We start from the raw sequence: 54,496 nt of genomic DNA on the forward strand, positions 1-54,496 counted from the left end.
CGGACACCTGCGCGCCGAGGCCATGCCCAAGGTCACGATCGCCCGTTACGTGAACTACGGCCAGGATGACTTCTCCGACTCCGCCGACAGCGAGGTCGAGATCCTGGCCCGCATCGAGAAGAACCTGCGCGACCACCCGCTCTCCGGCATCATCGCCGAGGGGTCAGCGCCCTACGGCGGCGTCTACGAGTCGATGCGCGCGGCACTCCTCCAGGCCGTCTTCCGAGGCATGCCCGTGGTGGCGGTGGGGCGGGGCGGCGGCGGCTACGCGTTCGGGCAGTCCACGATGGGCGGCCTGCTCATCCGCGGCAGCAACCTCTCGGCGCCGAAGGCGCGCATCCTGCTCATGGCGAGCCTGCTCAAGTTCGGGGCTCTGCCCGTGCCCGCCGATCCGGATGCGCCCACGCCCGACGAGCTCGACGCCATCCGCGCCAAGACGGCCGAATACCAGAGCGTCTTCGACACCCACTAGCCCCGAACCGCACCCCCGAACAAGGAGATCACCATGGTCAGCTACGGAGTCTTCCTCCCCGTGGGGAACAACGGCTGGATCCTCTCGAAGACGTCGCCGCAGTACGAGCCCACGTTCGCCCTGCAGCGCACCATCGTGGAGCGCGCCGAGCACCACGGCCTCGACTTCGCCCTCGCCATGCTCAAGTACCGCGGCTACGGCGGCGAGACCCAGCACTGGAACAGCACGATCGACCCGATGACGCTCATGGCGGCCCTCGCTCCCGTCACCGAACGCATCAAGCTCTACGCCACGGTCTCGCCGCTCAGCTACAACCCGATCGTGGTGGCCAAGATGGCCCAGCTCATCGACGAGATCTCGGGCGGCCGCTTCGGCATCAACCTCGTGGCGGGCTGGAACCGCAGTGAGTACGCCCAGATGGGCGCCTGGCGCGGCGACGACTACTACGGCTACCGCTACGACTACCTCACCGAGTTCACGCAGATCCTGCTCACCGCGTGGGAGACGGGCCGGGTCACGTTCCACGGCGAGTACTTCGACATCGAGGACTGCGAGGTGCTGCCCACCCCCGTGGGGCACATCGACCTCATCTCGGCGGGCTCCTCACCGCGCGGCCGCCGCTTCGTGGCCGAGTACGCCGACTACCACTTCGGTGCCGGCCAGGACGCGGCCGAGGTCGCCGCGTCGAACGCCCACCTGCGCAGCGAGAGCGAGAGCCTCGGCCGCACCCCCGGCTCGTTCGCCACCACCCTCCTCGTGATGGGCGACACGGATGCCGATGCGGCCCGCAAGGTCGAGCTCTACCAGCGGGGTGTCGACCGCGGCGCCGTGGAGGGCATGGTGCGCGAGTACTCCAACGACACCTCCACCGACGGCTCGAGCGCCGCCGTGGCCGCCAGCCACCGCGCCGACGTCTCGCCGTTCTACGGCGGCCGCGCCCTCGTGGGCTCGCCGCAGACCGTGGCCGACCACCTCAACGCCATCGCGGCCGTGCCGGGCACCGCCGGGGTCATGCTCACGTTCGACGACTTCGTGGAGGGAATCGAGCGCTTCGGCACCGAGGTCATGCCGCTGCTCGACCACCTGCCCGCTGCATCCCCCACGCCCGACGTCGCAGCGAAAGGCTGACCCGTGCCCTACCAGATGAGCCTCGCGCTCGACCTCTCGTTCTCGCACCACCAGGGCCGCTGGCGGCTCCCCGGCTCCTGGGCGGGCCGCGACTTCCCCGACCTGCGCATGTACCGCGAGCTGCTGCTGGCCGCCGAGCGCGGTTGCCTCGACATGGTGTTCTTCGGCGACGGCACGGGCATCCCCTCCACCTACGGCGCCTCGATCGACCCGGCCGTGGAGTGGGGCATCGGGTTCCCGCGGCAGGACATGAGCCCGTTCATCGCGGCGCTCGCTCAGGAGACGCAGCACATCGGGTTCGGGCTCACCTACTCGTCGACCTTCATGCACCCCTTCTACGTGTCGCGACTGCTCAACTCGCTCGACATCGTCACGAACGGGCGGATGGCGTTCAACGTCGTCACCTCCTCCCGCGGCGCCGACGCGGCCAACTACGGCTTCGAAGAGCTCATGGACCACGACGGGCGCTACCGGCGCATGGAGGAGTTCGTGGAGGTCTGCCAGGAGCTCTGGCGCAGCGTGGACCGCGACGCGTTCGTGTGGGATCGCGAGACCGGCATGGTCGCCGAGCCAGGCAGCATCAGGGCCATCGACCACCGCGGCGAGTTCTTCACCGTGGCCGGCCCGCTCAACACCGTGCCGAGCCCGCAGCAGGCGCCCGTGCTCATCCAAGCCGGCGGATCGCCCCGCGGCATCCGCGCCTCGGCCGGGTTCGCCGACGTGGTGTTCGGCGGCGCCTTCGCCGAGGCCGACAGGGTGCGGCACCGCACCCTGCTCGACGAGGAGCTGCTCGCCGCGGGTCGCGACCCCTCGCGAGTGGGCATCCTGTGGGACCTGCACCTCATCGTGGGCGACACCCCCGGGGATGCGCGGCGCCGCAAGGAGCAGCTCGCCGACCTGCTGCCCCCCGAGGCCTCGGCCGCGCAGTTCGCCCACAACACCGGTTACGACTTCGCCCAGCTGCCCGCCCGCTTCACGCTCGCCGAGCTGCAGGCCGAGGTGATCGCCAAGCAGGCGAGTCCGATGGGCTTCCGCGACCTCGTGAACGAGCACGGCGCCGACACCGAGCTCTCGCGCGAGGAGTTCTTCGACTCGCTGTGGAAGGTCGCGACGGGCTACGAGCACACCGTGGCGGGGAGCGCCGCCGAGGTGGCCGACTACCTCGAGGAGTCGTACGAGGCCACGGGCAGCCGGGGCGGATTCATGATCGCCCATCCGCAGGTCACCCCGCGCGACCTCATCGATGTGGTGGGGCTGCTCGTGCCCGAGCTGCAGCGGCGCGGGCGTTTCCGCACCCGCTACGACGGCACCACGCTGCGCGACACCCTCGGAGTACCCGCCTTCGCGTGAGAGAGTCGAGCTGCCATGACCATGCCCCCGCGCCGCCGCAGCTTCACCACCGACAAGATCCTCGACTTAGGTCAGCACCGTCGGCAGGATGAGGCGCGGCGCCTGCGCGACCTCGTCTCGGCGTTCGTGCTCGCCACCGCCGTGGGCGGCGAGCGCCTGCCGAGCGACGAGGAGATCGCGCGCGAGTTCTCGTGCACCCGCAACACGGCGAGGATCGCGCTGCAGATGCTCGTGCAGGAGAACACGATCGGCCGCACGGCCGGCCAGGGCACCCACGCGCTCGAGCGGCCCATGACGTGGCGCACCGATCGCCTGCTCGACCAGCTCAAGATCTCGCCCGCGCCCGTCGACCACGACTACGTGCTCATCGGCTGGCGCGAGACCACCACCATCCCCTCCACCATGGCGGCGCTCTTCGACGAGGCGGCCACGCGGATGGTGGTCTTCGAGCGCGTCATCTTCTACAAGGGCCGGCCGGGATCGCTGCGCACCTACTACCTGCCGCTCCGCGCCTCGGACGAGTTCACCCGCGACGACGCCGACCTCGACATCTTCGGCATCCTCGAGGACCGCTTCGGGCACCGGCCCTTGGCGGCCACCCGCCAGATCAGCGCGATCTCGGCGGAGCTGTCGGCGGCCGAGCTGCTGTCGGTGGAGGTGGGCACGCCGCTGCTGTTCATCGAGACGACCGTGCGGGCGGCGTCGGGGGCGGTGGTGATGGTCTATCACGGCCGGCAGCGCTCCGATCAGGTGCGCATCGCTCTGGAGGCTTCTCGCGCCGACCTCTGAGGGCGGGTGCGGCGCGGCGCCGCGCCGGCCGTCCTCAGGCGAAGAGGGCGTGCAGGCCCGTCGCTATCGCGTAGATCCCGACTCCGGCGAGCGCCCCCACCACGGTGCCGTTGATGCGGATGAACTGCAGGTCGCGGCCGACCTGCAGCTCGATCTTCTCGGTGGTCTCGCGGGCATCCCAGCGCTTCACCGTGTCGCTGATCACCGAGGCGAGATCGTGACGGTACTTCTGCACCGCGTAGCCCGCCGCGTCGGCGATCCACGCGTCGATCTTGGCCGCGAGAGTGCGGTCGGTCGAGAGGCGCACACCGACGTCGACCAGAGCGGCCGTCGCCGACGACCGCAGTTCGCTCGCGGGGTCGGCCAGCGACTCGGCGAGGCTCGACTTCACGGCCTCCCACACCTGTCCGGCGAACGAGCGCAGCCGAGGACTCTCGAGGAAGTCGGTCTTGATCTGCTCCACCCGTTCGGCCATAGCGGGGTCGTGCTCGAGCCGATCGGTGAGGTCGGCCAGGTAGCCGTCGATCGACATCCGCAGCGGATGCTCGGGATCCTCCCGCACCGCCTGCAGCAGGCCCACGAGCTCCCGGTGGGCGCGGTTGTCGGCGAGATCGCCGACGAATCCGGGAACCCAGCGCGGCATGCGGGTGGAGACGATCTCGCCGAGCGCATCCGGATGCTCGATGAGCCAGGCCTCCGCCGCGTCGACGAGGGCATCGACGACCGGGCGCTGCTGGTCGGCGGCCACGAGCTCCGACCCCACCCGCCCGATGGCGGTCGCCCACTCCTGGGCGAACAGGTACTCGCGGGCGAGCCGCTCGATGAGGCTCTCGACGTCGCCGTCGCTCAGGAAGCGCAGCAGCCCCTGCGCCATCACGGCGCCCTCGGCGCTCGCCCGCTCCGCGTTCACCGGATCGGAGAGCCACTCCCCCAGCCGGTCGGCCACGCTGAAGGTGGCGAGCTTGCTGCGCACGACCTCGTCGGAGAGGAAGTTCTCCTCCACGAACTCCCCGAGGCTCACCCCGATCTCGTCCTTGCGCGTGGGGATGATCGCCGTGTGCGGGATGCGCAGGCCGAGCGGATGCTTGAACAGTGCGGTCACCGCGAACCAGTCGGCGAGCGCGCCCACCATCGCGCCCTCGGCGGCAGCCCGCACGTAGCCCAGCCACGGGTACTGATCCTGGAGCGCGAAGGCGACCGCGAACACGACCGCCGCGACCACCAGAAGAGACGTCGCGATCGTCTTCATGCGCCGCAGGGCAGCCCGCCGCTCGAGGTCGGCCTCACCCAGCAGAGTGTCGCGCGTGGTGCTCGTGCTCATCGTGTTCCTCCCGGACGCCGCACTCCCCACCGTAGGTCACCTGCGGTGCCACGCGAGGCGGTCAGGCCTGAGCGATGGTGAGCGTGCCGAAGTTCTGGGTGATGAGGTTCTTGGCGAGGTAGAGCGGCTTGCCGTCGAGCAGCACGTTGTGGGTCAGCACGAGCACCGGCGCGGTCGCCTCGAGCCCGATGGTGCGACCTCGCTCGGCTCCGGCGCGACCCACGGACACGTCGTAGATCGCGGGCCCGACGGAGGAGCCCAGCACGTGCAGCACCGCGGCGAGGAGGCTGCGCCCTTCCTGGGCCAGCTCGGGCAGGCGCGCAGCGAGCTCAGGGCTCCGCTCGGCCAGCACCGATCCGGCGGGCAGCACCTCGAGCATCTGCGCCACGGGTTCGCCGTCACGCCGCAGAACGTTCTCCTGCACGAGGGCCTCGGCCCCCGGTTCGAGCTGCAGCCCGCGGCTGATGAAGTCGCTCGTGGGCTGCAGCTCGTGCAGGGTGCGCAGCACGTCGATCGCAGCGTCGCCCGTCGCGGCGATCGCCTCGAGGGGGCGCAGCTGCTCCAGACCGACCTGCGGCAGGGCCTCGGCGACGAAACGTCCGATGCCGCGCCTGGTGCGGATGAGCCCGTCCTCCTCGAGCAGCATGAGGGCCTCGCGCACGACGGTGCGACTCACCCGCAGCGCCACTCCGAGATCGGCCTCGTTCGGCAGCAGGGAGCCCAGCTCCACCCGGCCGCTCCGGATGGCGTCGGCCAGCGACGAGTACACAGCCACGCGCAGCGGCTGCCCGGTGGGCACCACGAGAGGGTCCAGACGCAGGGTGGTGACCGCAACTGCCATGGGGCTCTCCTTGTCGGATGACGACGGGTGCCGAGCATCCGGAGACCATTGACGTCCGACCGGATGTATAACATCATACTCACTCAGGACAGGGAGGCACCATGACAACCACGGCCGTCGACAAGAACTCCGTGGGACTCGGCGAACGCCAGTACCACATCGGCATCGCGCCGGGCGAGGTCTCGACCGTCGCCCTGCTGCCGGGAGATCCGTTCCGGGTACCGATGATCGCCGAGTTCCTCACCGACGTGAAGACGGTCGCGCACCAGCGTGAGCATCTGACGATGACCGGGCTCTACAAGGGCCGTCTCATCACCGCCACCTCCACCGGCATGGGCTGCCCGTCGACGGCGATCGCGGCCGAGGAGCTCATCCGGGTGGGTGTGACCTCGCTCATCCGCGTCGGGTCGTCGGCCGGGCTGCAGACCGGCATCCGACCGGGCGACCTCCTGGTGAGCGAAGGCACCCTGCGCAACGACGGCACCACAGCGGCCTACGCCCACCCGGGCTATCCGGCCGTGCCCGATCTCCGGATCGCCACGAGCCTGGCCGAGACGGCCCGTGAACTCACAGCAGGCACGGACACGACGGTGCACTCCGGTCTGAACGTGAGCGACGACGCCTTCTACGCCGAGACCCCTGAATGGATCGCCGAGCTGAACGGGCTGGGCATCCTGAACGTCGAGATGGAGAGCTCGGCCCTGTTCGTCGTGGCGAGGCTGCGCGGCGTGCGAGCCGGCATGATCTGCGCGGCCTCGAGCAACCTGCACGACGGCACGAGCCTGTACGACGGCGTGAAGGAGGCCCTCGCGGCGGGCTGGATGACCAGCATCGAGGCCGCCCTCGAGACCGCGGTGAGGCTGGAGCTGTGAGGGGCGGCAGCGGCTCGGGACACGAAATACGCCTGACACATTGGACGTATAACATCCAACTTCATACACGGCTGCCTACTTCTGGAGACGAGAACCGATGACCCCCGCCCCGCTCTACCTCGATTGCGACACGGGGATCGACGATGCCCTCGCCCTCGGCTGGCTGATGGCCTCTCCCGAGGTCTCGGTGGTGGGTGTCGGCACGGTCAGCGGCAACGTCTCGGCGGTGCAGGGTGCCCGCAACACGCTCGACGTGCTGGCCCTGGCCGGCCGGTCGTGGCCGGTGGCCGTGGGCGCCGCCGGCCCCCTCGACGGTGGCTTCACCCGCGAGGGCTTCGACGGAGGGGCCACCCACGTGCACGGCGACCACGGCCTCGGCACCTTCGTGGCCCCGGCGAGCGCCGGCACACCGATCGACCTCGACGCGCCCGACCTGCTGATCGAGCTCGCACGTCGGCACGCAGGCGCGCTCCGCATCCTCGCCATCGGTCCGTTGACGAACATCGCGGAGGCGCTGCGGCGTGAGCCGGGACTGCCAGGCCTCGTGGCCGAGGTCACGATCATGGGCGGGGCCGCACTCGTGCCCGGCAACATCTCCCCGGTCACCGAGGCCAACATCGGCAACGACCCCGAGGCGGCGCAGGCGGTGCTGTCGGCCGACTGGCCGATCACGCTCGTGCCCCTCGACGTGACGCTCGCCCACCCGCTCGAGGAGTCGGGTCGGGAGCGACTGCTCGAGTCGGGGCGCCCCCTGGCCACCGCGCTCGGCGAGATGCTCGACTTCTACTTCGACTTCAACGCCGGTTTCTACGGCGAGCGGCGCTCCGCCCTGCACGACCCGCTGGCGGCCGCGATCGCCACCGGCACCGTGAGGCCGACCGTGGCCCCGCTCGTGCACGTCGAGGTCGACACCACCGACGGCCCCGGCCGCGGACAGACCATCTGCGATCTGCGCGGCCGCTTCCTCGGGCATCCCGACCAACCGGGTGCGCATGTGCGGGTGGTGCTCGAACTCGGCGCCGACTTCGCGCCGCTTCTCCTCGACCGACTGCTCGAGGTGTGAGGCCGCCGTGCTGATCAACCTGCACTCCCATCTCGAAGGCCGGCTGCGACCTTCCACTGCCGCCGAGCTCGCTCCGGCAGCCGGCGTCGCCGAGCCGGCCGGCGGATGGGCGGACGCCCTGCAGCTCGAGGCCCCCGCCGACCTCACGGTGTACCTCTCCAAGGTGGCATCGAGCTATCCTTTCTTCGCCCGGCGCGAGACGCTCGCCCGCATCGCCCGCGAGGCCGTCGAAGACGCCGCGGCCGACGGTGGCGACTACCTCGAACTGCGCTTCGGTCCGGCCACCCACCGGTCGTCCGCGCTCCCGATGGACGAGGTGGTGGCCGCCGTCTGCGAGGGTGTGGCCGAGGGCAGCGCGTCGTCCGGGATGCCCGCCGGTGTCGTGGTGGCCACCCTGCGGCACCACTCCCCCGAGCTCAACCGCGAGGTCGCCCGGAGCGCTGCGCGCTTCGCCGGGCGGGGGGTGGTGGGTCTCGACCTGGCGGGTGACGAGCTCCTGTACCCCGATCTCGCGCCGCACACCGAGGCGTTCGACATCGCCAGGGCCGCGGGGCTCGGGCTCACCTGCCACGCCGCGGAATCGGCGCCCGGCCGTGCGGCGCGGTCGGCCGTGGAACTGCTCGGCGTGAGCCGCATCGGGCACGGCGCCCACCTCGCCACCGACCCGGATGCCCTGGCGTGGATCGTCGACGCGGGCATCACGATCGAGATCTGCCCCACCTCGAACTGGTACACCGGCGCGATCGCGGCCGTGACCGACCACCCCGCGCCGACCTTCGCACGGGCGGGCGCCGCACTCGCCCTGGGCGACGACAACCCCGTGCAGACCCGTTCGCCGCTCTCCGCTGAGCGGGCCCTGCTCGGCTCGACGCTCGGTTTCGACCGTGCCGAGCTGCAGCGCCTCGACCGGGCGAGTGTGGCGGCGGCGTTCGTCGACGACTCCGTGCGTCAGCGCCTGCAGACAGCCGTCGACCGCGAATACGCGGACTCCCCCTGACCCGCATCATCCCCCGGCATCACCCGAACCACTCGCGTCACCCGCACCACCCAGCACCACTCGCGTCACCTGCACCGTTCCGACACCGCATAAGCGAACACTGGAGATCATCATGACCATCACCCCGAGAACCCGCATCCGCACCCGAACCCTCGGGGCCGGTGCCATCACGGCCGCCGCCGCCCTCGTGCTGTCGGGCTGCGCCAGCGCGCCCGAGACGAGCCAGAGCAGCGCGGGGGCCGCCACGAGCGACTTCCTGCCGTGCGCCGTCTCCGACCTCACCGGCTTCAACGACGGCCAGTTCAACGAGCTCACCTACGACGGGGTCGTGCAGGCCGCAGACGAGCTGGGCGTCGACACCCGCTCGGCGGAGTCGACCACGGAGGACCAGTACGCGGGCAACATCTCGGCGATGGTCAGCGAGAACTGCAGCCTCATCGTGACGGTCGGATTCGCCCTCGCCGCCGCCACCCGCGATTCGGCGGCCGAGAACCCCGACATCGACTACGCCCTCATCGACTCGACGATCTCCGACGACGAAGGAACCCCTCTCGAGGTCGACAACGTCAAACCCGTGCTGTTCGACACCGCCCAGGCCGCCTATCTCGCGGGCTACCTGTCGGCCGCCGCCTCGAAGACCGGAGTGGTCGGAACCTTCGGCGGGATGCCCTTCCCTTCGGTCACGGTGTTCATGGACGGCTTCGTCGACGGCGTCGCGAAGTTCAACGAGGCGAAGGGCGCCTCGGTGAAGGTGATCGGCTGGGACAAGACGGCCCAGGACGGGCTGTTCGTGGGCAACTTCGACGACCAGGTGCAGGCGAAGACCCTCACCGAGGGCCTGCTCGATCAGAACGTCGACGTGATCATGCCCGTCGCCGGCTCGCTCTTCCTCGCCTCGATCGAGGCCATGAAGGACCGCTCGGTCGACGGCGCCGTGCTCGGCGTGAACAACGACGCCTACGAGGCTGAGCCCGAGGGAGCCCCCTACTACCTGACGTCCGTGCTCAAGAACCTCACCACGGCGGCCGCCGACGTCACCACGGCTGCCGGCGACGGCGAGTTCGACAGCACCGCGTACGTGGGCACCCTCGAGAACGACGGCGTCGGCATCGCACCCCTGCACGACTGGGAGAGCCGCATCGACCCGGCCGTGATCGCCGAGATCGACCAGCTGAAGGCCGACATCATCAGCGGCGAGATCGTGGTCGACTCCCCCTCGTCCCCGAAGGAGTAGCACCCGCAGCGCCCACACTGCGTGCCCGCTTGCCTGCCGAAGGGCCTGAGGTGCCTCGCCGGCCCCCAGAGCAGGATCGCGCTCGCGCTGCGGGGTGTGACCGACCGCGCGCTCCCCGCCCTTGCAGGGCACTGATCGACACAGCCCCCTCCCCCACGGTCCACTCCCACACCCGGCCGAGTAGCGTTGCGGGTATGGAAGTCGCCACGCTGAGAACCCTGTCGGGTGTCGACGTGGAGGTGGCGCTGGCCTCCGAGGGCGGCAGCGTCTTCATCGCGGCGGCGGCCCGCGCGAGCGCACTCACCACGGATCCCATCCAGGCCTCCGCGACGAACCTGTATCGCTGGATCGTGAGCCGTGGGGTGCCCGAGACCGAGCCGGGCACTCAGGAGCCGTCGAGCGCCGCGCCCTACCTCGCTGAAATATCTGTCGAGCCGCCCGACGGGCTCATTGCGACGGAGGGCGCCATCTTCCCGGGAGGGTCGACGGTAGCGCCGCAGCGCGTCTGGCACTGGCATGCGCAGCCGGGCGGTGCCTTCCAGATCACCACAGAGGTGGACCACTGCGAGCTTGAGCTGGAGCTCGGGCTCGACCCGACCCCCTGACGAGCCCATCCCCACGATGCTCGAGGGACTGCCTATGATCGCGTCATGGGTACTGGGGGATATACGAGCAATTCGGGCTACGACTCGTCCGCGGATGAGAAACCGAGTTCCGGTCCGAACTATGACTACCCGTTCGCTCTTGCCGGGTTGATCGCCGGTGTCATGTCGCTGTTCTTCAACCCTTTCTTCCTCCCCTCCGCGATCGGGGTGCTCGCCGGAAGCATCGGCCTCCGTCACGCGCTCGCCCGCCGCACACCAGAAGGCCGCAAGCCGGGTTTCGGGGTGGCCGTCGCCGCACTCGTGCTGTCATCACTGGGCCTCGCCGGCTCCCTCTTCCTGACCGCGTCCGGCATCCTGACCTGAGCGGCGCGATTGCGACATCACGCAACCGACGCGACGGCCCCTCGTCGCAGTGCGCAGGTGAGGCTGTGTATCAAGCCCGGTGCAGCAAGTACGCTTCGCGGATGATGTGGAAGACGCCCGCGGCCGAACTCGAATGAGGTGGTTGTAGGGTCCGACCTAGTATTCGATATTCGAAACGTCGCTGAGAGTGGTGAACATGTCAGTTCTAGACATCATTTTTGTGATCGCGGTCATCGTGGTCGTGGTCCTGATCATCCTCGGCATGATGGCACTCAACAACCTCATCTTCCCTCGCCAGCCGCGGAACGACGGGAACGGAATCTACGAAGGCTACGACCTGAAGTAAGGCCGACCGTCAGTCCGAGACCAGTCCGCGGTTCTCTTGAGAAGGCACTCAGCCGAGCGGCGGTGGGGTTCGGAACCAGAGGCAGGAACGATCGAGTGGCGTGGGGATGCGTCAGCGGATCATGGTCGTCGCCGAGTGGGTGAGGGGTTCGCACGGATCACTCGAGCACGGCGTACGCCTCCACCTCGACCAGGACGTCGTCCTCGAAGAGGATGTCGACGCCGATGAGCGACGCGGGCGGCATCGGCTGCATGATGCCGAGCTCCTGGGCCACGAGGTCGACTCCTGCCATGAAGTCGTCCATCTTCTCCGGCGTCCCGGAACTGCAACACGATGCACACGGAGCCGACCAGTCGAGCGGTCAGTCACCGCCGAGTTGGGGCCCGCTCGTGGGGTCGGGGCGCTTGAAGGGCTCGTGGTCCGTGCCGTCCCACACGGAGCGGTCGTGCGTCTCGGGCTCGTGCTGGGGACGCTGCACCGACGGTTTCGCCCGGGTCACGACCAGTGCGAGACCGGTGACGATGAAGCCCGCGAGGGTCCCTGCGGGAACGAGGACGTACGAGAGCTGATTCAGAATGTACCCCGGCGATGAGCGGTCGACATCGGGGCCCATCATGACCTCTTGGCCTACGGGTGACACCGACCAGAGACCCAGCGCTGCGGACCCCAGGACGAGGATGCCCGCGAGGATCCAGAGTCGCGCCGCGACCGCATGTCGAGTGGCGGAAGGGTTCTGATCGTGGGTGCTCATCGCGTCCGTTCCAGGTGCGGGCGCCACTTCGAGGGCGGCGAGAGTCTGAGATCCGGCGAGGAAGACGATGCCGGCTACAAGCAAGGGCATCGAGATGCGGAGTCCGAAGCTCAGCAGGGTGAACAGCACGGCGTTCTCGGTGCGACAGCCGTAGCCGTCGGAGCAGGTCATGCCGAGTCCATCACCACTCGCACTCACGGCCGCGGCCACGAGCGTCGCGAGCCCGAGCATCAGGAACACGATCCCTGATGCCGTCAGAGGACGGCGGGCGCCGTGGAAGTTCATCCCGTCAGAGTCTCGGCCTGCGCCAGTCGGTGGACCACATCTGTAGAAGTTAGCCCGCCGGCAGCTGGGACTTCCACTCCCAAGACGACGCCACGGGATGGGAATCGCCCGCGCTCTTCGCCAGAGTCTCGATCCCGAACGCGGTCAGCGGGGCTTGAGGCCGGCGAGGAGGAGCTCCACGGCTGCACGTGACTCCGATGGCCAGTGCGGGCGGTCGTGGGCGGATCCGATGCCGTGCAGCACGATCATCACCGCGCCGACGGCCACGTCGTTGCGGATGGCACCGTCGGCGGCCGCCCGAGACAGGAGGTCGGCGACGGTGCGTTCGAGCTGGATTCCACCTTCGGCCAGCATGGCCGGGTCGGCGACTGCGGCGAGCGTGCGGGCGAGACCCGTGTGGGCCAGCACGTAGTCGACGAAGCCCCGCAGGAAGACATCCAGGTTCTCGCCGGCGCTCCGCGTCGGGTCGTGGGCCTGATCGCAGAGCGAGGCGACCTCGCCCTCGTACACAGCCGCCGCCAGCGCCTCTCGTGTGGGGAAGTGGCGGTAGAGCGTGCCCACCCCCACGCCCGCACGTGCCGCGAAGTCATCGAAGCGCACCTGTTCGTCCCGGTCGAAGACGTCGCGGGCGGCGGCCACGATCGCGTCCCGGTTGCGGCGCGCATCCGCTCGCAGAGCTCGAACCTCGGCCACGATGAGACCCCTTCTCGACAAACGGAGACCGCCTCCATATAGTCGTATATGGAGGCAGTCTCCATGTTAGCGAAGGATCACGCCATGCGCATTCTGATGTTCGGCCGCGGCGTCATCGCCACGATCTACGGTCGCGTGCTCCACGCCGCCGGCCACGACGTCGAGTTCTACGTGCGTCCGGGTCGGGCGGCGGAGTACGGCGACGAGGTGCAGCTGGACTGGATCGACGGGCGACACAAGCCGCTCGGTCGACGGGTTCGCGAGTCATTCCGAACTCGCTTGCGGGAATCCATCGACCCGGCCGACGACTTCGATCTGATCGTGCTCAGCGTCGGTCACCACCGTCTCGCAGAGGCGGCCGCGTTCCTCGCTCCCCGACTGGGTGGGGCGACGGTGCTGGTGTTCGGCAACCTCTGGGAGGAGCCGCTCGCGGCGGTGGCGCCGCTTCCTGCTGATCAGGTCGTGTTCGGGTTCCCGCAGGCCGGCGGGGGTTTCGACGACGACGGCGTGCTGTGGGGCGCCCTGCTGCCCTCCGTCATCGTCGGCACGACCGGCGCCTCGCCGACGCGGCGCGAGCAGGAGGTGCTCGAGGCCTTCCAGCAGGCGGCCATCACCGTGCGGGAGGAGATGGACATGCGGGGGTGGCTGTGGCTGCATTTCATCGCTGACGCCGGCATGTTCGACCAGGCCGTGCGGAGCGGGTCGCTGGCGGACATGGTCGGAGACCGTCGAGCGTTCCGAGACGCGTTCTCGACGACCCGCGAGCTGCTGCCCCTTCTCGAGGCCAGAGGTGTGGACCTCCGCCCGCATCGCAGCGCCACGCTGCCGTTCCGGCTGCCTCGCGTGGTCGCTGCGGCATCCGGATGGGCGACGGTCCTGATCCCGATCGCTCGAAGAAGCCTCGCAGCCCACACGGATCCGCACGCCCCAGAAGCGCGCGCCGTCCTCCGCGACACTCTGCGCGAAGCCCGCCGCCTCGGAATCCCCACCCCCCGCCTCGATCGACCTCGTACCTAGGCGGCGGCGCGGGAGCGGTAGGACTTCGGGGATTCGCCGAGGTGGCGTTTGAAGGCCGAGCTGAAGGCGCTCTCGGAGGAGTAGCCGAGGGTGAGTGCCAGGGCGCCGATTCGGGTGTCGCGACTCCGCAGTTCGCGTTGGGCGAGCAGCATGCGCCAGGTGATGAGGTAGGCCAGCGGCGGCATGCCGGCCGCGTCGCGGAAGCGTTTCGCGAAGGTGCTGCGCGACATCGAGGCCGCGTGCGCGAGGTCTTCGAGGCTCCAGCTTCTGGCCGGCTGCTCGTGGATGAGGTCCAGGGCGGGGCGAAGGCGATCGTCGGTGAGCACCTTCAGCCATCCGGCGGGCATCTCGGTGTCCTGGATGAACCCGCGGATGAGGTCGAGCACCAGGAGCTGACCGTACTGGCGGATGGCGAAGTCGGCGCCGACCCGGCGCGTGACGATCTCGGTGAACAGTCGTTGCACGTGACCGCGCAGCTGCGGGGCGACGGCGCTCGATGCGCCCACGTGGGCGACGGCCGGAAGGGCGCGGAGGAGGAGCTCTCTGCCGGTCGAGTTCAACTCGACTCGGCCACCGATGAGGATGTCGACGTCGGATGCCTGGGCGTCTTCCTCCGCGATCGCCGAGCCCGACGAAGGCGGTTCGACCATCACGGGCTCCTCATCCCCCTCGCCACCCTCGAGCGTCAACCAGGATCTCCCGTTCAGGATGGCGACGTCGCCGGAGACGAGTTCGATCGGGCCGTCCAGGCCGTCCGTCGCGAGGGTGGCGCGACCCCGGACCACGGCGATGAACTTGAGGTCATCGTCGATGGCGCTGTGCGTGCGCCACCGACCACGGACAGCGGATCCGCCCGACACGACGCTGCGCACCTCGATGAGGTCGAGCACTTCGGAGAGCCGATCCACTGCCATAACTGGACTATAGAGCATGAAAAAACGACGCTGCGTTATTCTCCATACGACGCGCGACAGTCAGGCTGGGGTATCGGAGATTCGAAAGGACACCCCATGACCGACCCCATGATCACCCTCGTCACCGGCGGCAACAAAGGCATCGGCCGCGAGATCGCGGCGCAACTGGCCCAGCTCGGCCACACCGTCATCATCGGCGCACGCAGTCTCGACCGGGGAGAAGAGACAGCTGCCGCACTCCGCGCGGCCGGCGGGCAGGTCACCGCCGTCGCCCTCGACGTCACCGACCCCGCCTCCGTCGCCGCGGCCGCCGAGCAGGTCGAGGCCGAGCACGGGCGTCTCGACGCGCTCATCAACAACGCCGGCATCAGCCACCAGCCGGGCGCCGACTTCGCCGGGCAGGTGCCCCGCACCGCCGACGTCGACCACGTCCGCGCCGTGTTCGAGACCAACGTGTTCGGGGTGATCACCGTGACCAGCGCGTTCCTCCCGCTCCTCCGCAAGTCGAGTGCGCCCCGGATCGTGAACGTCTCGAGCAGCGCCGGATCCCTCGCCGCCATCTCGGACTTCGGGAACACCGATCCGATCGCCCTCGGCTACGTGCCGTCCAAGACCGCACTGACCGCCGTGACGATGATGTACGCCCGCGACCTCGTCTCCGAGAACATCCTCGTCAACGCCGTGTGCCCGGGCTTCGTCGCCACCGACCTCAACGGTCACCGCGGCCTCCTCACCCCGGCAGAGGGCGCCCGCTCCGCAGTGACCATGGCCACCATCCCCGCCGACGGCCCCACCGGCACCTTCACCGACGTGAACGGCCCCGTCCCCTGGTGACACCCCCAGCTTGATTGCCCCCTCGGGATTCGGAGACGTGGGTGCGGGATGGACGCCAGCAGGTGGCTCAGCGGCCCGCTTCGGCGCCGCAGCGGAGTATGGCGGTGGGAAGCCCTCCCGGCGTCGGGATGTCGCGGAACTGGATGCTGGGTGCTGCGCTGATGCCGGCGGTGGCACCGCCGACCGCCCGGAGCTCGCCGTCGAAGTCGTCCTGCGTCGGGTCGGCCGTGGTGGCCCAGGCCACGAAGAAGCCATCGCTGTACGCGCTGCCGCCGATCACACCGCCCAGGAGCCACACGGCATTCGCGGGATCGGGTGACGCCGTGAGCCCGGAGATGACCGGCGGTTCGCCTTCCGGGTCGTAGTCCGGAATGGTCATCGCCGCATTGACTGCGGCGACGGCCGCCGCTGAGGCCGATTGGCACTCGGGCGTCTCGGCCGACGCGCCCTCCGGGTAGTGCTCACCCTCAGCGCTGCCACTCGACGAAGGCCCCGATTCAGGAGCCGCGTCAGCGTCGGCCGGCTCGGGATGATCGGTCACTATGGGCGCTGCGGTCGGCTCGGCGACGCACGCGGTGATCCCCATGCCCACCACGCTCAGCAGGGCCATCCCGAGAAGAACTCGCACCCCCGCGTCGCTCATACCGACACGATAGCCGCCCGATCGACACTTGTCGACGAGTTCCGCGAGAGCGGGCGGAGGCGGGCGGCGCCGGTCAGGAGCGGACGTGGACCTGGCTGCCGACGACGCGGAGGAGGGTCGCCCGGTGCTCCGCACGGACCGCTTCGGCGATGCGGGTGAACGCGCGCTTCGCTCGGACCCCGACGACGAGCGCCGCGATCATGACCAGGATGATGATGGCGAACAAGGCCAGCACCACAACCAGGAACACCGACGACGTCGCGAGGGTCGAACTGAAGATCGCCGAGCCGATACCCACCACGATGGCACCGGCGACACCGCCGAACAGCAGCATCGACGCGACGCGCCCACGACCGGCCACCTTCACGACGTCGGGCATCGAAGCGTTCAGCGCTTCGGTGACATCACGGCTGAGGTTCGCGTCGGCATCGTTCATACCTCCACTATGCCGTCCCCAGGTGAAGCTGCAGCCTCCGAGCACCTCGACGCAGCGATGTCAGCCGTTGGCGATGATCCCCTGGACGACCTGGATCGCCACGGCGATGAGGAACGCGTTGTAGAAGAAGCTCGTGACGCTGTGCAGCAGGATGACCCTCCGCACCTTCCGCGACGAGATCGTCACTCCCGACGTGGCGAACGCCGTGCCCACCGTGAACGAGAGGTAGAGGAAGTCGCCCAGAGTCGGATCCCTGCTGATCCCGGGGAAGCTGATCATCGACGCCTCGGGAAGTCGTTCGTACACGCTCTCGTAGATCCCCGCGAACCCCGCCTGCAGCAGCCCCCAGGCCACCACGACCCCCGCCGAGCCGAGCAGCCCGACGAGCAGCCCGTGCGAGCTCCCCGTGCCGTTCACACCCTCGGTGGTGAGCAGCGCCACGGCCGACGCGATCCCCGTGCCGCTCGCCACGATCGGCAGCACCCAGGAGAGATACTCCAGAACCTTGCGCGGGAGGGGCCTGCTGCCCACGGGAGCATCCCGGGTCGCCCGGTTGCGGAACACCGTGAACTGGAGCACGAGATACACGATCGCCACCGAGAGCCACGCGATCATGACCGGGATGAACGGCACGAGGATGTACACGATCGCCAGCACGGAGACGATCGTGGCGAACACGATGTCCGCGAGCTCGTCGACCTTCCGCGGCGGCCGCGGCCTGGGTTCGGTGGAGGTCATGGTCCCACCTTCTCACCCCCGCTCCACTGGGTGGGGTCGGCTGGTCAGTGTTGAGCAGGCGTCCAAGACATCGGAAACTTACATGCAGGCATGTAATGTTTGAGGGGTGCGAGCCAACAACCGAACCACGATCCTCGATGCCGCCATCCGCGTCTCCGCGCGGGATGGGGCCGCCAAGCTCACCCTCGAGGCGACCGCCGAGGAGGCCGGTCTCACTCGCGGAGGCATGACCTACCACTTCCGGGATCGCGAATCGCTGGTGACGGCGATGTACGAGCACCTCGCCGCCGAATGGGAGCAGCAGCTCGCCGAGGTCGCCGGGAAGAGCGCCGCAGAAGCCACCCAGGCGGAGCGGACGGCGGCCTACATCACGCTCGCCACGACCTCCGCCACGAGCGTCGACCTCGAGCTGATCCACGCCACCTCGAACGACCCGGCACTGCACCGGCCGCTCGACGAGGTGCACGAGCGCTGGACGCCGTCTCCCGAAGACGCCGCTCGCGACTCCGCCATCCGGCAGCAGTTCATCGCGTGCCTCGCGGCCGACGGCCTGTGGTCGTACGACGCCATGAGCAGCCGGCCGATCACGCCCTCGTTCCGGGCGGAGCTGACCCGGCAGATCGTCGACCTCGCACGGTCGGTCTGACCGGGCATGATCGCCCACCTCACCGGCACCGTTCTGCACATCAGCCCTCGCGGAGCGATCATCGACACCGGAGGGGTCGGCCACTCCGTGGAGCTCACCGCCCCGCACGCCGCATCGCTGACGATCGGCGACGATGTGTCGATGCACACCGTGCTCGTCGTGCGCGAGGACGCCCTGACCCTGTTCGGCTTCGCCACCGACGACGACCGCACCGTCTTCGACCACCTCATCACGGTCACCGGAGTCGGACCACGAGCGGCCATGGCCACCCTCGGAGCCCTCGACGCAGAGGCCATCGCGACGGCGATCGAGCGCGACGACGACGCTCCCTTCCGCAAGGTTCCCGGCGTCGGGCCGAAGACGGCGCGGATGATCGTGATGAGCCTGAGGGGCAAGCTGACCTTCCTGGCCAGCGATGTTCCGGCGTCGGATTCGGCACCCGTCGACACCCCCGCCCGCGGTGAGGCGCTGAATGCCCTGCTGTCGCTCGGCTGGACGCAGAAGCGAGCTGCGGCCGCACTCGAGCGGGTCTTCGCTGCGAACCCGAAAGCCGCTGAGAAGATGACCACCGCCCTCCTCATCCGGGCCGCGCTCGCACAGCTCACCTGACCGCGAGTGGGAGTGCGGCACAATGGGCCCAGGGGGTGCCGGATGGCTGCACAGGAACGCGACGTCGAGCAGTGGCTGCGGGCGGTGGGCCTGCCCACGTTCGTGCGCGACGGGGCGCGAGGCGACCGGCTGGTGAGCCGGGTGGTGCCGTTCATGGTGTTCGCGCTGTGCCTCGGCGTGTTCGTGCAGGTCGTCGCCGACGTCGACATCGACGTGGAGCTCGATTCCGTGCTCATCATCGTGCTGCTCGTCGGCTCGGTGATGCTCGCCGCCGTGGGGTTCGTGGTGGTGCCCATCGTCCTCGGGATCATCACGGCACGCGTGCTTCGCGCCCGCCCGCGCGCGGCCCTCTCGACCGGGATCGTCGTGCTCGTCTGCTACCTCGTCGTCCTCCCCGGCGTGACGGCCCTGACCGCATCGCTCGGCGAAGCCGCCTGGCACGCGGGGGTGCACCTCCTCATCGTGGCGATCGCCGGTCTGCTCACCTGGCTCGGCGTCGGATCGCTGCTCGCCTGGGCGGCGCACGCGGCGCTGCAGCAGCTCACGGCGATCGGGGCGCTCGTCACGCGCGCCCTCCCCATCCTCATGCTCGTGGTCGTGTTCGCGTTCTTCTCCAAGCCGCTGTGGGACGTCACGAGCACCATGTCCCCCGCGCGCCTCGTAGCCGTCGCGCTCTTCTTCCTCGTGCTCGGCCTGCTCTTCGTCATACCGGTCAGCCGCCTCGAGATGAAGGAGCTCGACGAGGGCATCGAGCCGGCGGAACGCCTGCGTCTCGTGCGGTCGTCCGGCCTCCCGGAGCTCGACGGCTACGCCTCGGTGCCTGGGCCCCCGCTCGCGCGGCGTGAACGCATCAACCTGCAGGCCGTGCTCGTGCTCGCCCTCGTGCTCCAGACACTGGTCTTCGCGGGTATCGTGTGCGTGTTCCTCCTCGTGCTCGGCTCGTTCGCGTTCTCGCCGGAGGTGCTGCAGGAGTGGGTCGGCGCGCGTCTCACCATGGTCGAGCTGTTCGGCGCGGAGGTGCCGTTCACCTGGGCGCTCGTCAAGACGTCGATCTTCCTGAGCTGCGTCTCGTCACTCAACTTCCTCGTGTCGGTCACCACCAACGCGGCCTACCGCACGGCGTTCTTCCACCCCCTCATCCACGACGCCCGAACTGGGCTCGCCGTGCGCGCGGCCTACCTCCGCCGCCACGAGCGCGCCGCCTCAGACACCCCCACCGAGGCCACTCGAACGGCGGAGGTCGAGCCTTTCCCGGGGGGCGCCGCCTGACATCAGTCGCTGGCGCCGCGCCAGTGGCTTAGCCGTCTGCGGACTGGGCGCGCAGCCGGACGCGTGAGGGCGGGGCGAGGGGCTCGCCATCGGAGTGGTGGGAGCTCTGTAGCATCTACGCCCGAAGCGCTTCCACGCCTGGGGAGCGGATGAACGGGCGGTGCGCCAGTGGCCCGCCAGGTCCTGGTGGGATCTCGTATGCTGGCCCGTATGCGGACCGCGGTGTTGCTCGGGGCAGGCGCGTCGGCCGACGCTGGACTTCCCCTCACCAATCAACTGGCCCAGGAACTGGTTCGCCGGTTCGGACTGCAGCACCAGCGATCGCCGCTGACCCGGGTGCTCAACTTCGTCTACGGCGCAATGGTGAGCCATGAGACAGAGCAGGGGGGCGATCCGTTCGCCGCAGTCAACGTCGAGACCCTGTTCTCCGCCATCCGTCTGCTCCGAGACCGGAACACGCACGAAGTCGCCCCGTTCGCGAGCTGGCGGGCTGGAGTCGGCGCACTCGATGCCTCGAGTGACGCTAGGGCGCTGTCGCGCCGCGTCGAGCAGGGGGCTTTAAAGGCGACGGGTCCCCGCTTTGGCTCGGGTGATGACCTGCTCGATGCCATTCGAGCGGTTGTGCACCAGGAGACGGGCGTGGGCGGCGATGGCACCTCCTACGCAGAACTCGAACCGCTTCTGCGGGAGCTCGTTGCAGAGATCCTTTCGTCACCGGTCACGGTCGATTACCTCTCTCCCCTCGCGGACCTTGCGTTGTCGCAGCCGGGCGGTCTAGACGTGATCACCCTGAACTACGACTTGACCATCGAGATGATGGCCGAGCAGCGGAGCGTGCCCGTACGTCGAGGCATTGAGACCTGGCGCCCCGGAGAAGACCTCGATATCGAGTCAGCCGATGGAACGATCAACCTGACGAAGCTCCACGGCTCCATCGATTGGGCTACGGAGACGTGGAGCCGCGAACGTGGCACACTTCCTCAGAAGATCGCCCGAGTGGCTTCCGGGGGTTCACGCCACTCCGACCCCGCCATCGTGATCGGGAACCGCGAGAAGCTCGAAACAGAAGGCTCGACACTCGCTCTCCTTCGCCGCTTCGAGCAGTCGCTTCGTCGGGCAGAACGATTGGTCATTGTGGGTTACTCGGGCGGCGACGCACACGTGAACGCCGTCGTACGAGACTGGGCCAACGCTGATCGCAGGCGCACCATCACCGTTCTCGATCCCCAATGGCCCCGATTGAATCTAGGGTGGGGCAGAGAGGACTTCAGGGACGAGCTCAACCGGCATCTCGGTCGGCCAGGCGAATCCGGTGATGGTCGGCGACTGGCCGCTGTTCGAGCCTTCGCGTCGGATGGGCTTGCACGAGCGCTCGCCCTGACACCCGCGCCTTCCGACCCGGAGCACTGGTTCAGCGTCGACGCGCGCACCGATCGCCACGTCGTCACACTGGAGGTGAAGAACGATGGACGGGATCTGGAACTAACGAGGTTCTATCCGCGCCGGCTGAGCGGCAGCGGCAGCGCATACCCGAACGGGATCGAGGTCATGCATCCGGCGGCGGAACACGACGAGCACCTCGTCCATTCCGTGTCCATCCCTGAGTTCCCTGCTGGATCGAGCGTCACTGTTCGACTGACCTTCATCGATGCGCGCACCGCGGCTGAGTGGTTTCTGCAGGTTCGGGGCGACCACGAGTTGGACTCAGTCGAAGAGAAGTTCGGTCGGCTCGTGGGATAGCCGATCAGCTTGGAGCACCGCCGCGTAATGTCACCCCGCCCGTGTCAGCACCGGCACCCGCCGGAGGGTAGGCTGCCGGCCGGATCCAGCTGACGAGCACGTCCATTGCCTGCCGATAGGCCGTGCCGGGTTCGGTCGTGTACACGAACAGGGTCTGGTCGGGGTCGCCGGGCAGGGCGAGGGCCTCGTACTCGATTGTCAGCTCCCCGACTAGCGGATGGCGGAGGCGCTTGGGATCCCGGTCACTTTGGGGTCGAGTCCGCCCGCTTCGTGGCTGCGGCCGGGGCGAGGATGGCCAGGGCCGCCAGGAGCATGACGGCGATGGCGGCCACCGCGGGGACGTTGCCGAAGGAATCGGCGAGGGCGAACACGAGCAGGGGCCCGGCCGCGGCACCGATGTCGCCCGCCGTGCGGGTGAGGCCCACCACGGCCCCCGCGGTGGCAGGGGCGAACCGCTCGCTCGTGAGCACGTTGGGCACCACGCCCGCCACACTCGTGGCGAGGTAGTAGGCCACGAGCACCGCGGCGAACGCGAGCGGCGCGGTCACGAGCGGGAACAGCAGCACGGCGGCCGCCGCCCCCACTCCGGCGGGGATGAGGATGCGCAGGCGCGCCCCGCGATCGACGGCCCGGCCGACGAGGGGCAGGGCCGCGATGCTCACCGCGGTACCCGCCGCCATGGCGACGCCGAGGGCGAGCGGGGTGAGACCGCCCGTGCTGTAGGCGAGCACCGGGATGAGCCCCTGCTCGCCGGCGAACCGCGCGAAGAAGGTGGCGAACGAGATGGCGACGAGCCCGACCACGAGACCCCGCGACCCGCGGGATCCGCTCAGCCCCGGCGAGCCGCGCAGGGCAGCGCCCTTGGGCCGCCGGCCGTCAGCGCCAGCGCCAGCGCCGGCGGGACCGTCGCCGCCAGCCCCATCGGCCCGCGCCTCCGCGGCGTGCGCCACCACGAACGCCGACCAGTAGTGCCGAGCCGGCCGCACCAGGTCGACCACCAGAGTCGCCACCAACGGCACCACCGCCAGCGCGAACGCGGCCTGCACCCCCCACGCCGTCACGGCCGCGCCACCGATGAGCGCACCCACCGCCGATCCGCTCATCTGCACCACAGTCGCCGTCGCCATCGTGCGACCGCGCCGCGAGGGAGGCGCACCGGCCACGAGCACGGCGAAGCCGATGGTCACCGCGGCTCCCCCGAGCAGCCCCGCCACGAGCCGCGCCGCGAGCAGCAGCGGCTCGGTCGGCAGCAGCCCGGTCACCGCGGTCACCAGCACGAGCAGCACCGAGACGATCTGCAGGAACGGCCGCGGCGGCACCCGACGCAGCGCGAGCCCCGCGGGCACGTTCGCGATCACCCGCCCGATGGCGAACGAGGCGATGAGCAGCCCGATGCTCCCCACGCCGATGCCGAACTGCTCCACCAGCACGGGCAGCGCCGGCACGATCACGCCCCAGGTCATCTGCGCCGACGCGATGAACGCGCAGACGAGCACCGCCTGGGCCCCGAGCCCCGCCGCACCGGGCGGCGGGGTCACGGGGCCGGAAGGCGGCGACGCCACAGGGTCGGGTCCAGGCGAGCCGATCGTCAGTCCATGCCGATCGAGTCGTCGATGAACTCGTTCGTCACGAGGTCACCGGGGGCCAGACCCTCGGCCGGCGTGATTCCCTGCTTCTCGTAGACGGGGAGCACCTTGTCGAGCAGATCCTGCACGCGCTCCTCGTCGAAATCGCCGAGCGTGTCGTTGTCGCCGTTGCCCGAGATGCCCTCGGAGAGCATGGTCTCGACCGAGTAATCGGCAACACCCTGCGTGTAGACCCAGCCGGTGTCGTACTGCTCCACGAGGTCGAGGATGAGCGAGTTGGTGGCGTCGGGCGAGGCGAAGTAGTCCACCTCGGCCTGCTGCAGCACCGGCACGAGGGCCTCGAGGCACGAGGACTGCGCCGAGACGTCTTCGCTCCGCACCACCACGGGGTCCTGGTACGGCCGGAACCCGAGGTCGTCGATGAGCTGGTACTCGACCGGCTTCATCCAGCTCTCGACCTCGTTCTCGTAGACGTAGGGCTCGGCGGAGGCGTAGCCCTGCTGGGCGTCCTTGCCGGCCGAGGCCACGAACGACGCCGGGGTGCCGTCATACGATCCGTCGGCCTGGGCCTCGGGGATGATGCCCGCCGAGGTGAGGTACTCCATGTAGGCGGTGCCGTCGAAGTAGCGGATGTTCGCGCCCGCCTCCACGAGGTCCTCCACGCCGGTCGCATCCGGGTACGTCTCCGGGTCCCACATGATCATGAGCGGGCTGATGTCGTGCGAGGCGAAGACCGCGGTGGTGGGCATCTCGGCCGACTGGGCGATCGACTCGTCGGTCGACACGTAGCCGAGCATGATGTCGGGGTCGGTGTACATGAGGCTCGTCACGGTCTGGTACCCGGTGGCGGGGCCGCCGGCCCGGATCTCGACGTCGACACCCGTGTACTCGCCGCTCGCCATGAGCGGACCGGAGACGAGCTTGTTGTTCGCGTCGATCACGGGGTCGGCACCGAGCAGTTCGTAGAGGTGGCCGTGCTCGGCCTCGGGGTTCCAACCGGTCTGGATGACGACGTTCGCGGGGCACCCGGCCGCCGCGAGGTCGACGGCGCCCACGGTGAGGTCGCTCGCGGCGGGGGTCTCCTCGCTCGCCGAGCTTCCGCTCGAGCAGGCCGAGAGGGCGAGGGTGGCGACGGCGAGGGCGCCGATCGAGGCGGCGAGCCGCGGGGTCGTGCTGCGCATGTGTTCTCCAACTGTCGGTGGGGCAACGATGGTGCAGGGGGCGGTGCGGGAGCCCGGCCAGTCTCGCCGCCCGCCGTTGCGCCGCTGTTTCCCGAGGGAGAACGCTCCGTTACGCCACCGGGGAGGGGGCGGATCCGCGTGATCCTGCGCGACAGGCCGCCCTGCGCCACCCTCTGCGCCACCGCCGGAGGCCCTGGGCGTCAGTAGACGTACTCCAGGAAGTCGGTGCCGAGCGTGCGCATCGAGTCGATCACCGCGAGCCGCCCCGGCAGGTGCTCGTCGTTGAAGCGCATCGTGACCGCGTAGGAGATGCCACCGCGCGGCCCCGTGATGACGCCGGCTTCGCTCCGCACACCCGCATCCGACCCCGTCTTGTTGAAGAGGGTGAGCCCGTGGTCGATGCCGGCATGTGCGAGCGGATCGAGCCCGAACGACCCGGCCACGAGCGAGAGATCGACACCCAGCCGCAACCAGCCGGTCACCAGTCGGGAGGTCGTGTGATCGACGACCTCCCCGAGCTCGAGCCGGCGGAACAGCGTCGCCAGCTCGCGCGCGGAGCCGACCGAGAGCTGCGGGGCGTCGTCGGGCCCGCGCTCGTCGCGCACGATGTCGAGCAGCAGGGTGCGGCGGAGGCCGAGCGACTCCGTGCGGTCGCGCACCGCGTCGAGGCCGATGCGGCGCAGCAGCACGTTGGTGGCGAGGTTGTCGCTCGACGAGCCGATGAGCGCGGCGAGGTCGACAACCGGGAGGGCCGGCACCTGCAGGTGCTGCCACAGCCCCGAGTCGGCCACCGTGTCGTGGGCCGTGCGGTTGAGGATGCTGAGCGCCTCCGCCCCCGCGGCCGGCCGGCCGGCGCCCGACGTTCCCCCGTCGCGATCTCCCCCATCACGAGCACTGATCCGCGCGGCCACCTCGATGAGCAGCAGCACCTTGCCGATCGACGCGGTGGGCACCGAGAGGTGGTCGTCGACCGAGAACAGCACGCGCCCCGTGGCGAGGTCGAGCGCGCAGGCCGTGACCTGCACACCCGAGAGCGCGAGCCCCGTGAGGGAGGCGAAGCCCTTGCGGAAGAGCACGCCGCCGACATCCGCAGGATCGCTCCGCCGACCGCGCTGCTGATCGTCCGGCCGGTCGTCCCGGCCGCGGCGGCGGATCGGATCGGGCATGATCTGCGGTGCCTCCTCAGCGGTGCGGATGCGAGTGCGGATGCGGATGCGGCCGCAGGTGGATGCGGTCGCCTACCAGATGGTCACACGTTCGGCCGGATCGAGCCAGAGCCCATCGGTGGGCTCCACGTCGAAGGCCTCGTAGAACTCGTCGATGTTGCGCACGATCTGGTTGCACCGGAATTCGTTGGGCGAGTGCGGATCGATCGACAGCAGGCGGATCACCTCGGCGTCGCGCGCCTTCTGCTGCCAGGCCTGGGCCCAGCTCAGGTAGAAGCGCTGCGCCCCGGTGAGCCCGTCGATGACGGGAGGCTCGACCGGCTGCCCCGACTCGTCGCGGAGCGACAGCAGGTAGGCCTTCCACGCGATGCCGAGCCCGCCGAGGTCGCCGATGTTCTCACCGATCGTGAGCGATCCGTTCACGTGGTGGTCGGGCACCTGCGCGGGGGCGAGGGCGTCGTACTGCGCGATGAGCGAGGAGGTGAGCTTCTCGAAGGCCTCGCGGTCCTCGGCGGTCCACCAGTCGGTGAGCCGGCCGTCGCCGTCGAAGCGCGAGCCCTGGTCGTCGAAGCCGTGCCCGATCTCGTGGCCGATCACGGCGCCGATCGCGCCGTAGTTGGCCGCCGCATCCCGAGCCTCGTCGAAGAACGGATGCTGCAGGATGGCCGCCGGGAACACGATCTCGTTGAAGCCGGGGTTGTAGTACGCGTTGATGGTCTGCGGCGTCATGAACCACTCGTCGCGATCGAGCGGCTTGCCGATCTTGCCGAGCTCGCGCTGGAACTCGAACTCGCTCGTGGCCCGCACGTTGCCGATGAGGTCGGTGGGGTCGATCGCGAGGGTCGAGTAGTCGCGCCACGTCGCCGGGAAGCCGATCTTGGGCGTGAACTTGCCGAGCTTCTCGAGGGCGCGCTCGCGGGTGGCCGGGCTCATCCACTCGAGGGTCTGGATGCTGTCGCGGTAGGCCTCGATGAGGTTGGCCACGAGCACGTCCATGGCGGCCTTGGCGGTGGGCGGGAAGTACTTCTCCACGTAGATGCGGCCCACGGCCTCGCCCATGGCGCCCTCCACGAGCGAGACGCCGCGCTTCCAGCGCTCGCGCATGCTCGGGGTGCCGGTGAGGGTGCGGGCGTAGAAGTCGAAGTTCTCCTCCACGAAGGCACCGGGGAGGTAGGGCGCCCAGCCGTGCACGACCTGCCAGCTGAGCCAGTCCTTCCAGCTCTCGAGCGGCGCCTCGGCGAGCGCGTGCGAGAGGCCCGTCACGAAGCTCGGCTCGCGCACCACGAGCTCGTCGAACACACCGGCGGGGGCGTCGAGGGCGTCGCGCCAGAGGGCGAAGAAGGAGGTGCCGGCGGCCTGGGCCTCGGCTCCGCCCGGCTCGCCGGCCTGGTCGACGAACTCGCTCCAGCTCATGAGGTTGTAGGTCGACTGGGCGTCGCGGGTGCGCACGTTGTCCCAGTGCGACGAGGCCACGAGGGTCTCGAGGTCGAACACGCGCTGAGCGCGGGCGGGGGCGTCGTCGAGGCCGGCGAGCTCGAGCATGCGCTGGATGTGGCCCACGTAGGCCTCGCGGATCGACGCGAACTTCTCGTCGCGGTAGTAGCTCTCATCCGGCAGCGAGATGCCGCCCTGCTCCACGAACACGAGGTAGCGCTCGGGGTTGCCCGGGTCGTTGTCCACGAAGAGGCGCAGGAGGCCCGAGACGCCCTGGCGCTCGAGGCGGCCGAGGGTCGTGGCGAGGCTCGGCAGGTCGGTGATCGTGTCGATGAGCGCCAGCTGGGGCTCGAGGGGCGAGGCGCCGAGGGCGTCGATGCGCTCGGTGTCCATGAAGCTCGTGAAGAGGTCGCCGAACCTGCGCTGCTCGGTGCCCTCCTCGGCGGTCTGCGCCTCGAGGATGATGTCGCGCACGGCCTTCTCGGCCTCCTCGGCGAGCTGGAGGAACGAGCCGTAGCGCGCCTTGTCGTCGGGGATCTCGGTGCGCGCGATCCACTGTCCGTTGACATGTCGGTACAGGTCGTCCTGGGGTCGGATGGCGGGGTCGAGCTCGGCGGTGTCGATTCCGGATGCAGTCACGCGACAACTCTACGCACCTCGCCAGAACGTCCGCCGTGACGATCCGGAGTCCTAGGCTGGGCCGGTGCAGACGATCGACCGCGACATCCTGCGGCTCGCGGTGCCCGCCCTCGGCGCTCTCGTGGCCGAGCCGCTCTTCCTGCTCACCGACACGGCGCTCGTGGGGCACCTCGGCGAGACCCCGCTCGCCGCGCTCGGGGTGGCGGGGGCGGTGCTGCAGACGGTCGTGGGGCTGCTCATCTTCCTCGCCTACGCCACCACGCCGGCGGTCGCGCGTCGGCTGGGGGCCGGTGACACGGCGGGAGCCGTCAAGGCGGGCATCGACGGGATGTGGCTCGCGCTCGGCACGGGCATCGCGCTCGCCCTGGTGGGGTGGCCGCTCGCGGGGTCGGTGGTGCGGCTGTTCGGATCCACGGCGGCCGTCTCGGAGGCGGCCACCACCTACCTCACGATCTCGCTCATCGGGTTGCCGGGAATGCTGCTCGTGATCGCCGCCACCGGGCTGCTGCGCGGGCTGCAGGACACCCGCACCCCGCTCGTGGTGGCCGTGGGCGGCTTCGCGGTGAATGCGCTGCTGAACGCGCTCTTCATCTACGGATTCGGGTGGGGCATCGCGGGGTCGGCGATCGGCACGGTGCTCGCGCAGTGGGGCATGGCGGCGGTCTACGTGGTCATCGCCGTGCGGGCCGCCCGGCGGGTGGGCGTGACGCTGCGGCCGGGACTCGACGGGGTGGGCGGGGCGGCGAGCGCCGGCGGGTGGCTGCTGCTGCGCACGGCGAGTCTGCGTGCGGCGCTGCTGGCCTCGATCGCGGTGGCGGCCGGGTTCGGGGTGACCTCGCTGGCGGCGTTCCAGATCGCCATGACGATCTTCAGCACGCTCGCGTTCGTGCTGGATTCGCTCGCGATCGCGGGGCAGGCGATGATCGGGCACGGGCTCGGGGCCTCGGATGTGCCGCGCGTGCACGCGGTCACGCGGCGGCTCATCCGGTGGGGAGTGCTGGCGGGGGTGGTGCTCGGGGCGCTGCTGGCGGTCGTCGCGCCGTTCGCGGGGCCGGTGTTCTCGCCGTCGCCCTCGGTGCAGGGGGCCGTGACGGCGGTGCTGCTGGCGATGGCGGTGGGCATCCCGCTCGCCGGCTACGTCTTCGTGCTCGACGGCGTGCTGATCGGCGCGGGCGATGCCCGCTACCTCGCACTCACGGGCCTCGTGAACCTGGCCCTCTACGCCCCACTCCTCACGGCGGTAGCGGTGATCCACACCGCCGGCACCGCCGGTGGCGCCGGCACCGATGTCGCCGGCATCCCTGCCCTCGTCTGGCTCTGGCTGGCCTTCGGCCTCGGCTACATCGGAGCCCGAGCCCTCACCCTCGGCCTCCGAGCCCGAGGCTCCCGCTGGATCCTCACCGGCGCCCCCGCCTAATAGTTTCGGACTATAGACCTCCTAATCCGAAACTATTAGGCTTCCCACATGGGACGTCACCGCATCGCCCTCACTCCACCTGCTCGAGACGCAGCCGAGATCCTCGGTCAGCAGGTGCGGTTCGCCCGCCACGAGCGGCAGTGGACCGCAGCCGAGCTCGCTGCACGAGCCGACGTCTCCCTGGAGACCCTCGCGGCGATCGAGGCGGGCAAGCCCACGGTGGCCATCGGCAACGTCTTCAATGTGGCTGCGGCCGCCGGTGTGCCGCTCTTCGGCGCGGAGACCGATGCGGAGCTCAGCCGTCTCCGCCGCGCGGGCGCCGATCGACTCGCACTCCTTCCCACCCGTGTTCGCCCGAAGGCCCCTGCGTTGACGGATGCAGACCGTGACTTCTGATCGGGCCTACGTCTGGGTCTGGCTCCCCGGAGAGACCGAGCCGATCCCTGCGGGGCTCCTGGCACCCGCATCGGGAGGGCTCTGGTTCACCTACGGCACGAGGTACCTCGCCCGCCCGGAGGCGGTGAGCCTCTATGCCCCTGAGCTCCCCCTCACCGACCGGCAGTTCCCGCCGTCGGGAGACCTCGGCATGCCGGGCGCGTTGCGAGACGCTTCCCCCGATTCGTGGGGGCGCCGAGTCATCAACAGCCGCCTCTTCGGCGACCCGGAATCCACGCAGCCCACCGAACTCACCTACCTGCTCGCCTCGGGTTCGAACCGTTTCGGTGCCGTGGACTTCCAGCAGAGCGCCACCGAGTACGTGCCCCGCGATGACACGGCGACCCTCGACGAGCTGCAGCAGGCGGCCCGCCTCGTGGAGGAGGGCAAGCCGGTTCCCCCAGCCCTGGCGGCGGCTCTTCAAGACGGCACGGCCATCGGTGGGGCGCGACCTAAGGCGCTCATCACCGACGGCGGTATCCAGTACATCGCCAAGTTCTCGACGTCGACCGACCTCTACTCCGTGGTCGGGGCTGAAGCAGCGGCTGCCCACCTCGCTCGGAGGGTGGGAATCGAGGTGCCCGACATGAAGGTGGTGAGTTCGCTCAACAGAGACGTGCTGCTGCTGCGCCGGTTCGACCGTTCGGCCGCCGGTGGGCGGAGGATGGTGGTGTCGGCACTCACCATGCTCGGTCGGGATGAGACGACCTTCCGCTACGGCACCTACCCCGACATCCTCGACACACTCAAGCGCCACAGCAAGGGCCTGTCGGATGTCGGGGCACAGCTGTTCAGGCGCATCGCATTCAACATCGCGATCAGCAACACCGATGATCACCTCCGCAATCACGCGGCGTTCTGGGACGGCGCCGGCCTCACCCTCACGCCGGCCTACGACCTGAGTCCGATGAATCGGCACGGCGAGACCGCGAGCCAGGCGATCGCCTACGGCCGAGAGGGAGAGCGCTCAAGCAACCTGGCCGAACTCATCCGGGTCGCCCGCGTCTACGGGCTCTCCGAGGAGAAGGCGCGGGTGATCGTGTCGGATCTCATCGACGGGATCCGCACAGGATGGGACGAGGCGGCCGACTTCGGACGCCTCACTGCCGCCGACAGAAAAGCCCTCTGGCACCGCCAGTTCCTGAACCCCGGCAGTCTCTACGGTCTGTAGCCGGCTCACGGGATGCCGGTGCACGTGTGGCCACCGGCCCAAAGCCGGCTACAGACGGGCCGGCGTCAGGCGGGTGGAGGTTGGGTGGGCCGGGGTTGGGCGGGCCGGAGCCGGGGCGGGCAGGCCGGAGCCGGGCGGGCGGGCCGGAGCCGGGGCGGGGCGGGGCGGTGCGGCCGGGCGGGCGGTGGTCGGGCGGGCCGGGTCAGACGGGGAAGGTGGCGGCTCGGGTGGCGGTGGAGATGGGGCCCGTGAAGTGGGCGGCGGCGCGGGCGACCGCGTCGGGGGCGGTCACGGTGTCGGCGCGGTGGGTGAGCACGAGGTGGGCGGCTCGGGCGGTGGTGGCGGTGCGGCCGGCGTCCTCCGGCGTGTGGTGGGCGGGGGCCTCCTCGCGCGAGGGGGCTCCGTCGTAGCCGCACTCGAGGAGCAGCAGGTCGGCCTCCTCGGCGATCTCCTCGAGCGAGAGGCACGGGGCCGAGTCGCCTGAGTAGGCGAAGCGGCGGCGACGCTCGGGCAGGCCATCGTCCACGGTCTCGTCCACGGTGTCGGGCAGGGCCTCGTCCACGGTGAGCCCGAAGGCGGGCACGCCGTGCTGCACGGGCCCCCACGAGAGGGTGAGAGCCCCGAAGCGCGCCTCGCCGAAACCGCTCATGGGGCGGAAGTCGAACACCCGCGGCAGCTCCTCCACCGCGTTCGGCCCGAGGAATGCCGCGAGCCGCTCGAGCAGCCCCTCGGGCCCGATGAGCGGGATCGGCCGGGTCGGGCGTAGCGCGGGGTCGGCGAAGCGGAGTGCGTAGTAGGCCACGAGCAGGTCGGCGGAGTGGTCGGCATGGCGATGGGAGATCCAGATGGCGTCGAGTTCGCCCAGCCCGATGTGTCGCTGCAACTCCGCGAGCGTGCCGGTGCCCGCGTCGACCCACACGCACGTGCGCTCACCCGCACCGGCACCTTCAGCCGCGCCCGTGCCGCCGGCGGCAGGATCCCGCAGGTCGCCATCCGACGGCGTGCTCGGTTCAGAGGGCGCGGTCCCGCTCTGCAGGAGGTAGCCGGAGCAGGGCTCGTCCGGGCGCGGGTACGGCGTGGCGGTTCCGAGCACGGTGAGCAGCATCCCCCCAGTCTCCCAGTCCGAGAGGCCCGCCACCCGCGACCCGCCTCACCCTCGCTCCCACCCCGCGGGTCGGGCGGATGCGCAGGCGCCCGCGGGAGGGTCGTCGTGGTCAGGCGGGGGGCGGGGCCGTCGTGGCGCCGAGGTGGAACTCGCAATGGAAGACCACCGACGACACGTCCTCCCCCGCGATGAGCGCGCGCACCGCCCGCCCGGCCTCGCGGCCCTTCTCACCCGCCGGCTGCACCATGGTCGTGAGGTCGTAGCCCGCGAGCCCCTCGATCGGCACGCCGTCGAACCCCGTCAGACTCAGGTCCTCCGGCACGCGCAGCCCGAGCTCCGCGGCCACCTGCAGCACCCCCACCGCCAGCAGATCGCTCTGCGCCAGCACCGCCGTCGGCCGCTCACCGCCCTGCGCCCGCCCGGCCACGCCCGGATCGGTAGCACCCGGCAGGGTGGCCTGTGGATCGCCGGGGTCCGCTGGCGCCAGCAGCAGGCGTGCGCCACGCACCGCCTCCTCCACGGAGTTGAACCCGCTCGACACCGCCACGGCATCCGGGAACACCCGCCGCACCCCGCGCAGCCGATCCGCCGTCACCGCCGTCGTCATGCCGGCCTCGCGCTCGGGCGTCACCGGTCCCGTCTCCCGCTCGGCATCGGTCGCGAGGGTCAGCACCCCCACCCGCCGATGCCCGAGCCCGTGCAGATGCCGCGCCAGCGCCTCGGAGGCCTCCACGTTGTCGAGCGCCACATCCACCAGCCCGGGCCCCGCCGTCGATCCGCCGCCCGGCACGCCATCCGGCCCGGCACCCGACTCGATGGCCGGCTCACCCTGCGGGCCGCCCTCGCGTGCACCCACCAGGCCCGCGTCCACCCGTCCCACATCCGCCGGCTCCGCATCCACCAGCCCGGGCGTCGCCGCATCCGCCGGCTTCGCATCCACCAGCCCTGGCGTCCGCGCATCCGCCGAAGCAGCGGGGGCAGCGGGGGCTGCGGTCGAGCGGCCGGCCGGGCCGCCCTCGATCGAGACCACGGGCACCCCCCGCCGCCGCAGCTCGAGCACCACGCGGTCGAACACGGGCGAGCACCCCATGAGCACCGCCGCATCGATCGCGGCCGACGCGATGCTCGACTCCACCGCCCCTGTCTCGGTGAGCAGCAGCAGCCCGTTGCTCCCGTCGCCCAGCCCCGTCGCGATGCCGTCGAGCGTGGCCACGTTCACCGGATCGCGGAACGCGCTCAGCAGCCCCTCGTCGAACACGATCCCCACCACACCCGAGCGCCCCTGCCGCAGCGATCGCGCCCGCGGATCCGGCCCCGAGTACCCGAGCTCGGCGGAGGCCGCCATCACCCGAGCGCGCGTGGCCTCCGAGACGGGCCCGGCCCCGCTGAACGCGAGCGACGCGGTAGAACGACTCACGCCCGCGAGCCGCGCCACATCCTGCAGCGTCGCGCGTGGTTGATCGGAACCAGACATGCTTGCTACTGTAGTCGAATCGATTCGATCAAATCGATTCGACCCCCGGGAGAACCATGACGAGCAACCCCGCGCCCTCCCTGGGCCTCACGCTCCGCCAGCTGCACGCCTGGCGCAACGCCCTCTTCGTCATCTTCGCCCTGAGCGGCCTCTCGCTCGCCAGCTGGGTCGCCCGCCTCCCCGCCGTGCGCGACGAGCTCGGCCTCGACACCGCCCAGCTCGGCCTGCTCATCTTCGCCCTCTCGGCCGGCAGCGTCGTCGGGCTCGTCGTGGCACCCCCGCTCATGCACCGCATCGGCGCCCGCGCGGGCATGCTCGTGGTGCTGTGCGTGGTGGCAGGCGGCCTCGCCGTCATCGGGCTGGGCGCCGACCTGCTCGTCTCGGTGCCCGTGGTGGCTGTCGGTCTCGCCCTGGCCGGCTTCGGCAACGGTGCCGTCGACGTCATGATGAACGTCGAGGGCGCCGCCGCCGAGCGCGCCATCGGCAAGACGATCCTGCCGCTCATGCACGCCTTCTTCAGCTTCGGCACCGTGGCGGGAGCAGGGCTCGGTGCTCTCGCCTCCGGATTCGGCGTGCCCGTGGCCGTGCACCTCCCCGTCGTCGCCGTCATCATCGTGGCGAGCGCGGTCGCCGCCATCCGCTTCGTGCCGCGGGGAGTCGAGGCCGAGGTCGAGAGCGCGGCAGGCACCACCGGCACCGCCAAAACCGCCGCCCCCGTCAAGCAGCCCCTCACCCGCCGCCTCCTCGAGAGCCTCGCCGTCTGGAAAGACGTGCGACTCCTCTTCATCGGCCTCATCATGCTCGGCATGGCCTTCGCCGAGGGCTCGGCCAACGACTGGCTCACCATCGCCGTCGTCGACGGCTACGACCAGTCCAACACCACGGCGGCCATCATCTTCGGCCTCTTCACGGTCTCGATGACCGCAGGCCGCGTGCTCGGCGGCCCCGTGCTCGACCGCTTCGGCCGGGTGCCCGTGCTGCGCGTGACCGCCGCGATCGGCGTGGCGGGCATCGCGATGTTCATCTTCGCCCCCGAGCCGTGGATCGCGTACGTCGGCGTCGCGCTCTGGGCCATCGGATGCTCGCTCGGCTTCCCGGTGGGCATGTCGGCCGCCGCCGACACCGACGACCCCAAGCTCTCGGCCGCGCGGGTGAGCGCCGTGGCGATCATCGGCTACGTCGCGTTCCTCGTGGGCCCGCCGGTGATCGGCCTGCTCGGCAACGAGTTCGGCATCCTTAACGCGCTCATGCTCGTGCTCGTGCTCGTGGTGGTGGCGGGCCTCGCCTCCCCGGCCGCGCGCGAGCAGACGCGCATCCGCAGCAGCACCCGGTAAACGCCTCAGATCATCGTCGTCAGCACGCCCCCGTCGGCCCGCAGAGCCGCGCCGTTCGTGGCGGAGGAGAGCGGGCTCGCCAGATACACGGCGAGGTGCGCGATCTCCTGCGGCTCGAGGAACCGCTCGAGAAGAGTCGTGCTGTTGCCGCCGATGATGGCGGCCTTGAGCTGCTCCGCCTCCATCGCCTGAGCCTCCGCGATCCGCTCGATGGTGCCGGCCACACCGTCCGAGTAGGTCGGGCCGCCGAGGATCGTGTTCACGGTGACCTCGGTCCCCCGGGTGAGCTTCGCCAGACCGTTGCCGAGAGCCAGCATCGCCGCCTTCGTCACGCCGTAGTGCACCATGTCGGCCGGGATGTTCACCCCCGATTCGCTGCCGATGAAGAGGATCCGCCCCCACCCGTTCGCCAGCATCGCCGGCAGCAGGTGCCGAGAGAGGCGCACGCCGCTCATCACGTTGACGCCGAAGTAGCGCTGCCACTCGGCGTCGTCGACGTCTCCGAACGGAGCGACATCGAAGAGGCCGACGTTGTTCACCAGGATGTCCACCTCGCCGAGCGACGCCAGCAGGCCCCGCACCTGCTCCGGATCCTCGAAGTCGGCTGCGAGGCCGGAGACCGCGGCCCCCGGGACGTCGCGCGCCAGGCTCTCGACGGCAGTCCGCACCCGGCCGTCCGCTCGTCCGTTGACGACCACCGTGGCCCCCTCCTCGAGCAGGGCCTTCGCGATCGCATAGCCGATGCCCTGCGTCGAGCCGCTCACGAACGCCCGCTTGCCCGTCAGTCCCAGATCCATGACTCTCCATTCAGTTGCTCAGTCACGTGAAACCGTAGCAGTGATACGTGATCAAGCAAGTAAATGAAATCCGCGCACCCGCACCGTTCGCGTAGAGTTCAGACATGCCGGACACCCACGACGCCGCCCTTCTCAGCGGCGATGGCCTCGAGACCTGGTCCGCCCTGGCCACCCTTCTCGAGTGGCTCCCCGCCGCCCTCGACGCCCAGCTGCAGCGCGACTCCGGCCTCACGCACTTCGAGTACGGGCTGCTGTTCGCCCTGGCCGACGCACCCGGCCACTCCCTCCGCCTGGCCGTGCTCGCGCACTACGCGAACAGCTCGCTCTCACGCATCTCCCGCGCCGTGTCGCGCCTCGAGGCGAGAGGGTGGGCGACTCGCGAACCCGATCCCGACGACGGGCGATCCACCCTCGCGGCCCTCACCGAGGCGGGGCTCGAGACCTTCCGCTCCGCGTCGCCCGGCCACGAGCGGCTCGTGCACCGGCTGGTCCTCGACCCGTTGACGGAGGCTCAGACGCGGCAGCTCCGCGCCATCAGCCGGCGGATGATGCGCGCGATCCGCGACGAGGAGGGCTGGCGGCCGTCCGAGGCTCGCCCGCCGACTATTCTGGGCCAGTGAGACTCGTCATCGCCCGCTGCTCCGTGGACTACGCCGGGCGGCTCAGTGCCCACCTGCCTCTGGCCACCAGGCTCCTCATGCTCAAGGCGGACGGCTCGGTGCTCGTGCACAGCGACTCCCTCAGCTACAAGCCGCTCAACTGGATGAGCCCGCCCTGCTCGATCACCACCCTCGAGCCCGATGCCGACCAGCTCGAGGCCGGCATCACCGAGCTGTGGAAGGTCACCCAGAAGAAGACCGACGACATGCTCGTCGTGTCGATCCACGAGGTGCTGCACGACTCCTCGCACGAGCTCGGCATCGATCCCGGCCTCGTGAAGGACGGCGTGGAGGCGCACCTGCAGAAGCTCCTCGCCGAGCAGATCGACCTCCTCGGCGACGGGCACACGCTCGTGCGCCGCGAGTACATGACGGCGATCGGGCCGGTCGACATCCTGGCGCGGGATGCGATCGGATCGGCCGTGGCCGTCGAGATCAAGCGCCGCGGCGACATCGACGGGGTCGAGCAGCTCACCCGCTACCTCGAGCTCATGAACCGGGATCCCCACCTCTCGCCGGTGCGCGGGGTGTTCGCGGCGCAGGAGATCAAGCCGCAGGCCCGCACCCTCGCCGAGGATCGCGGCATCCGCTGCCTCGTGCTCGACTACGACGCCATGCGCGGCCTCGACGACGCCGACTCCCGGCTCTTCTAGGCTGGTCGCGTGGCCTCCCGCACCCCCGCCTTCCCCAAGTCGTATGCGAACCGACCGCTGCGCAAGGCTCTCGAGACCTTCGCCGCGCTGCCCAACCGCACCACGCTCGACGCGCTCCTCGCGGCCCTGCGCACGGGCGGCATCGTGGTCGACATCTCGGGCACCACGGAGGCGGCGGATCCGCAGGTGCGCACCCTCCTCTCCACGAGCGGCGAGCTCGTGCTGCCCCTCTTCACGTCGATCGCGGAGCTCCGGCTCGCGGTGCCCGAGGAGGCGCGGGCCACGGCGCAGGCGATGATCCTGCCCGCCGCGGAGGCGCTCGCGCTCGTGCACACGGCCGACTTCGTGGCGGTGCAGTTCGACCCGGGCTCTCTGGCCCAGGTGATCAAGCGCGACTTCGTCTCCTGAACCGCGCCCGCGCCCGCGTCAGCCCAGCAGAGCGAGCGCCACCACGGCGAGCGGCACGATGACCACCACTCCGATGAGCCCCAGCCCCATGAAGCGCGGCCATGAGATGCGCACGCCGAGCGCCACGAGCCGCTGGTGCCACAGCAGGGTGGCGAGCGAGGCCCACGGCGTCACGAGCGGCCCCAGGTTCACGCCGATCAGCAGGGCCACAAGCCGGGTGGTGTCGCCCGCGGCCTGCGGTTCGAGCACGAGATAGGCCGGCAGGTTGTTGATGGCGTTCGCGCCGAGGGCACCCACCGCGGCGAGGTGCAGCAGGCTCAGGGGGTCGTCGCCCTGTCCGCTCACGGCCGAGAGAAGTCGTTCGAGACCGTTCACCTGAGCCGCCTCGACGAGCACGAAGAGGCCGGCGGCGATCCCCAGCGCCTGCCACGGCACGAGCGAGACCTTGAGTGCCGAGCGGTCTCGCACGAGGAAGGCGCCGAGCAGCAGCACCGCGGCGACCCCCGCCACGATCGCCACCTCGATGCCCGAGACGAGCATCGGGAGCAGCAGCACCACCACGATCGCCGAGTACACGAGCAGGGGCCGGTCGCCGATGGGCGTGCGCTCCGGCAGCTCGAAGCGGCCGCGCAGCGATCGCCGGTAGACGAGGGTCAGGATGCCCGCACTCGCGAGCACCCCGGTGAGCGCCGGCGCCCACGCGGCGGCCACGAACGCCGCCGTTCCCCCCTCGAAGCTCCGCGCGGCGAGCAGGTTCGTGAGGTTCGAGACCGGCAGGAAGAGCGAGGCCGTGTTCGCGAGCCACACGGTCGCCAGGGCGAACGGGATGGGCGAGACCCCGATGTGCAGGGCGAGCACCACCACCACGGGAGTCACGAGCACGGCGGTGGTGTCGAGCGAGAGGAAGGCCGTGCTGACCACCGCGAGCACGATCACGAGCACCCAGAGCACGGCGACCCGGCCACGGCCCCAGCCCGCCATCCGCTCGGCGAGGGCCGTGAAGACTCCGGCTGCGCTCGCGAGTTCGGCCACCACGGTGATGGCCACCACGAAGGCCAGCACGGGGAGCACGCGGCCCGCCAGTTCGGTCACGTCGGCCCACGGCAGGGCTCCCGTGGCGACCACGACGGCCGCCGCCGCCAGAAGCAGCAGCGTGATCAGCGCACCGAGCCGCTGCAGAGCGAAAGCAACCATCCTGCGGCCACTCTAGAACCTCCGCCGTCGGGTGCCCGTTTTCAGGGCGCACCGGCCTCGACCCTAGGATTGCCGGGTGACTCGACAGAACCCTGCCAAGCCGTGGTCGTGCATCCTCTTCGATCTCGACGGCACCATCACCGACTCGGCCCCCGGCATCATCGGGCGGCTCTCGCGCACCCTCGAGGCGATGGGGCGCCCGGTGCCGGCGCCCGCGCAGCTCGTGGCGTTCGTGGGTCCGCCCATCCTCGACGGATTCCGCGACGTGGGTTCGATGAACCCCGCCGAGGCCCAGGAGGCGCTCAGGGTCTACCGCGCCTTCGCGGCCTCAGAGGGCCCGCAGGATGACGCGGCGGTCTACCCCGGCATGCTCGGCCTCGTGCGAGCGCTGCACGCCGCGGGGCTCCCGCTCGCGCTCGCCACGTCGAAGTCGGAGGTGCAGGCGCACCGCATCCTCGAGCACCTCGACATCGCCGAGTGCTTCTCGGTCATCTGCGGCGCCTCCGAAGACGAGACCCGCAGCGCCAAGGCCGACGTCGTGGGCGAGGCGCTCCGTCGCCTGCGCGAGCAGGACATCGACCTCTCGAACCTCGTGATGGTCGGCGACCGCGAGCACGACGTGCACGGCGCCGCCGCCCACGGCGTGCCGGTCATCATGGTCGAGTGGGGCTACGGCTCCCCCGCCGAGGCCGTAGGCGCCATAGCCGTGGTCCACTCCGTAGACCAACTCCGCACAGCCCTCCTCTAGTCCCTACTCCCCGCGCAACCATCGACTCGCCACCACCCATTCGGGCGGGGGGTGTCAGGGGTGGCCGGGCGGAGTTCGTAGAATGCGGGCATGGGTGAATCCCTCATTCCGAGCCTCGTGGTGCTGGGCGTCGTGGTCATCGGCCTCGCCGCGATGTCGAGCGTGCTCACGAGGCGGAGCCGGCGCCGCAGCCGCGACGGGTCCGGGGGCGCGGGCGGATCGGGCCGGGCGGGCGGATCGGGACGCACTGGCGCGGCCGGCGGCCTCTTCGGCTCCCGAGGCGATCGCGACCGCGGCGGCACGGGCGGCACAGGCATCCGCGGTGGCGCAGGCCGCCCGCGCATAGGCGCGAACGGCTCCGGCGAGCCCGAGATCGGCGGCGGCGCGCCCGTGCGCGTGAGCATCGACGATCTGCTCCGCGAGGCCGCCATCCAGCTCGTGCGCATGGACGACGCCCTCCGCGAAGGCCGCCAGGAACTCCTCTTCGCCCGAGCCGAGTTCGGCGACGAGAGCGTGCACGACTTCTCCGACGCCCTCGACACCGCCGAGCGCCGCGCCTCAGAGGCATTCGCCCTGCAGCAGCAGCTCGACGACCACGTGCCCGACTCCGAGCAGCAGCAGCGCGAGCGGAGCAAGCGCATCCTCTCGCTCACCGACTCCGCCCTCGCCCTCGTGGCCTCCCAGTCGCGCGTCTTCGGCGAGCGCCGCCGCCGCGAGACCTCCGCGCCCGCCTCCCTCTCCCGCCTGCGCGACGACCTCGCCACCCAGCGGAGCCGCCTCCCCGAGGCGCCCGCCCTGCTCGCCGACCTCGCCGCCCGCTACGCCCCCGCCGCCCTCGCCACGGTGGCCGGCAACGACCGCGCCGCCGCCGAGGCCTTCGACGACTCCCAGGCCATCGCCGACGACGCCGAGCAGTCCCTCCAGAACGACCCCCTGGCCTCGGTCGCCCGCCGGGTCGAGAGAGCGGAGTCACGGATGCGCGCCGGCCGCGCACTCCTCAACTCGGTCGAGCGGATGCGCGAGACGCTCCTCTCCTCCACAGCCGCACGCGATGCGGCGCTCCTCCACAGCCGCACCCGCCTGGCCGAAGCGGCCCACCTCGCGGCGACCGTGGAAGACCAGCCCACCGCCGACCGCATCGCAGCAGCCGCCGCTCACCTCACCGCCACCCTCGAAGCAACCACCCCCGCCGCCGAGCCCCCACACCCCGCCGCCCCGGCCGCATCCACCCCCGGACTCCAGCGCCCTGCCGACCAGACCGCGCCCACCCCCGAGCAGCCGCACCCCGCCGCCCCAACCGCATCCACCCCCGTGCAGCCGCAGCCCGCCGCCGGGGCCGCCGGAGCCGCCGCGCTGCCCGACCCCGCCGCCGACCTCGACGCGCTGAGCGCCGCCACGGAGGCCCTCGACGACACGCTCGCCGTGGCCCGCTCCGCCCAGCAGCGCCTCGACTCCGCCCGAGACGCCCTCCGCGGCGCCCTCGCCATCGCCGAGAGCCACATCGCCCTCGCGAGCGAGTACATCGACGGCCGCCGCGGCAGCGTCGGGTCGAGGGCCCGCACCCGCCTCGCCAGCGCCCGCCGCGAGCTCGAGCACGCGCGTCTAGAACCCGATCCGGTGGCCGCCCTCGACGCCGCCCGCCGAGCCGCCACCCACGCCACCGACGCCGACGCGCTCGCCCGCTACGACGCCAGCGGCCTCAGATCATGAGCCGCACACCGAGCCCCGCCAGCCACGGCAACGACAACGGCACCAGCTCCTCCAAACGCCCACGCCGCCCCCACCCCCTTCTCAAGGCGGCAGCCACCGCCATCGCAGCAGCCCTGATCCTCTCCGTCTCCGGCTTCCTCGTCTACGCCCACATCACCTACGCCGCCGAGCGCACCCCCGTGCAGCAGCTCGCGGCCGACGCCGCCGTCTCCACCACCTGGACACACGACCACGTCATCCTCACCCCCACCGACCCCGACGGCACCGGCCTCGTCTTCCTCGCCGGCGCCAAGGTCGATCCGCTCGCCTACGCCTCGAAGCTCAGCGGAATCGCCGCCGCGGGCACCACCGTCGTGATCGTGCGCCCGATACTCAACTTCGCGATCTTCGAGGTGCGCCCGCTCGACGACTTCACGTCCCTTGCCCCCGAGGTCACGGACTGGTTCGTGGGCGGCCACTCCCTCGGCGGCGTCAAGGCCTGCCAGTACGCGCACGACGAGGCGGTGGAGGGCCTCGTGCTCCTCGGCTCGTACTGCGCCGGCGACGAGTCCGGTCTCGGCAAGCCCGTGCTCTCGATCTCGGCCGAGAACGACGGCCTCAGCACCCCGGCGAAGATCGACGCCTCCCGAGCCACCCTCCCGCCCGACACGATCTTCGTGCAGCTCCCCGGCGCCACCCACGCCCAGTTCGGCGACTACGGTCTGCAGCCGGGCGACGGATCGGCCACCGTCACCGACGCCCAGGTCCGCACCGAGATCACCGCAGCGCTCGACGCCTTCCTCGCCCCCCAGCGCTGACCCTTAGGCACCCACCCTCAGGCACCGACCCCCGCCACGGCGACGGCGCCCGCCGGCCCCATCAGCACCGCGAACAGCGCCACGATCCCGCCCACGATGAACAGCATCGTCCCGAGCTGCATCGTGCGGCTCTTGTTGCGGCTCGCGGTGGGCACATCCACCTCGAGGATCGGGCACCCCGACCACCCGATCAGCCCCACGCTGAGCGCCACCAGGAAGGCGCCGATCCACCACACCACCTGCAGATCCTCCGGCAGCTGCGCGGGCCGCCACCCGGAGGAGAGCAGCATCCCGAGCACCACCGCCGCCGACCCCGCCGCCACGCCGAACCACACCGTGCCCGTGCGCATGATGCGCTGCACGTTCTCCTCGGCACCCATGAGCGGATGCAGCGCCCCACGCGAGCCGCCGGACACGACAGGGGTAGAAGCAGTAGGCACGGATGGAAGGGAGCTCAGTTCTCGGGTCACACCTCTATTGTGGACCTCGGTCAACTAAATCGACACCGAAAACACAAAAAGGCCCGGCCATCCGGATTACTCCGGATGATCGGGCCCAGTTCGTGCGCGAGGGGGGACTTGAACCCCCACGCCCTTGCGGGCACTGGCACCTGAAGCCAGCGCGTCTGCCAATTCCGCCACTCGCGCGAACTAGGAGAGATTAGCATGCGCATGCGCCACCCAGCGAACCTCGGCGGCCCGCACGAGGCCCCCCGAGGCCGCAACGAGGGGAATTGTCACCCAGGACAAGTAACATCGTCGTAGCGTCGACGCCTTCAAGGCCCGGCTGCGCGACATCCGACACACGAATCCGAAGCCGTGAAAGCCGCGAGAGCCGTGAGAGCTGCGAGAAAGGGAACGTACAAGACGTGGGAATTCTGGACAACTTCGAGAAGGGTCTCGAGCGCGCCGTCAACGGCGCCTTCGCGAAGACCTTCCGCTCGGGGCTCCAGCCGGTCGAGATCTCGGCAGCCCTCAAGCGCGAGCTCGACACCAAGGCGGCCGTCGTGTCGCGCGACCGCATCCTCGTTCCCAACAGCTTCCGCGTTCTGCTCGCGCCCGCCGATCACCAGCGCATGACGGGCATCGGCCCCACCCTCCTCGACGACCTCGTGCAGATCGTGCAGCAGCACGCCGCGCAGCAGGGCTTCCAGTTCGCCGGCGGCATCTCCATCGACCTCGTGAGCGACGGCAAGCTCACCACGGGGGTCATGCAGATCGAGTCGGCCAACGTGCAGCAGAACGTGAGCTGGATGCCCGTGGTCGACATCGCGGGCACCCGCCATCCGCTCACCAGGTCGCGCACCGTGATCGGCCGCGGCAGCGACGCCGACATCACGGTCGACGACACGGGCACGAGCCGCAAGCACGTCGAGATCCTGTGGGACGGCTCGCGCGCCGAAGCGCGAGACCTCGGCTCCACCAACGGATCGCAGCTCGACGGCCGGTCGTTCCAGAGGGCCACGCTCGACCCCGATTCCGTCATCCAGATCGGTCGCACGAGCATCGTGTTCCGCATCGTGCCCCAGGCGGGCAGCGGATCGGCCGGCTCCCGGCAGGCAGGCAGCCGATCGGCAGGCAGCGGATCGGCCCCGAACTCACCCGACGCCGGCGGATTCTGGCGGTAGGCGGGCGATCATGAGCGAACTCACACTCCTCATCCTCCAGCTCGCCTTCCTGGCGATGCTCTGGGTGTTCATCTTCATCGTGGTCTACGCCATGCGCTCCGACCTGTTCGGCCAGCGCGTGCGCAAGCTCAAGGAGGCCCCGGCGGCCGCGGGCGCGCAGCAGGGGCAGCAGAACGCCCAGGCGCAGCCCCAGGCCCCCGCCGCCCCGCCGCCTCCCGCGCCCAAGGTGCCCAAGTTCGTGCCGGCTCCAGGCACCGAGCTCAGCGGGCCGCCGCGCGCCACCACGAGCAACGCCGGTCGCCTCGTCATCACCTCGGGCCCCAAGGCGGGCAGCGACATCAGCCTCGGCACCGAGCCGCTCACCATCGGCCGCTCCTCCGACTCGAGCGTGGTCATCCGCGACGACTACACCTCCACCCACCACGCCAGGCTCATGATCTGGGGCGACGAGTGGGTCATCCAGGATCTCGACTCCACGAACGGCACCTTCCTCGACGGCAATCGCGTCTCAGCTCCCGTGCACGTGCCGTTGAACACGCCGATCCGCATCGGCGCCACGAGCTTCGAACTCCGACGGTGAGCCTATGGCGATCGTGACCGTGAGCGCGGCTGTGTCCCACGTGGGCAAGATCCGCTCCAACAACCAGGACTCGGGCTTCGCGGGCCAGACTCTGTTCGCGGTGGCCGACGGCATGGGCGGTCACGCGGGTGGCGATGTGGCGAGCGCCCTCGCCCTCACCCGCCTGATCGAGATCGACGGCGAGTACAACTCTGCGGTCGATGCCGAGTTCGCGCTGCAGGAGGCCATCACGGCGGCCAACGCCGTGCTCACCGAGACCGTCTACGAGCATCCGGAACTCACCGGCATGGGCACCACGCTCAGCGCCCTCGTGCGCGTCGGGCACAGTGTGGCCCTCGCCCACATCGGCGACTCTCGCGTCTACCGCCTTCGCGAAGACGTGCTCACCCAGATCACGGTCGACCACACGTTCGTGCAGCGACTTGTCGACTCGGGAAGGATCACGGCCGAGGAGGCCAAGACCCATCCGCGCCGCTCGGTGCTCATGCGGGTGCTCGGCGACGTGGATGCGGCCCCCGAGGTCGACCTGCAGGTCATGGACACCCGCCCGGGCGACCGGTGGATGCTGTGCTCCGACGGCCTCTCGGGCGTGGTCGAGCACGACGAGATCGAAGAGATCCTCAAGGCCAACATCACGCCGGGAGACGCAGCGGATGCGCTCCTCAAGGTGAGCCTCGACCACGGGGCCCCCGACAACGTCACGGTCGTCGTCGTCGACGTGCACCAGTCCATCGAGGTGCCCGAGGTCGAGCCGGTCACGGTCGGATCGGCCGCCAAGCCCATCGCCTTCGAGCAGACCGTCGGCCGCCGCACCTCCCGCATCCCGGGTCTGCGACTGCACCCGCGGAGCCCCGCGAGCTCGGGCCCCAGCCACTTCGAGCCCGGCTCCGAGGACTACCTCGACGAGCTCATCGAGGAGGATCGCCGCCGCGGTCGCCGCCGCAAGGCCACGTGGCTCGTGGGTGTGCTGATCGTGCTCGGCATCGTGGCAGGCGTGCTCTACGCCGGCTACCAGTGGACCCAGACCCGTTACTACGTGAGCCAGTCCGGCCCGTACGTGGCCATCTACCAGGGTGTGCAGCAGAGCATCGGCCCCATCCCGCTCTCGCACGTCTTCCAGGAGACCGACATCGAGACGGACATGCTGCCTCCGTACACGAAGCGTCAGGTCGAGAACACCATCAGCGCCGACTCGGTCACGGCCGCCCTCGAGATCGTCAAGCGGCTGAGCGATGCGGCGGCGACCGGCATCGATCAGGACGTCGACCCCGAGGGCGACTCGACCGGTGCGCCCACCGGCACCGCCACGCCCACTCCCACCACCACGGCCCCCGCCCCGGCCCCCTCCGAGGCCCCACCCGCCGGCGAGGTGACGACCCCGTGACGAGCGCCACCTCCCCCGCACCCTCGGCCGCGGCCGACCGGCCGGACCAGACGTCCACCAAGGGCATCCGCCGCATCCGCGTTCCGCAGAAGCTGCGCAACCTCGAGCTGTTCCTCATCATCGTGGTCTGCGCGGTCAACGCCTCCGCGGTGGTCCTCGTGCAGCTCGGCGCTCTCGGCGCCGTAGACAGCACGGTGCTCTACCTAGGTGCCGGGCTGTCGATCCTCGTGTTCGGCATGCACATCGCGCTGCGCTTCGTGGCCACCAACGCCGATCCGTTCATCCTCCCGATCGCCGCCCTGCTCAACGGCATCGGCATCGCGATGATCTACCGCATCGACATCGCCGAGGAGCTCGTCGGCTGGGAGAGCACGGCCGTGCGCCAGGTGGTGTGGACCGCGGTGGCCGTGGTGCTCTCGATCGGCGTCATCCTCGTCATCCGCAACCACCGCGTGCTGCAGCGCTACACCTACATCGCCATGTTCGTGGCCGCCGTGCTGCTGCTCCTGCCGATGCTCCCCTTCATCGGCCAGGAGATCAACGGCGCGCGCGTGTGGATCCACATCGGCGCCTTCTCCTTCCAGCCCGGCGAAGTGGCGAAGATCGCCCTGGCCGTGTTCTTCGCCGGCTACCTCGTGTCGCGGCGCGACAGCCTCTCGATGGTCGGCACCAAGGTCCTCGGCATGCGCTTCCCGAGGGCCCGCGACCTGGGGCCGATCCTCGTGCTCTGGGTGCTCTCGATGTCGGTCATCATCTTCCAACGCGACCTCGGCACGGCGCTCCTCTACTTCGGGCTGTTCGTGGTGATGATCTACGTCTCCACCGGTCGCGCCAGCTGGGTCGTGCTCGGTGTCGGGCTCTTCCTGGCGGGAGGCGTGATCGCCGGCCAGGTGCTCACCTACGTCAACGACCGCTTCACGAACTGGTTCGACGCCTTCAACCCCGAGAACTACGACTCCATCGGCGGCAGCTACCAGCTCGTGCAGGGCCTCTTCGGCCTCGCCAACGGCGGCATGATCGGCACGGGGCTCGGCCAGGGCCGCCCCGACATCACGCCTCTCGCGCAGAGCGACTACATCATCGCCTCGCTCGGCGAGGAGCTCGGGCTCGCGGGCATGTTCGCCATCCTCGCGCTCTACCTGCTCTTCGTCTCACGCGGCTTCCGCATCAGCTTCGCCGGTCAGGACGACTTCGGTCGGCTGCTCGGCGTGGGCCTGTCGTTCACCCTCGCGCTGCAGTGCTTCATCGTGATCGGCGGCGTCACGCGCGTCATCCCGCTCACGGGCCTCACCACGCCGTTCATGGCGGCGGGCGGATCGTCGCTCGTGGCCAACTGGATCATCGTGGCGCTGCTGCTCCGGCTCTCGGACACAGTGCGCAATCAGCCGAGGCTGGTGATCTAGACCCGTGACCCGAGAACTCAAACGCGTGAGCGTCGTCGTCTTCCTCATGTTCGCGGCCCTGTTCGTGTCGACCACGATCATCCAGTTCTTCCAGGCGGGCAACCTCGACGACGACGCCAGGAACGCCAGGGCGATCTACGCGGGCTACGACACCGAGCGCGGCGCGATCCTCGTCGACGGCCAGCCCGTGGCGGTCTCGGTGCCCACGAACGACGAGTTCAAGTACCAGCGCACCTACCCCTCCGGCCCGCTCTACAGCGCGGTCACCGGGTACTACACGCTCGACCAGGGGTCGACCCAGATCGAGCAATCGCTCAACGACTACCTCTCCGGCACGAGCGAGTCGCAGTTCCTCGACTACCTCAACCGGCTCGTCACCGGGCAGAACCCGCAGGGCGCCTCGGTCGAGCTCACGATCGATCCCGTCATCCAGCAGGCCGCCTACGATGCGCTCGGCGACCAGCGGGGCGCCGTCGTGGCCATCGAGCCCTCCACCGGCAAGATCCTGGCCATGGTCTCGAAGCCCGACTACGACCCCAACACCCTCGCGGTGCACGACACGCAGCAGGTCATCGACACCTATGACACGCTGCTCGCGGCCGACGGCGATCCGCTCATCAACAAGTCCATCAACGCGCTGTACCCCCCTGGGTCGACCTTCAAGGTGGTCACCACCGCGGCGGCGCTGCAGAACGCGGGGCTCCCGGTCGACCATGCCGAGCCCAACCTCGCGCGTCTCCCCCTGCCCGGCAGCAGCAACACCGTGAGCAACGCGGGCGGCGGCACGTGCGGCGGGGGCGACTCCACCACCATCGCCACCGCCTTCGTGCTCTCGTGCAACATCCCGATGGCCGAACTGGGCATCGAGATCGGCGAGTCGGCTCTCGGCGACATGGCGAACGCCTTCGGCTTCGGTGCCGAGCTGTCGGTGCCCATGGATGTCTCGCCGAGCGAGTACCCGCGCGGTCTCGACGACGCCCAGGTGGCGCTCTCGGCCTTCGGCCAGGGCAGCGACGTGGCCACTCCGCTGCAGATCGCCATGCTCTCCGCCGCGGTCGCGAACGGCGGAACGCTCATGACCCCCACCCTCGTCGACGAGATCAGGGCACCGGATCTGAGCGTGCTCGAGAGCTTCGAAGCCGAGGAGTTCAGCACGCCGCTGAGTTCTATAACAGCTTCGACACTTTCGTCGCTCATGGTCGAGGCAGTCGATTCCGGCGCGGCGACTAATGCAAGAATAGATGGGGTCAGTGTGGCCGGTAAGACCGGCACTGCGGAGAACGGGGAAGGCGATCCCTACACGCTGTGGTTCACCGGTTTCGCGCCGGCGGACAACCCACGGATCGCCGTCGCGGTGGTCGTGGAAGATGGCGGTGGATTGGGTCAATCCGGTTCAGGCAACGAAGTGGCCGCACCGATCGCACAACGAGTACTAGAGGCGGGCTTGAGTAGATGAGACCCACAGCAGGGGTGACTTTCGGGGGTCGGTACGAGCTGTCCAGCCGTATCGCCATCGGAGGCATGGGAGAGGTCTGGCAGGCCACCGATCTGGTGATCGGGCGCACTGTCGCCATCAAGATCCTCAAAGACGAGTACCTCGGCGATCCCGGGTTCCTCGAGCGCTTCCGCGCCGAGGCCCGCCACGCCGCTCTCGTCAACCACGAGGGCATCGCCAACGTCTTCGACTACGGCGAGGAGGAGGGCAGCGCCTACCTCGTCATGGAGCTCGTGCCCGGTGAGGCGCTCTCCACCATCCTCGAGCGGGAGCACGTGCTCTCGACGGATCGAGTGCTCGACATCGTGGCCCAGACCGCGCTCGCCCTGCAGGCCGCGCACGCCGCCGGCCTCGTGCACCGCGACATCAAGCCGGGCAACCTGCTCATCACGCCGGACGGCCGGGTCAAGATCACCGACTTCGGCATCGCCCGCATCGCCGACCAGGTGCCCCTCACGGCCACCGGTCAGGTCATGGGCACGGTGCAGTACCTCTCGCCCGAGCAGGCCAGCGGTCAGCCGGCCTCGCCCACCACCGACATCTACTCGCTCGGCATCGTGGCCTACGAGTGCCTCGCGGGCAAGCGTCCGTTCACGGGCGAGTCGCAGGTCGCCATCGCGATGGCGCAGATCAACGAGACCCCGCCCGACCTGCCCGTCACGGTCGCCGAGCCGGTGCGCAACCTCGTGCTCTCGTGCATCGCCAAGAAGCCGGACGACCGGCCCACCTCCACGGGCGCCCTCGCGCGCGCCGCCATGGCGCTCCGCCGGGGCGACATCGCCTCCGCCGCGGCCGCCGTGCCCGCCGTTCTCGGCAACGAGCCGCTGCCGCCCACCATGGCGACCTCGCTCATGCCGGCCCCGGGTTCCACCACCCAGGCCACCCAGCTGCTCTCCACCCCGGGGGCCGCGAGTGCCGCTCCCGCCATCCCGGCGGGGCAGCCGCTCGTCGAGACCGTCGACGAGGACGTCGAGCCCAAGAAGCGCAGCCCGTGGACCTGGCCGCTCATCGTGCTCATCATCATCCTCGGGCTCGTGCTCGTGGGCACCATCGTGGCCCTCGTGGTGCAGTCGAGCGGCGGCAGCGCGCCCGCCACCACGACGCCCGCCACGCAGACCACCCCCACCACCACACCTACGAGCTCCACGCCGACGCCCACACCGACGTCGAACACCGTCGTGGTCTCCGAGGCCGACCTCCGCGGCAAGTCGTTCGACGACGCGGCGGCCATCCTGTCGCAGCAGGGCCTCAGCGCCGCACGCATCGTCGGCAACGCCGCCCCCACGGCCGACCAGGTCGACTTCGTCTACCAGGCCACCCCGGTGGGCAACGTACCGAAGGGCGAAACGGTCGAGCTCACTGTCTACGGCGATGTCATCGTGCCCGACGCACCCACGAGCGCTCCCGTGGGCGGAACCGGAGTGAGCAGCGGCACCGTCGCCCCCGGCGGGGTCTTCGTCGTCAACTGGACGTCGTACAGCTGCCCGTCAGGCACCACGCTCGACACCTACTCGGTGGAGTCCACCAACGCGACCGTCACGATCGCGCCGGGCACGAGCAACTCGGCCACCCTGCAGGCACCCACCGAACCGGGCGCCACGATCGAGATCAAGTACAACGTCACGTGCTCCGGCTCGGCCTCCGGCTTCTCGCCGGCTCTGAGCATCACGACCACCACACCGGCGCCTACGCCGGCTCCGACCGACACGCCCGCGCAGTGACCGACGACAACCGCCTGCTCGCCGGAAGGTATCGCCTCGGCGAGCTCATCGGCCGCGGCGGCATGTCCAACGTCTACTCGGGCCGTGACGAGCGGCTGGGTCGACAGGTGGCCATCAAGCTGCTCAAGTCGTCGCTCGCCGGGGATCCGATCTTCCGCACGCGGTTCCGTCAGGAGGCGCAGGCCGCCTCGCGCATGGCGCACCCCACCATCGTGCGCGTGTTCGACGCGGGCGAGGAGCGCGTGGCCGAGGCCGGCGGCTTCGAGGGCGTCGTGCCCTTCATCGTCATGGAGTTCGTGGAGGGCAAGCTCCTCAAAGACCTGATCCGCGAGGGCCCCGTCGACTCGGCCGAGGCCATCCGAATCACCGAGGGCATCCTCACCGCGCTCGAGTACTCGCACCGCGCAGGTGTCGTGCACCGCGACATCAAGCCGGGCAACGTCATGGTCACCCATGGCGGCCAGGTGAAGGTCATGGACTTCGGCATCGCCCGCGCCATCTCCGATTCCTCGGCCACGGTGGCGCAGACCACCGCCATCCTCGGCACCGCCCAGTACTTCTCGCCCGAGCAGGCTCGTGGCGAGTCGGTCGACGCGCGCACCGACCTCTACTCCACCGGAGTGGTGCTCTTCGAGATGCTCACGGGTGAGCCGCCGTTCAAGGGCGAGACCCCGGTGGCGGTGGCGTACCAGCACGTCAGCGAGATGCCCGTCGCTCCCTCGAGCATCAATCCCCTCGTCTCGCCGGCCATCGACCAGGTCGTGCTGCACGCCCTCGCCAAGGACCGCTTCGCGCGCTTCCAGAGCGCCGTGGAGTTCCGTGCCGATCTCGAGATCGCCGGGGCGGGCAAGATCCCGTCGAAGCGCCTGCCGGCCGACGACTTCCAGTCCTCCCTCTTCGGCGCACCGCCGAGCCTCGCGCAGGGGTCCGAGTCCGCTCTCACCCAGCTCGCCGGAGACGACGAGTACTCGGTGCGCACGCAGTCCAGGCCTCCCGTGGTCTGGATCTGGGCGGGCATCGCCTCGGTCGCCGTCATCCTCGTGGCGATCGTGTTCTGGGTGCTCACCCTGCAGCCGAGCGACGAGCTGCCGTCGATGTCGCGCGAGGTGCCCACCATGACGGGGCAGAGCTTCGACGCCGCCGACGCCACGCTGCAGCAGCTCGACCTGGTCACGGCGCGCTACGACGTCTACCACGACACGATCCCCGAGGGCCAGGTCATCGACACCGATCCCCCCTCCGGCACCATCGTGGGCCCCGAGACCGTCATCGAGGTGCGCGTCTCGCTCGGCCGACAGAGCGTGCCCGTGCCCGCTCTGCAGGGTCAGGCGCTCGAGCAGGCCACCACCGCTCTCACCTCGGCGGGCTTCGTGGTGGGTCAGACGATCGTGGAGAACTCCCCCGACGTGCCGCCCAACGTGGTCATCCGCACGGATCCCGCCGGTGCGGTCGATGCGTTCCGGGGCGACACCATCGACCTCGTGGTGTCGAGCGGTCTCGTGTCGGTTCCGGATGTCGCGGGTCAGCCGATCGACGTCGCGGCCGCCACTCTCACCGACACCGCTCGACTGCAGGTGCGCGTGGAACAGGATCCGGGGTGCCCGCAGCAGCCCGCCAATCCCGTCTCGTCGCAGTCGATCGCCGAGGGCGACGCGGCTCAGGGCTCCGAGATCGTCATCCGGTACTGCACCGGCGTCTGATCATAGGCCCGCGGCCCGCTGTCTGAGGTCAGCGGTGGGCGGTGGGCGTTAGACGGCTCGGAGCAGCGGGCTGAGCACTGAGGCCTTCGCCGGCGCATCCTCGAGCCCGGCCACGGCGAGCCAGTTGCCGAGCATCGTGTAGCCGCCCTCGGTGAGCACAGACTCGGGGTGGAACTGCACGCCGTAGACAGGCGACTCCACGTGCCGGAGGCCCATGATCACGCCGCCCTCGGTGCGCGCGTTCACCACGAGGCTCTCGGGCACGGTGCCGTCGACCACGGCGAGCGAGTGGTACCTCGTGGCGGTGAAGCCATCGGCCACACCCTCGTAGAAGGGGCTCGAATCGTGACGGATGACCGAGGTCTTGCCGTGCATGAGCTCTTCGGCGTTCGTGACCGTGGCGCCCATGGCCTCGGCGATGGCCTGGTGGCCGAGGCACACCCCGAGCAGCGGAGTGCCGCTCTCGAGAGCCGCGAAGACGACCGGGATGGAGACGCCGGCGTCGGAGGGCTTGCCGGGACCGGGCGAGAGCAGCACCGCGTCGTACTCGGCGATGGTGGCCGCGGCGTCGGCGGCTTCGAACGAGTCGTTGCGCACCACGTCCGTCTCGGCACCCAGCTGCTGCAGGTAGCCGTTCAGCGTGTAGACGAAGCTGTCGTAGTTGTCGACGACCAGAACCCTGGTCATTCGCCCACCGTCACGTCCTGCGCGGGCGTGGTGAGGTCGTCGATCCACGGGAAGACCCAGGTCGAGAGCGCGAAGAGCACGGCTGCGAGCAGCACGATCACGATCAGGATGCGAACCCACAACGGTCCGGGCAGAATGCCCCACAAGGCTGCGTACATCGGTCAGGCTCCCACGATCGCGGCGATCTCGGCGGGTGCGCCGACCGATCGCGGTGTCCAGTCGGTCAGCACTCCGTAGGCGATGATGCGCTCGGAGGCGATGTAGAGGGGGTTGCAGCTCGTGAGCGTGATGAGACGGTCGACGGGCGTCGCATCCGGCACCTGGGGAACGGGGTCGATCACGCCGACGCCGAAGGGGGTCACGTACTCCGAGCTGCGGTAGGTGTAGGTGTACCAGCCGTCCTGCGTCTCGATGTAGACCTTGTCGCCCACCTGGAGCTCGTTGATCTTGAGGAACGGGCTGCCCCAGCCGTCGCGGTGCGCGGCGATGGCGAAGTTGCCCACCTCGCCCGGCATCTGCGAGTTGGAGTAGTGCCCGGCCCCGCCGTTGTTGAGCACGGCCCTGGGGTCGACGCCCTCGGCGATGGTCTTCTTGAAGTCGGCACCGAAGCGCGGCACGTACATCACGGCGAAGCTCTCGGTGTTCTCCACGGCGCCCATGACCGGCGGTTCGCCGTAGGGGAACGTGGGCGCGACCGAGCCGGGATCGGCGGGGGTCGTGGCCACCGGGGTCTCGACGGGGGCGGCGGGGTCGGAGGTGGCCCAGTCGGCGGCGAGGTTGTTCGCATCCGACGCCTGCTGGTTGTTGAGCATGATGCCGTTGATCGAGAACTGCCAACCGAGGAAGAGCAGCACGAGCACGCCGGCCGTGATCAGCAGTTCGCCGAACACACCCACCACGCGGGAGCCCACGCTGCGCTTCTTGCGCCGCGGGCGGCGGAGCGGCGCCTGCTCGGCGGCCGCCTTGTCGGCCGGGTCGGCAGTGGTCGATTCATCGCCTTCGGCCGTGAGGGCCGCGAAAGGATCGTCGTCCTGCTGCTCGGTCATGGCTCAATCCTAGGATGTGCTGGCTGGGGAGCCGCCCCGAGTGTCCTGGCCTGTGGAGAACCCGTGGAGAATGCAGCGCTCGAGACCGTTAGAATCATCGGCATGGCTCGAGACAAAGAAACTTCGACGGACGTCGCCCGCCGCGCACGAGAGGTGCAGCGCTCGAACCGCGACGACTCGTCGGAGAACAAGCCCAACCCGGTGTGGTTCAAGCCGGTGATGTTCGGCTTCATGCTGGTCGGTCTTCTCTGGATCATCGTGTTCTACGTCAGCCAGGGCCTGTTCCCCATCCCCGATCTCGGCAGCTGGAACATCCTCATCGGCTTCGGCATCGCGTTCGTGGGCTTCATCATGACCACCCGCTGGCGCTGACCCGGGGAATTACACCTCTGTAATTATCCCCAGTGTGGAAACTCCTGTGGATAAATCCACAGCTGTGGACAAGGCTGTGGAGAACCGGTCTCAGGTGAGCGCGGGATTGATCGCCGGGATCAGCACGGCGGCAGCGGCGGTCACCGCGATCAGAGCCACGGCGACCGTGCTCACGAGCACGATCTGCTGCCTCTTCTTGCGGATGGCCCGCGTGCGCACGTAGACGAGCGCAACGAGGGCCCCGACCACGAGCCCACCCACGTGCGCCTGCCACGAGATGCCCGGCACGACGAAGCCGTACACCAGGTTGATGCCGAGGAGCACGACCAGCTGCACGCTGCTCCCGCCCAGGTACCGGTTGATCACGAAGAACGCGCCCATGAGGCCGAAGATCGCACCCGAGGCGCCCACGACGGCCTGCGTCGGGGAGTCGAGCAGCAGCACGGCCACGGATCCGCCGAATCCGGAGATCAGGTAGAGCGCGATGTACCGCAAGCGGCCGAGCGACCGCTCGAGCATGCTGCCGAAGATGAACAGCGTGTACATGTTCAGGATCACGTGGAAGATGCCGCCGTGCACGAACGCGGCCGTGATCATTCGCCACGGCTCGAACGGCA

General features: G+C 70.0%; 58 protein-coding genes and 1 tRNA gene (2 of these 59 only partly in view). 35 read left to right on the forward strand and 24 right to left on the reverse strand.

The features are described 5' to 3' along the window. The 4 genes in view from ACEXQC_RS08160 to ACEXQC_RS08175 are tightly spaced (at most 33 nt apart) and all read left to right on the forward strand, a layout consistent with a single transcriptional unit that may run on beyond the window. A protein-coding gene (locus ACEXQC_RS08160) for an asparaginase domain-containing protein (protein WP_374820309.1) crosses the window boundary here: on the forward strand, positions 1-472 show its end. 1,193 nt of this gene lie to the left of the window's left edge; the window shows 472 of its 1,665 coding nt (coding positions 1,194-1,665); the start codon falls outside the window, past its left edge; its stop codon occupies positions 470-472. A gap of 33 nt (positions 473-505) precedes the next feature. Next, the gene (locus ACEXQC_RS08165) at positions 506-1,600 is read left to right on the forward strand and encodes an LLM class flavin-dependent oxidoreductase (RefSeq protein WP_374820311.1); all 1,095 of its coding nucleotides are present in this window, start codon (positions 506-508) and stop codon (positions 1,598-1,600) included. A gap of 3 nt (positions 1,601-1,603) precedes the next feature. Beyond that, a complete protein-coding gene (locus tag ACEXQC_RS08170; RefSeq protein ID WP_374820313.1) occupies positions 1,604-2,950 on the forward strand; it encodes an NtaA/DmoA family FMN-dependent monooxygenase in 1,347 nt (448 codons plus the stop codon). 15 nt (positions 2,951-2,965) lie between these two features. After that, complete coding sequence (locus ACEXQC_RS08175; protein ID WP_374820315.1) at positions 2,966-3,739, forward strand: GntR family transcriptional regulator; 774 nt, start codon at positions 2,966-2,968, stop codon at positions 3,737-3,739. 34 nt (positions 3,740-3,773) lie between these two features. Here ACEXQC_RS08175 and ACEXQC_RS08180 read toward each other — a convergent pair whose 3' ends face one another. Together ACEXQC_RS08180 and ACEXQC_RS08185 are read right to left on the reverse strand one after the other, a co-directional pair. Continuing rightward, positions 3,774-5,060, reverse strand: coding sequence for a DUF445 domain-containing protein (locus tag ACEXQC_RS08180; protein WP_374820317.1), 1,287 nt, complete (start codon positions 5,058-5,060; stop codon positions 3,774-3,776). A gap of 61 nt (positions 5,061-5,121) precedes the next feature. After that, positions 5,122-5,901, reverse strand: coding sequence for a GntR family transcriptional regulator (locus tag ACEXQC_RS08185; RefSeq protein WP_374820319.1), 780 nt, complete (start codon positions 5,899-5,901; stop codon positions 5,122-5,124). Positions 5,902-6,002: 101 nt separating this feature from the next. Here ACEXQC_RS08185 and ACEXQC_RS08190 point away from each other — a divergent pair, with 101 nt between their 5' ends. The 7 genes from ACEXQC_RS08190 (at position 6,003) to ACEXQC_RS08220 (ending at position 11,381) form a co-directional block, all read left to right on the forward strand. Then, on the forward strand, positions 6,003-6,773 hold the full coding sequence (locus ACEXQC_RS08190) for a nucleoside phosphorylase (RefSeq protein ID WP_374820321.1): 771 nt from the start codon (positions 6,003-6,005) through the stop codon (positions 6,771-6,773). Between the two features lie 97 nt (positions 6,774-6,870). Then, positions 6,871-7,836 (forward strand): nucleoside hydrolase, encoded by a 966-nt coding sequence (locus ACEXQC_RS08195; RefSeq protein ID WP_374820323.1) that lies wholly within the window; start codon positions 6,871-6,873, stop codon positions 7,834-7,836. Between the two features lie 7 nt (positions 7,837-7,843). Further along, complete coding sequence (gene add / locus ACEXQC_RS08200) at positions 7,844-8,833, forward strand: adenosine deaminase (protein ID WP_374820325.1); 990 nt, start codon at positions 7,844-7,846, stop codon at positions 8,831-8,833. 112 nt (positions 8,834-8,945) lie between these two features. After that, positions 8,946-10,067, forward strand: a complete 1,122-nt coding sequence (locus tag ACEXQC_RS08205; RefSeq protein ID WP_374820326.1) for a BMP family lipoprotein — start codon at positions 8,946-8,948, stop codon at positions 10,065-10,067. A 194-nt stretch (positions 10,068-10,261) separates the two neighbouring features. After that, on the forward strand, positions 10,262-10,672 hold the full coding sequence (locus ACEXQC_RS08210) for a hypothetical protein (protein ID WP_374820327.1): 411 nt from the start codon (positions 10,262-10,264) through the stop codon (positions 10,670-10,672). Positions 10,673-10,717: 45 nt separating this feature from the next. Continuing rightward, positions 10,718-11,035, forward strand: coding sequence for a DUF4190 domain-containing protein (locus ACEXQC_RS08215; protein ID WP_374820329.1), 318 nt, complete (start codon positions 10,718-10,720; stop codon positions 11,033-11,035). A gap of 196 nt (positions 11,036-11,231) precedes the next feature. Beyond that, positions 11,232-11,381 carry a hypothetical protein gene (locus tag ACEXQC_RS08220; protein ID WP_374820331.1) on the forward strand — a complete coding sequence of 50 codons (150 nt, stop codon included), beginning with the start codon at positions 11,232-11,234 and terminating at the stop codon, positions 11,379-11,381. 157 nt (positions 11,382-11,538) lie between these two features. Here ACEXQC_RS08220 and ACEXQC_RS08225 read toward each other — a convergent pair whose 3' ends face one another. From ACEXQC_RS08225 to ACEXQC_RS08235, 3 genes are all read right to left on the reverse strand, one after another. Beyond that, a complete protein-coding gene (locus tag ACEXQC_RS08225; RefSeq protein WP_374820333.1) occupies positions 11,539-11,673 on the reverse strand; it encodes a hypothetical protein in 135 nt (44 codons plus the stop codon). 69 nt (positions 11,674-11,742) lie between these two features. After that, positions 11,743-12,417, reverse strand: a complete 675-nt coding sequence (locus tag ACEXQC_RS08230; RefSeq protein ID WP_374820335.1) for a hypothetical protein — start codon at positions 12,415-12,417, stop codon at positions 11,743-11,745. 144 nt (positions 12,418-12,561) lie between these two features. Beyond that, complete coding sequence (locus tag ACEXQC_RS08235; protein ID WP_374820336.1) at positions 12,562-13,110, reverse strand: TetR/AcrR family transcriptional regulator; 549 nt, start codon at positions 13,108-13,110, stop codon at positions 12,562-12,564. Between the two features lie 84 nt (positions 13,111-13,194). Between ACEXQC_RS08235 and ACEXQC_RS08240 the strand changes: the two genes are divergently transcribed. Next, on the forward strand, positions 13,195-14,127 hold the full coding sequence (locus tag ACEXQC_RS08240; protein ID WP_374820338.1) for a ketopantoate reductase family protein: 933 nt from the start codon (positions 13,195-13,197) through the stop codon (positions 14,125-14,127). Here ACEXQC_RS08240 and ACEXQC_RS08245 read toward each other — a convergent pair. After that, a complete protein-coding gene (locus tag ACEXQC_RS08245; protein WP_374820340.1) occupies positions 14,124-15,041 on the reverse strand; it encodes an AraC family transcriptional regulator in 918 nt (305 codons plus the stop codon). The genes ACEXQC_RS08240 and ACEXQC_RS08245 overlap by 4 nt on opposite strands. 96 nt (positions 15,042-15,137) lie before the next feature. Between ACEXQC_RS08245 and ACEXQC_RS08250 the strand changes: the two genes are divergently transcribed. Next, complete coding sequence (locus ACEXQC_RS08250) at positions 15,138-15,875, forward strand: SDR family oxidoreductase (RefSeq protein WP_374820342.1); 738 nt, start codon at positions 15,138-15,140, stop codon at positions 15,873-15,875. Between the two features lie 67 nt (positions 15,876-15,942). On the opposite strand, the gene ACEXQC_RS08255 is transcribed toward ACEXQC_RS08250, so the two are convergent. The 3 genes from ACEXQC_RS08255 to ACEXQC_RS08265 form a co-directional block, all read right to left on the reverse strand. Next, the gene (locus ACEXQC_RS08255) at positions 15,943-16,518 is read right to left on the reverse strand and encodes a hypothetical protein (protein WP_374820344.1); all 576 of its coding nucleotides are present in this window, start codon (positions 16,516-16,518) and stop codon (positions 15,943-15,945) included. 73 nt (positions 16,519-16,591) lie between these two features. Next, positions 16,592-16,954 carry a hypothetical protein gene (locus ACEXQC_RS08260; RefSeq protein ID WP_374820346.1) on the reverse strand — a complete coding sequence of 121 codons (363 nt, stop codon included), beginning with the start codon at positions 16,952-16,954 and terminating at the stop codon, positions 16,592-16,594. A 60-nt stretch (positions 16,955-17,014) separates the two neighbouring features. Beyond that, positions 17,015-17,692 (reverse strand): DUF1345 domain-containing protein, encoded by a 678-nt coding sequence (locus tag ACEXQC_RS08265; protein WP_374820348.1) that lies wholly within the window; start codon positions 17,690-17,692, stop codon positions 17,015-17,017. A gap of 106 nt (positions 17,693-17,798) precedes the next feature. Between ACEXQC_RS08265 and ACEXQC_RS08270 the strand changes: the two genes are divergently transcribed. From ACEXQC_RS08270 to ACEXQC_RS08285, 4 genes are all read left to right on the forward strand, one after another. Then, positions 17,799-18,338, forward strand: coding sequence for a TetR/AcrR family transcriptional regulator (locus tag ACEXQC_RS08270; RefSeq protein WP_374820350.1), 540 nt, complete (start codon positions 17,799-17,801; stop codon positions 18,336-18,338). A 6-nt stretch (positions 18,339-18,344) separates the two neighbouring features. Continuing rightward, a complete protein-coding gene (gene ruvA, locus ACEXQC_RS08275) occupies positions 18,345-18,947 on the forward strand; it encodes a Holliday junction branch migration protein RuvA (protein ID WP_374820352.1) in 603 nt (200 codons plus the stop codon). Positions 18,948-18,989: 42 nt separating this feature from the next. After that, positions 18,990-20,216, forward strand: coding sequence for a hypothetical protein (locus ACEXQC_RS08280; protein ID WP_374820354.1), 1,227 nt, complete (start codon positions 18,990-18,992; stop codon positions 20,214-20,216). Positions 20,217-20,426: 210 nt separating this feature from the next. Continuing rightward, positions 20,427-21,956 carry an SIR2 family protein gene (locus ACEXQC_RS08285; RefSeq protein ID WP_374820356.1) on the forward strand — a complete coding sequence of 510 codons (1,530 nt, stop codon included), beginning with the start codon at positions 20,427-20,429 and terminating at the stop codon, positions 21,954-21,956. A gap of 4 nt (positions 21,957-21,960) precedes the next feature. On the opposite strand, the gene ACEXQC_RS08290 is transcribed toward ACEXQC_RS08285, so the two are convergent. The 5 genes from ACEXQC_RS08290 to ACEXQC_RS08310 all read right to left on the reverse strand — a co-directional run bounded on the left by ACEXQC_RS08290 (position 21,961) and on the right by ACEXQC_RS08310 (position 27,962). Beyond that, complete coding sequence (locus tag ACEXQC_RS08290) at positions 21,961-22,311, reverse strand: MmyB family transcriptional regulator (protein WP_374822010.1); 351 nt, start codon at positions 22,309-22,311, stop codon at positions 21,961-21,963. Further along, a complete protein-coding gene (locus ACEXQC_RS08295) occupies positions 22,199-23,518 on the reverse strand; it encodes an MFS transporter (protein WP_374820358.1) in 1,320 nt (439 codons plus the stop codon). Before ACEXQC_RS08295 ends, ACEXQC_RS08290 begins: the two co-directional genes overlap by 113 nt. Before the next feature lie 26 nt (positions 23,519-23,544). Then, positions 23,545-24,723 (reverse strand): ABC transporter substrate-binding protein, encoded by a 1,179-nt coding sequence (locus ACEXQC_RS08300; protein ID WP_374820360.1) that lies wholly within the window; start codon positions 24,721-24,723, stop codon positions 23,545-23,547. A gap of 200 nt (positions 24,724-24,923) precedes the next feature. After that, positions 24,924-25,889, reverse strand: a complete 966-nt coding sequence (locus tag ACEXQC_RS08305) for a serine hydrolase (RefSeq protein WP_374820362.1) — start codon at positions 25,887-25,889, stop codon at positions 24,924-24,926. 72 nt (positions 25,890-25,961) lie between these two features. After that, the gene (locus ACEXQC_RS08310) at positions 25,962-27,962 is read right to left on the reverse strand and encodes a M13 family metallopeptidase (protein ID WP_374820364.1); all 2,001 of its coding nucleotides are present in this window, start codon (positions 27,960-27,962) and stop codon (positions 25,962-25,964) included. Positions 27,963-28,026: 64 nt separating this feature from the next. On the opposite strand from ACEXQC_RS08310, the gene ACEXQC_RS08315 reads away from it, so the two are divergent. The 3 genes from ACEXQC_RS08315 to ACEXQC_RS08325 are packed head-to-tail and all read left to right on the forward strand — an operon-like array spanning position 28,027 to position 30,985. Continuing rightward, positions 28,027-29,379 carry an MATE family efflux transporter gene (locus ACEXQC_RS08315; protein ID WP_374820366.1) on the forward strand — a complete coding sequence of 451 codons (1,353 nt, stop codon included), beginning with the start codon at positions 28,027-28,029 and terminating at the stop codon, positions 29,377-29,379. Between the two features lie 48 nt (positions 29,380-29,427). Then, positions 29,428-29,775, forward strand: a complete 348-nt coding sequence (locus ACEXQC_RS08320) for a helix-turn-helix transcriptional regulator (RefSeq protein WP_374820368.1) — start codon at positions 29,428-29,430, stop codon at positions 29,773-29,775. Beyond that, a complete protein-coding gene (locus ACEXQC_RS08325) occupies positions 29,765-30,985 on the forward strand; it encodes a type II toxin-antitoxin system HipA family toxin (RefSeq protein ID WP_374820370.1) in 1,221 nt (406 codons plus the stop codon). The genes ACEXQC_RS08320 and ACEXQC_RS08325 overlap by 11 nt, the downstream gene beginning before the upstream one ends. Before the next feature lie 202 nt (positions 30,986-31,187). Here the strand turns inward: ACEXQC_RS08325 and ACEXQC_RS08330 are convergent, their stop codons facing one another. Further along, positions 31,188-32,090, reverse strand: a complete 903-nt coding sequence (locus ACEXQC_RS08330; protein WP_374820372.1) for an MBL fold metallo-hydrolase — start codon at positions 32,088-32,090, stop codon at positions 31,188-31,190. 109 nt (positions 32,091-32,199) lie between these two features. Continuing rightward, positions 32,200-33,564 (reverse strand): LacI family DNA-binding transcriptional regulator, encoded by a 1,365-nt coding sequence (locus ACEXQC_RS08335; protein ID WP_374820374.1) that lies wholly within the window; start codon positions 33,562-33,564, stop codon positions 32,200-32,202. A gap of 56 nt (positions 33,565-33,620) precedes the next feature. Between ACEXQC_RS08335 and ACEXQC_RS08340 the strand changes: the two genes are divergently transcribed. Then, positions 33,621-34,898 carry an MFS transporter gene (locus tag ACEXQC_RS08340; RefSeq protein ID WP_374820376.1) on the forward strand — a complete coding sequence of 426 codons (1,278 nt, stop codon included), beginning with the start codon at positions 33,621-33,623 and terminating at the stop codon, positions 34,896-34,898. A 5-nt stretch (positions 34,899-34,903) separates the two neighbouring features. Here ACEXQC_RS08340 and ACEXQC_RS08345 read toward each other — a convergent pair whose 3' ends face one another. Next, complete coding sequence (locus ACEXQC_RS08345) at positions 34,904-35,695, reverse strand: SDR family NAD(P)-dependent oxidoreductase (protein WP_374820378.1); 792 nt, start codon at positions 35,693-35,695, stop codon at positions 34,904-34,906. Positions 35,696-35,799: 104 nt separating this feature from the next. On the opposite strand from ACEXQC_RS08345, the gene ACEXQC_RS08350 reads away from it, so the two are divergent. From ACEXQC_RS08350 to ACEXQC_RS08360, 3 genes are read left to right on the forward strand one after another with little or no spacing between them, the layout of a single operon-like run. Then, on the forward strand, positions 35,800-36,315 hold the full coding sequence (locus tag ACEXQC_RS08350; protein WP_374820380.1) for a MarR family winged helix-turn-helix transcriptional regulator: 516 nt from the start codon (positions 35,800-35,802) through the stop codon (positions 36,313-36,315). Beyond that, positions 36,312-37,007: an endonuclease NucS gene (gene nucS, locus ACEXQC_RS08355; protein WP_374820382.1), complete on the forward strand. Its 696-nt coding sequence runs from the start codon at positions 36,312-36,314 to the stop codon at positions 37,005-37,007. The genes ACEXQC_RS08350 and nucS overlap by 4 nt, the downstream gene beginning before the upstream one ends. Positions 37,008-37,016: 9 nt before the next feature. Next, positions 37,017-37,415, forward strand: a complete 399-nt coding sequence (locus ACEXQC_RS08360; RefSeq protein ID WP_374820384.1) for an SseB family protein — start codon at positions 37,017-37,019, stop codon at positions 37,413-37,415. Between the two features lie 18 nt (positions 37,416-37,433). Here the strand turns inward: ACEXQC_RS08360 and ACEXQC_RS08365 are convergent, their stop codons facing one another. Continuing rightward, positions 37,434-38,609 carry an SLC13 family permease gene (locus ACEXQC_RS08365; protein WP_374820386.1) on the reverse strand — a complete coding sequence of 392 codons (1,176 nt, stop codon included), beginning with the start codon at positions 38,607-38,609 and terminating at the stop codon, positions 37,434-37,436. 76 nt (positions 38,610-38,685) lie between these two features. On the opposite strand from ACEXQC_RS08365, the gene ACEXQC_RS08370 reads away from it, so the two are divergent. The 3 genes from ACEXQC_RS08370 to ACEXQC_RS08380 all read left to right on the forward strand — a co-directional run bounded on the left by ACEXQC_RS08370 (position 38,686) and on the right by ACEXQC_RS08380 (position 41,864). Further along, positions 38,686-39,357, forward strand: coding sequence for an HAD hydrolase-like protein (locus ACEXQC_RS08370; RefSeq protein ID WP_374820388.1), 672 nt, complete (start codon positions 38,686-38,688; stop codon positions 39,355-39,357). Positions 39,358-39,447: 90 nt separating this feature from the next. After that, the gene (locus ACEXQC_RS08375; protein WP_374820390.1) at positions 39,448-41,067 is read left to right on the forward strand and encodes a hypothetical protein; all 1,620 of its coding nucleotides are present in this window, start codon (positions 39,448-39,450) and stop codon (positions 41,065-41,067) included. Beyond that, entirely contained in the window at positions 41,064-41,864 is an 801-nt protein-coding gene (locus tag ACEXQC_RS08380) for an alpha/beta hydrolase (protein WP_374820392.1), read from the forward strand. The genes ACEXQC_RS08375 and ACEXQC_RS08380 overlap by 4 nt, the downstream gene beginning before the upstream one ends. Before the next feature lie 17 nt (positions 41,865-41,881). Here the strand turns inward: ACEXQC_RS08380 and ACEXQC_RS08385 are convergent, their stop codons facing one another. Then, positions 41,882-42,304, reverse strand: a complete 423-nt coding sequence (locus ACEXQC_RS08385; protein WP_374820394.1) for a hypothetical protein — start codon at positions 42,302-42,304, stop codon at positions 41,882-41,884. A 123-nt stretch (positions 42,305-42,427) separates the two neighbouring features. Further along, positions 42,428-42,511: transfer RNA gene (locus tag ACEXQC_RS08390), tRNA-Leu, on the reverse strand. 221 nt (positions 42,512-42,732) lie between these two features. On the opposite strand from ACEXQC_RS08390, the gene ACEXQC_RS08395 reads away from it, so the two are divergent. From ACEXQC_RS08395 to pknB, 7 genes are read left to right on the forward strand one after another with little or no spacing between them, the layout of a single operon-like run. Beyond that, complete coding sequence (locus ACEXQC_RS08395; protein WP_374820396.1) at positions 42,733-43,491, forward strand: FHA domain-containing protein; 759 nt, start codon at positions 42,733-42,735, stop codon at positions 43,489-43,491. A 10-nt stretch (positions 43,492-43,501) separates the two neighbouring features. Beyond that, the gene (locus ACEXQC_RS08400; protein WP_374820398.1) at positions 43,502-44,071 is read left to right on the forward strand and encodes an FHA domain-containing protein FhaB/FipA; all 570 of its coding nucleotides are present in this window, start codon (positions 43,502-43,504) and stop codon (positions 44,069-44,071) included. A 4-nt stretch (positions 44,072-44,075) separates the two neighbouring features. Then, positions 44,076-45,455 carry a PP2C family protein-serine/threonine phosphatase gene (locus ACEXQC_RS08405; protein ID WP_374820400.1) on the forward strand — a complete coding sequence of 460 codons (1,380 nt, stop codon included), beginning with the start codon at positions 44,076-44,078 and terminating at the stop codon, positions 45,453-45,455. Continuing rightward, the gene (locus ACEXQC_RS08410) at positions 45,452-46,858 is read left to right on the forward strand and encodes an FtsW/RodA/SpoVE family cell cycle protein (RefSeq protein WP_374820402.1); all 1,407 of its coding nucleotides are present in this window, start codon (positions 45,452-45,454) and stop codon (positions 46,856-46,858) included. Before ACEXQC_RS08405 ends, ACEXQC_RS08410 begins: the two co-directional genes overlap by 4 nt. Before the next feature lie 4 nt (positions 46,859-46,862). Continuing rightward, positions 46,863-48,314 carry a peptidoglycan D,D-transpeptidase FtsI family protein gene (locus ACEXQC_RS08415; protein WP_374820403.1) on the forward strand — a complete coding sequence of 484 codons (1,452 nt, stop codon included), beginning with the start codon at positions 46,863-46,865 and terminating at the stop codon, positions 48,312-48,314. Next, positions 48,311-50,074, forward strand: a complete 1,764-nt coding sequence (locus ACEXQC_RS08420; RefSeq protein WP_374820405.1) for a serine/threonine-protein kinase — start codon at positions 48,311-48,313, stop codon at positions 50,072-50,074. The genes ACEXQC_RS08415 and ACEXQC_RS08420 overlap by 4 nt, the downstream gene beginning before the upstream one ends. Further along, on the forward strand, positions 50,071-51,774 hold the full coding sequence (gene pknB, locus ACEXQC_RS08425; RefSeq protein WP_374820407.1) for a Stk1 family PASTA domain-containing Ser/Thr kinase: 1,704 nt from the start codon (positions 50,071-50,073) through the stop codon (positions 51,772-51,774). Before ACEXQC_RS08420 ends, pknB begins: the two co-directional genes overlap by 4 nt. Before the next feature lie 48 nt (positions 51,775-51,822). Here the strand turns inward: pknB and ACEXQC_RS08430 are convergent, their stop codons facing one another. The 3 genes from ACEXQC_RS08430 to ACEXQC_RS08440 are packed head-to-tail and all read right to left on the reverse strand — an operon-like array spanning position 51,823 to position 53,507. Next, the gene (locus ACEXQC_RS08430) at positions 51,823-52,461 is read right to left on the reverse strand and encodes an anthranilate synthase component II (RefSeq protein WP_374820409.1); all 639 of its coding nucleotides are present in this window, start codon (positions 52,459-52,461) and stop codon (positions 51,823-51,825) included. After that, positions 52,458-52,619, reverse strand: coding sequence for a hypothetical protein (locus ACEXQC_RS08435; protein WP_374820411.1), 162 nt, complete (start codon positions 52,617-52,619; stop codon positions 52,458-52,460). Before ACEXQC_RS08435 ends, ACEXQC_RS08430 begins: the two co-directional genes overlap by 4 nt. Before the next feature lie 3 nt (positions 52,620-52,622). Then, the gene (locus tag ACEXQC_RS08440) at positions 52,623-53,507 is read right to left on the reverse strand and encodes a class E sortase (RefSeq protein ID WP_374820413.1); all 885 of its coding nucleotides are present in this window, start codon (positions 53,505-53,507) and stop codon (positions 52,623-52,625) included. Between the two features lie 102 nt (positions 53,508-53,609). Between ACEXQC_RS08440 and ACEXQC_RS08445 the strand changes: the two genes are divergently transcribed. Next, positions 53,610-53,879: a cell division protein CrgA gene (locus ACEXQC_RS08445; RefSeq protein ID WP_374820415.1), complete on the forward strand. Its 270-nt coding sequence runs from the start codon at positions 53,610-53,612 to the stop codon at positions 53,877-53,879. A gap of 90 nt (positions 53,880-53,969) precedes the next feature. Here ACEXQC_RS08445 and ACEXQC_RS08450 read toward each other — a convergent pair whose 3' ends face one another. Next, a protein-coding gene (locus ACEXQC_RS08450) for a rhomboid family intramembrane serine protease (protein WP_374820417.1) crosses the window boundary here: on the reverse strand, positions 53,970-54,496 show its 3' portion. The gene runs 355 nt beyond the window's last position; the window shows 527 of its 882 coding nt (coding positions 356-882); its start codon lies off the right edge, out of view — the gene reads right to left on this strand; its stop codon occupies positions 53,970-53,972.

It is taken from the genome of Herbiconiux liukaitaii (assembly GCF_041927495.1).
Lineage (GTDB): Bacteria > Actinomycetota > Actinomycetes > Actinomycetales > Microbacteriaceae > Herbiconiux > Herbiconiux liukaitaii.

Excerpts from the sequence above, each read along its gene's own strand:
- ACEXQC_RS08165 (WP_374820311.1), top strand. The coding sequence starts at position 506 with ATGGTCAGCTACGGAGTCTTCCTCCCCGTGGGGAACAACGGCTGGATC.
- ACEXQC_RS08175 (WP_374820315.1), top strand. The coding sequence starts at position 2,966 with ATGACCATGCCCCCGCGCCGCCGCAGCTTCACCACCGACAAGATCCTC.
- ACEXQC_RS08180 (WP_374820317.1), bottom strand. The coding sequence starts at position 5,060 with ATGAGCACGAGCACCACGCGCGACACTCTGCTGGGTGAGGCCGACCTC.
- ACEXQC_RS08185 (WP_374820319.1), bottom strand. The coding sequence starts at position 5,901 with ATGGCAGTTGCGGTCACCACCCTGCGTCTGGACCCTCTCGTGGTGCCC.
- ACEXQC_RS08190 (WP_374820321.1), top strand. The coding sequence starts at position 6,003 with ATGACAACCACGGCCGTCGACAAGAACTCCGTGGGACTCGGCGAACGC.
- ACEXQC_RS08195 (WP_374820323.1), top strand. The coding sequence starts at position 6,871 with ATGACCCCCGCCCCGCTCTACCTCGATTGCGACACGGGGATCGACGAT.
- ACEXQC_RS08205 (WP_374820326.1), top strand. The coding sequence starts at position 8,946 with ATGACCATCACCCCGAGAACCCGCATCCGCACCCGAACCCTCGGGGCC.
- ACEXQC_RS08210 (WP_374820327.1), top strand. The coding sequence starts at position 10,262 with ATGGAAGTCGCCACGCTGAGAACCCTGTCGGGTGTCGACGTGGAGGTG.
- ACEXQC_RS08215 (WP_374820329.1), top strand. The coding sequence starts at position 10,718 with ATGGGTACTGGGGGATATACGAGCAATTCGGGCTACGACTCGTCCGCG.
- ACEXQC_RS08220 (WP_374820331.1), top strand. The coding sequence starts at position 11,232 with ATGTCAGTTCTAGACATCATTTTTGTGATCGCGGTCATCGTGGTCGTG.
- ACEXQC_RS08225 (WP_374820333.1), bottom strand. The coding sequence starts at position 11,673 with ATGGCAGGAGTCGACCTCGTGGCCCAGGAGCTCGGCATCATGCAGCCG.
- ACEXQC_RS08230 (WP_374820335.1), bottom strand. The coding sequence starts at position 12,417 with ATGAACTTCCACGGCGCCCGCCGTCCTCTGACGGCATCAGGGATCGTG.
- ACEXQC_RS08240 (WP_374820338.1), top strand. The coding sequence starts at position 13,195 with ATGCGCATTCTGATGTTCGGCCGCGGCGTCATCGCCACGATCTACGGT.
- ACEXQC_RS08245 (WP_374820340.1), bottom strand. The coding sequence starts at position 15,041 with ATGGCAGTGGATCGGCTCTCCGAAGTGCTCGACCTCATCGAGGTGCGC.
- ACEXQC_RS08250 (WP_374820342.1), top strand. The coding sequence starts at position 15,138 with ATGACCGACCCCATGATCACCCTCGTCACCGGCGGCAACAAAGGCATC.
- ACEXQC_RS08255 (WP_374820344.1), bottom strand. The coding sequence starts at position 16,518 with ATGAGCGACGCGGGGGTGCGAGTTCTTCTCGGGATGGCCCTGCTGAGC.
- ACEXQC_RS08260 (WP_374820346.1), bottom strand. The coding sequence starts at position 16,954 with ATGAACGATGCCGACGCGAACCTCAGCCGTGATGTCACCGAAGCGCTG.
- ACEXQC_RS08265 (WP_374820348.1), bottom strand. The coding sequence starts at position 17,692 with ATGACCTCCACCGAACCCAGGCCGCGGCCGCCGCGGAAGGTCGACGAG.
- ruvA (WP_374820352.1), top strand. The coding sequence starts at position 18,345 with ATGATCGCCCACCTCACCGGCACCGTTCTGCACATCAGCCCTCGCGGA.
- ACEXQC_RS08280 (WP_374820354.1), top strand. The coding sequence starts at position 18,990 with ATGGCTGCACAGGAACGCGACGTCGAGCAGTGGCTGCGGGCGGTGGGC.
- ACEXQC_RS08285 (WP_374820356.1), top strand. The coding sequence starts at position 20,427 with ATGCGGACCGCGGTGTTGCTCGGGGCAGGCGCGTCGGCCGACGCTGGA.
- ACEXQC_RS08300 (WP_374820360.1), bottom strand. The coding sequence starts at position 24,723 with ATGCGCAGCACGACCCCGCGGCTCGCCGCCTCGATCGGCGCCCTCGCC.
- ACEXQC_RS08305 (WP_374820362.1), bottom strand. The coding sequence starts at position 25,889 with ATGCCCGATCCGATCCGCCGCCGCGGCCGGGACGACCGGCCGGACGAT.
- ACEXQC_RS08320 (WP_374820368.1), top strand. The coding sequence starts at position 29,428 with ATGGGACGTCACCGCATCGCCCTCACTCCACCTGCTCGAGACGCAGCC.
- ACEXQC_RS08330 (WP_374820372.1), bottom strand. The coding sequence starts at position 32,090 with ATGCTGCTCACCGTGCTCGGAACCGCCACGCCGTACCCGCGCCCGGAC.
- ACEXQC_RS08335 (WP_374820374.1), bottom strand. The coding sequence starts at position 33,564 with ATGTCTGGTTCCGATCAACCACGCGCGACGCTGCAGGATGTGGCGCGG.
- ACEXQC_RS08340 (WP_374820376.1), top strand. The coding sequence starts at position 33,621 with ATGACGAGCAACCCCGCGCCCTCCCTGGGCCTCACGCTCCGCCAGCTG.
- ACEXQC_RS08345 (WP_374820378.1), bottom strand. The coding sequence starts at position 35,695 with ATGGATCTGGGACTGACGGGCAAGCGGGCGTTCGTGAGCGGCTCGACG.
- ACEXQC_RS08350 (WP_374820380.1), top strand. The coding sequence starts at position 35,800 with ATGCCGGACACCCACGACGCCGCCCTTCTCAGCGGCGATGGCCTCGAG.
- ACEXQC_RS08365 (WP_374820386.1), bottom strand. The coding sequence starts at position 38,609 with ATGGTTGCTTTCGCTCTGCAGCGGCTCGGTGCGCTGATCACGCTGCTG.
- ACEXQC_RS08375 (WP_374820390.1), top strand. The coding sequence starts at position 39,448 with ATGGGTGAATCCCTCATTCCGAGCCTCGTGGTGCTGGGCGTCGTGGTC.
- ACEXQC_RS08380 (WP_374820392.1), top strand. The coding sequence starts at position 41,064 with ATGAGCCGCACACCGAGCCCCGCCAGCCACGGCAACGACAACGGCACC.
- ACEXQC_RS08400 (WP_374820398.1), top strand. The coding sequence starts at position 43,502 with ATGAGCGAACTCACACTCCTCATCCTCCAGCTCGCCTTCCTGGCGATG.
- ACEXQC_RS08405 (WP_374820400.1), top strand. The coding sequence starts at position 44,076 with ATGGCGATCGTGACCGTGAGCGCGGCTGTGTCCCACGTGGGCAAGATC.
- ACEXQC_RS08420 (WP_374820405.1), top strand. The coding sequence starts at position 48,311 with ATGAGACCCACAGCAGGGGTGACTTTCGGGGGTCGGTACGAGCTGTCC.
- ACEXQC_RS08430 (WP_374820409.1), bottom strand. The coding sequence starts at position 52,461 with ATGACCAGGGTTCTGGTCGTCGACAACTACGACAGCTTCGTCTACACG.
- ACEXQC_RS08435 (WP_374820411.1), bottom strand. The coding sequence starts at position 52,619 with ATGTACGCAGCCTTGTGGGGCATTCTGCCCGGACCGTTGTGGGTTCGC.
- ACEXQC_RS08440 (WP_374820413.1), bottom strand. The coding sequence starts at position 53,507 with ATGACCGAGCAGCAGGACGACGATCCTTTCGCGGCCCTCACGGCCGAA.
- ACEXQC_RS08445 (WP_374820415.1), top strand. The coding sequence starts at position 53,610 with ATGGCTCGAGACAAAGAAACTTCGACGGACGTCGCCCGCCGCGCACGA.